Below are 57,671 nucleotides of genomic sequence, written 5' to 3'. Positions count from 1 at the left end.
TGCGATGTGCACCGCACGACGTCGGACGGCGTCACCCTGGACACGGACGCCGTACTCACGCTCGCCGACTGCCGCATCCACGACATCCCGGAGAACGCGGTGGACCTGCGTTCCCGCTCGGTCCTCACCCTGACCCGCACCACCGTCCGGCAGTTCGGGCGCAACGGCCTGTCGGTCTGGGACCCGGGCACACGCGTGGACGCCAACCAGTGCGAGATCTTCGACAGCACGGGCGACTACCCCGCGGTGTGGGTCAGCGACGGCGCGACCGCGGTGCTCGAGTCCTGCCGGGTGCACGACGTGCCCGACGCCCTGTTCGTCCTCGACCGCGGTTCACGCGTGGACGTCGTCGACAGCGACCTCTCCCAAGTGCGCAACACCGCCGTCTCGGTGAGCGACGGCGCGACCGCGCAGCTCGACGACTGCCGCATCCGCGACGCCGCGACGGGCGCCTGGTTCCGTGACCACGGAAGCGGCGGCACCCTGTCCGGCTGCACCGTGGACGGCACCCAGACCGGCGTGATCGTCACCAAGGGCGCCGACCCCACCATCGAGCGCTGCACGGTCGACTCCCCCGCGGAGGCCGGTTTCTACGTGTCGGCGGGTGGCCGCGGCAGCTTCCACAACTGCCGGGTGACGGGCAGCGGGGGCTACGGCTTCCATGTCATCGACGGCTGTCGGGCGACGCTGAAGAAGTGCCGTACGGAGCGCTGCGCACGCGGGGGTTACGAGTTCGCCGACGGCGGCAACACCCCGGGCGGCGGCCCGGTCGTCGAGGACTGCACGAGCGACGAGAGCGCCGGAGTGCGCCCCCTGGCGCACGAGACGGCCGTGCAGACGTCCAACCCGTCCACGAGCCTGCTCGGCGCGATCCCGGGCCAGCGCACCACCGAGCAGGAACCGCTCGTCACCGCCTCGGAGTCCGAGCCCGCGCAGCCGGCCCGTACATCGAAGGTCGTCCTCGGTGAACTCGACGGGCTGGTGGGCCTGGAGAGCGTCAAGCGCGAGGTGCGCGCCCTCACCGACATGATCGAGGTGGGCCGCCGCAGACAGCAGGCGGGCCTCAAGGCGGCCTCCGCCCGCCGCCACCTGGTCTTCACCGGCTCCCCCGGCACCGGCAAGACGACGGTCGCCCGGCTGTACGGGGAGATCCTGGCCTCGCTCGGTGTCCTGGAGCAGGGGCACCTGATCGAGGTGTCCCGCGTCGACCTGGTGGGCGAGCACATCGGCTCCACGGCGATCCGCACCCAGGAGGCGTTCGACCGGGCGCGCGGCGGTGTCCTGTTCATCGACGAGGCGTACGCGCTGTCGCCGGAGGACTCTGGCCGCGACTTCGGCCGTGAGGCCATCGACACGCTCGTGAAGCTGATGGAGGATCACCGGGACGCCGTCGTCGTGATCGTCGCGGGCTACACGGCCGAGATGGAGCGCTTCCTCACCGTCAACCCCGGTGTGGCGTCCCGCTTCTCACGGACCATCACCTTCAGCGACTACCTCCCCGAGGAACTGCTGCGGATCGTGGAGCAGCAGGCCGAGGAGCACGAGTACAGCCTGGCGCCCGGCGCGCCCGAGGCGCTGTTGAAGTACTTCACGGCCATCCCCAAGGGCCCGGCGTTCGGCAACGGCCGCACCGCGCGGCAGACCTTCGAGGCGATGGTCGAGCGGCACGCGGGGCGGGTCGCCCAGCTCGAGGAGCCGAGCACGGACGACCTCACCCTGCTCTATCCGGAGGACCTGCCGGAGCTGCCCTGAGTCTCGCCCGTGGACGGGTGGTCGCCCTCAGGTCGTGGCGTCGCCGTCGGGGCGGGGGCCCGGTACCGCCTCCGGCCGCAGCCGCGCCAGCAGCCGTTCGCGTTCCTCGGCGAAAGCCGGGTCCGCCTGGTAGTCCCCGTGTCCGAGGATCGGCGCGGGCAGCGGATGCTCCTGGGTGCGTCCGTAGGCGAGCGGGTCCTTCAGTGGCGCGCGGTCGACCTGGGGGCCGCAGTCGCCGGGCAGCCGAACGGGGCCGCCGATGGGGTCGGTGAGGCGGTACAGGTTGCGCCAGCAGTCGACCTCCCGGTGCAGGGAGGTGAGGGCGGCCGGGCCGAAGTGCGCGGGGAACCAGCGCCCGTAGAGCCGTTCCAGGGGTGAGCCGTAGGTGAGCAGCGCGACCCGCCTGCGTACAGAGGGTTTCAGCTGCCAGGCCGCGGCGGCGGCCAGCACACTGCCCTGGGAGTGCCCGGAGAGCACCAGGCGCCCGCCGGTGGCGCGGGTCCAGGTGACCATGCGCCACGTCAGGTCGGGCACGGCACGCTCGGCGTAGCAGGGCGGCGCGAAGGGGTGGGCGGCGCGCGGCCAGAAGGTGCCGACGTCCCAGAGGATGCCGATGGTGCGGCGGGCCGCCGGGTCCTTGTAGGCGCGCCGCCCCGAGGTGACGAGAAGTATGAAGCCGAGGCCGATCAGCCAGGACCCGAGCGCCTGCGCGGTTTCGGCGGCGCCTCGGACGAAGGCGTACGACCCTCGCGCGGCCTCCGCCGGGGCGTGACCGGTGGCCAGGACGCCCACCAGGGCTCCGGCACCGAGGAGCAGGGTCACGAACGAGATCACGCCGACCATGAGGGGCGCCCGGTCGGTGAGGGTGGCCATCGCGCGTGTGCTCGCGATACGGCCGGTGCGGGTGGTGTCCTTGGCCTCGCCCCGGTAGTCGAGTTCCACCTCGCGCGCCTCGAGGCCGCGCAACCGCCAGGTGCGCAGGGCCAGTCGGCCGCACAGGCCGAGGAGCACGAGGAGCGTCGGCGGGATCACGGACGCCTGCCAGGTCAGCAGGACGGGCGGGCCGGGCAGCGAGCCGTGCGTGCCGTCCAGCCAGTCGGCGACGCGCTGGGCGACTCCGCCGGACATCACCCCGCCCAGGGCGCAGGCAAGCATCGCGACGGCGGGTCCGGCCAGACCACGCAGGGCGGTGCGCGGGTCGGGCCGGGTGCGGTACAGAACGCGGGCCACCACGCCGAGCGCGATGACGAGCACTCCCTGGGCGAGGGCGATGCCTCCGAAGGTCGCGTCGCCCGGCAGCCGCCCCGTCGAGTGCCAGCCGGGCCGTGACCATCCGGCGTACGGCAGGGTCAGGGCGAACAGGACGATCGAGCCCAGCGGCAGCAGACGCACCAGGGTGGCGTCCAGTTCCTGGTCCAGCCGGTGTTCGCTGCGCCCGCGCCGGCAGACCACCCACAGCACCACGACGGCGCCCACGACGAGCGATGCGTACAGCAGCAGGCCGAGGATCCCGAGCACGGCGGGTCCCCCGGTCTCCTGGTCGAAGCGGGCCGCGGGGCCGCCGACGGCGGCGGTGACGGTGAGGAGTCCCGCCGCGGTGTGCGCGGCGCGCAGCCGGGCCACCAGACGGCGCCCGTACCAGAAGCCGGGCCTGCCGAGCCCGGTGCGACCGGTCTCCTCGGCGGGCTCGGGCCTGCGGGACACGGGCTGCTGGGACTCGTACGCGCTCCAGGTGCGGTGCGAGAGGTACCAGAGCAGGCAGGTGAGACCCGCGGGCACCAGTCCCGCCAGGGCGAGGCGGCGACCGGGCCGGCTCCACCAGCCGTTGTCGGACAGGTCCGGGGAGAGGAAGCCCAGCCAGGAGTGCGCCTCGGCACACGCGCGGGTGCCCGCGCACTGCCAGGCGGTCAGGTCGAGGGCGACCTCGCAGGCCGCGGCGACCAGCAACACGGTGAGGGTGAGCCCGGCGAGCCGGACGAGCAGGCCGTACAGGCGGACCGTCCGGGTGCGGCCGCGGGTGGCGGGACGCATCCAGTGCGCGAGGTTGACGACCATGAAGGGCAGCAGCAACAGCCACAGGGCCCGGGTGCCGTTGCCTGAGGTGAGGTTGCACCACACATAGGCCTCGGGGACCGGTTTGCCCCGGTAGTCCTCGGGGCGCCGCTCCGCGTCGGCGTCGTCGACGCGCCGGTACACGGCCGCGGTGTCGTCGCCGCTGATCCGGACCGTCCGCGGATCGTCGAGCATCTCCTCGGGCGTGGTGCCGCCGACTCCGTGAACCAGGAGTTCGAGGGCGGTATCGGCCGCTTCGAGCCGCTGTGCGGGGCCGCTGATCTCTCCCGCCGAGGCGTGTTCCCGTGCACGTTCCACTTTTCTGCACTTCCCCCGTGCGCGCGTCTGGCATGTGTCATGTGCAGGCACAAGGATCTCCGCTCAGGGGTGCGCGCGCACCTGTGGTCACGGAATCTCCCCGATACGTGTGACAGTGACGCGACGGGCGGGACACGGTGTCCTTGCGGGGAGTGGCGCACGTGTCGGTGACCCGTGCGAGGATGGGTCGTCCTCCAGGCCTAGGACAAGGAGAATGTCCACGTGGGAGTGGGTTCGGACGGAGTGGCGGGCAGCTTGTGGCGCGAGGATCGGAGCGGACGTGAGTGAGAATCAGAACCTTCTCGCGGAGCAGCGTCGCGCCCTGATTCTCGACGAGGTACGGCGCCGGGGCGGCGTCCGGGTGAACGAGCTGACCCGCAAGCTCGGCGTCTCCGACATGACGGTCCGTCGTGACCTCGACGCGCTCGCCCGCCAGGGCGTGGTGGAGAAGGTGCACGGCGGCGCGGTGCCGCTGGTCGAGGCGAGTACGCACGAGCCGGGTTTCGAGGCCAAGTCGGGTCTGGAGCTGACCGCCAAGGAGGACATCGCGCGGGCCGCCGCCGAGCTGGTCGCGCCGGGCACGGCGATCGCGCTCTCGGGCGGTACGACGACGTACGCGCTGGCCCATCAGCTCCTTGACGTGCCGGACCTGACCGTGGTCACCAACTCGGTGCGGGTCGCCGATGTCTTCCACTCGGCGCAGCGCCTCTCCGGCCAGCGGCAGGGCGCGGCCACGGTCGTGCTGACGGGCGGGGTGCGCACCCCGTCCGACTCGCTGGTCGGCCCCGTGGCCGACCAGGCCATCGCGGCGCTCCACTTCGACGTGCTGTTCCTCGGGGTGCACGGGATATCGGTCGAGGCGGGCCTGTCGACGCCGAACCTGGCGGAGGCCGAGACCAACCGGCGGCTGGTGCAGTCCGCACGGCGGGTCGTCGTGGTCGCCGACCACACCAAGTGGGGCACGGTGGGGCTGAGTTCGTTCGCCGCGCTGGACCAGGTCGACACGCTGGTCACCGACGCCGGGCTGCCGGCCGAGGCGCGGGCGGAGGTCTCCGAGCACCTGCGGCGCCTGGTGGTGGCCGGAGAGCCCGAGGACGGTACAGACATCTGACGGTCCGCCAGCTAAGGTGACGCTGCCCGCGGCTCCGATCCCAGGTGGGGGTTTCGTCCATGGCACGCCGTCTGCGCCCGGTGGAACTCGACTTCGCCGCGACCGCTCCCCTGCGTCTGGTGTTCGCCCGCGAGGTGGCAGCCCCTCCCGAGGTGGTCTTCCACGCGCTGGCCGAGGACGTGCCCGGCTGGAGCGAGTGGTTCTCGGCGGTGACGCTCGCCCGGCCGACCGGGGACGGCGCCGGGCGGGAGGTCCGGCTCCGGGGCGGTACGCGCTTCCAGGAGACGGTCCTCGTGGCCGAGGCCCCCGAGGTGTACGCGTACCGGGTGGACGTCACGAACGCGCCCGGACCCCGGGCCCTGCTCGAGGAGTGGCGGCTGGCTCCGGCCGGGAAGGGCACCCGCGTCCAGTGGACCTTCGCCGCCGACGGCGCGGCCCCGTTCCGGCTGGCCCTGAAGCTGGGCCGGGCGGGTCTTGGCCGCGCGTTCCGCCAGGCGGTGACGGCGCTGGACCGACGGCTGACGTCGACTCACGCGTGACGGCTGGGGCCTGTCGTTTGGATCGGGTCGTTTCAGGCGACGGTGCTTGATCAGTGGCCCGGACCTGATCCGAACGACAGGCCCTGGGTCCGCCCGTGGACGCGCCCCAAGAGCCGCGCCCAGGCGGTCAGTCCGGCCAGACGCCCGTCTGGAGCAGGGCCGCGATCGCCGTGGTGTAGGGCGCGATGTCCAGCCCCTGTTCGGCCAGCCACGCGTCCGAGTAGTACTTGTCGAGATAGCGGTCCCCCGGGTCGCAGAGCAGCGTCACCACGCTCCCCTTGCGCCCCTCGGTGACCATCTCGGCGACGATCTTCAGCGCGCTCCACAGCCCGGTGCCGGTCGAGCCGCCCGCCTTGCGGCCGATGGCCTGTTCCAGTGCCCGCACGGCCGCCACGCTCGCGGCGTCCGGCACCTTCATCATCCGGTCGATCGCGCCCGGCACGAAGCTCGGCTCCATACGGGGCCTGCCGATGCCCTCGATACGTGAGCCGCAGTCGCAGGTGACGTCCGGATCGCCGGTGGTCCAGCCCTCGAAGAAACACGAGTTCTCCGGGTCGGCGACGCAGATGCGGGTGTCGGCCTGCATGTAGTGGACGTAGCGCGCGAGGGTGGCCGAGGTGCCGCCGGTGCCGGCCGTGGCGACGATCCACGCGGGCTCCGGGAAACGCTCCAACTCCAGCTGGCGGAAGATGGATTCGGCGATGTTGTTGTTGCCGCGCCAGTCCGTGGCCCGTTCCGCGTAGGTGAACTGGTCCATGTAGTGGCCGCCGGTCTCGACCGCGAGGGCGGCGGACTCCTCGTACATCCTGCGGGAGTCGTCCACGAAGTGGCACTGCCCGCCGTGGAACTCGATCAGACGGCACTTCTCGGCGCTGGTGGTGCGCGGCATGACCGCGATGAAGGGCACGCCGATCAGCTTCGCGAAGTACGCCTCGGAGACCGCGGTCGAGCCGCTGGACGCCTCGATCACCGGTCGGCCCGGCCGGATCCAGCCATTGCAGAGCCCGTACAGGAAGAGTGAGCGGGCGAGGCGGTGCTTGAGGCTGCCGGTGGGGTGGGTCGACTCGTCCTTGAGGTAGAGATCGATACCCCACGCCTCGGGCAGCGGGAAGCGCAGCAGGTGGGTGTCCGCCGAGCGGTTCGCGTCGGCCTGGACCTTGCGGACGGCTTCTTTGAGCCAGGTCCGGTACCGCGCGTCGCTGTGGTCGACGTCGAGGGTTTCGCCGGTCCGGATCTGCTGAGGGGTGCTCACGGCGGGGCTCCTTACGCATCGCGCCGACGCCGGTTCAGATGGTCGGACGCCTCGATCATAAACACCTTGCGCACGCTTCTCACCTGCATAAACACACCTTTGAGCACCTCAAAGGCACCCCTGGAGCAGGGGTGTCCGAAGCGACGGGGGGCGCACCCGGGCGAGTGCTCCCGTCCCCGCCGTCACCTCGTCATGCGCACTGGTGCTCGCCGCTGCCTGCGGGCAGACTGCACGGCAGGGGACGCGGCCCGCGTCCGACCGCGCCGCGCGGGATGACACCCCGGAGCGGTCGCGCACACCGGAGCTCGACCCGCGCGGGATCCGGGGCCGGGACGCGGGACAGAGCGATGCGGGACAGAGCACAGCCGACGCGCACAAGGGGGCGGAGCATCATGGCGGAGCCGGAGTTCACGGCCACGGGCGTGCGGATCGGGAAGAGGCTGCGGTCGCTCACCCGGGCCGGACAGGTCCGGATCAGCGACGGCAGGCTGGAGTTGCTGACGAGTTACGGCAGCGAGATCGACAGTGCGCCGGTGCAGGCGGTGCGGGCGTCGAAGCCGTGGTTCGCGCCCGAGGACCGGGCGTTGGCCGACGTCAACGGCACCCGCTATTCACTCACGCTCGGCGAGCACGACCCCGCGCCGGGCAAGCCGGGGCCGCCCTCGGCGCGCCGGTTCATAGAGGCGGTTCGCAGGGCGGCGGGGCGCAACGGCTGAGTCGGCCGCGCGGCAACCGACACGGGAGCCTTCGGTTCGCCACCGGCAAGGGCCGACACAGGCACCCACGACTCGCGACCGGCGACGCCCTGCGCGCAGGCCTTCGACCCCCGGCCAACGGCCGCCTACCGGGTACCCCCGAGCGCGCGACCAGCGACGCTCGCGGCCCGCGGCGGTCGGCACGCGGGACCCGGGCCCGCACTCCCCGGTCGCCTGCCCGAGCAGACCCGGCGCGCAACCGGCGACGGCGGCCGGGCAAACCTCGGACGTCCCACCGTCGGCGTCCGGCACGAACGCCCTCACCACAGCCGACCACAGCCGTCCGACAAGGTCTGGGCTCGCAGCCGACGATCCCCGGACCGGGAGCCCCGCGCTCGCGACCCCTCGGTCGACGAGAACCGAAGGCACAGCCCGAACTCACGTCCGGCGAAACCCGACGTGGGAGCCGACGTGGGAGTCAACGGCTCGCACTCGGCGGCGGTCGGTGACCGAACCCTGGCGGGCTTGTGGCCGGGCATGGTCCGAGGTGGAGACTCCGGGGCGCGTCCCGCCAGGGGCGGTGCCGGGGGCCTCGGTCGGCCGCGGCCGAGGGGAACCCGGTCCCGGATCGGCGCCCTCGACGCGGAGACCCCCGTTCGCAGCCAGTGCCGGTCGGCGCGTGAGCGATCCACCCGCAGCCCGCGGCGGTGAACGATGAACGCCGGGCCGCCGGACGCCGCCGCTCAGGCAAGACCCCCGCCCCGCGACGGCTCGGGCCGGAGCGGACCGCGCCGCGAGTTGCAGGACCGCACCCCCTGAGTCACGCTGTTCTCACATCATCACTCTGGGTTCACCGGCGATAACGCTACGAATCAGCCCGCCGGTCACCGCAGCAGGCGGCCGTTCCACTCAGCCACTCTGCTGGATCCGATCTCCGTCTTCTTCCGGACCTCAATTCGGGGAGTCGCAGCCGTGATCAGCCAGCCAAGCAGGCATTGCACGGTGGAGCTCCAAGCCCTGCCGTCGCGGATCGGCCAGGTCCGCAGAATCCTTTCTGCGCAGTTGCGCTACTGGCATCAGGACCCCTTGATAGACCGGGCCGCGCTCGGAGTGACCGAGCTGCTGACCAACGTCCACCGGCACGCCCAGCCGGACAAGGTGTGCACCGTGGAGATCGAGCTGCTGCTCGACCGGCTCACGGTCTCGGTGCACGACCACGACCCCCGCCTGCCCGAGGTACAGGACGTGGACCCCACGGCCACCTGCGGACGCGGTCTCGCGATGATCGCCGCGGTGAGCGAGAGCTGGGGCGTGCGTCCGGACGGCGAGTCGGGCAAGGTCGTGTGGTTCACCCTGCCGACGACCTCGCCCGCGGTGGCGGAGCCCGTGCTTCCGCCGTACGAATCGACTCGCGAGACCACGCGCCGACACGCCGTCGACCCGCTCGACCCGCTCGACGAACGCCGGCCCGAACACGCTCCCGCCCGGTCCGCCGTTGCCGGCTGACCGGGCGGTGACCCCCGTCTCGTACGTCATTCGGTGGCGATGGCGCGCAGCACGTCCAGTCGTGCTGCCCGCCGGGCCGGGCGCAGTCCCGCGAGGGCTCCCGCCGCGAGGCCCACGAGCGCCACCACGACGAGCCGCACGGGCGGGATCGCGAAGGCGAAGGCGCTGTCCGACGCGCCGTCGGAGGCCTCGACGAGCACCCAGCCCAGGAAGGCACCGAGGGCGAGTCCGCCCGCCGTTCCGAAGGCGGCGACGAGGACCGACTCCCAGCGGACCATGGCGCGCAGTTGCGCCCGGGTCTGCCCGACCGCCCGCAGCAGACCGAGTTCACGGGTGCGCTCGTGGATCGCGAGGGTGAGCGTGTTGGCGATGCCGAGCAGGGCGATGAGCACCGCGAGTGCGAGCAGCGCGTAGACCAGGGTCAGCATCATGTCGATGCCGCCGGCCGAGGACTGCGCGTATTCGTCGCGGGTCTGCACCTCGGGATTGCCGTACTGCGCGGCGACCTTCTTGACCGCCGCCTTGCCGTCGGCCGCACTGACACCGCTCTTGAAGGTGACGGCGACGAGCGAGTCGGAGTCCTGGGTGCGGTGCGGGGCCCAGACGGCGCGGGTGATGACGTAGTCGCCGGCGAGTTCGGAGCGGCCGTAGACCGCGCGGACCGTGAAGTTCTCCCGTTTGCCGTCGGTGAAGGTGAGCCGGGCGGTGTCACCGGTCGTGAGGTGCTGTGTGTCGGCCTCCTTCCGGGTGAGCGCGATGCCGTCGGTGCCCAGGTGGTCGAGGGAGCCGCGTACGTCACCGAGATCGAACACCTTGCCGAGTGTGACCGGGTCGGTGACGGTCAGCGCCCGCCCCTTGCCGTCGACTTGGGCGACCCCGCGGCCGAGGCCGACCGCGTACTCGACGGCCGGCTGCCGCGCGATCGCGGGAGCCAGCTTGGGGCTGAGCCCGCTGCCGCCCGCACCGAAGGACGGAGTGCTGACGGCGACGTCACCCGCGAAGGACCGGGAGACCGTCTGGTCCATGGTGGCCTTCAGTGAGGCGCCGAAGACCGTGAACAGCGAGACGACGGCGACGCCGATCATCAGGGCGCTCGCGGTGGCGGCGGTCCGCTTCGGGTTGCGCAGCGCGTTGCGCCGGGCCAGGCCGCCGGTGACACCGCGCAGCGTGTCGAGTGGGGCGCCGAGGGCTCGTACGGCGGCCGACGACACCACGGGCCCGAGGACCACGAAGGCGGCGAGGGCGAGAACGGCACCGAGGCCCGCGAGCCACAGCGACTGGCTCACCAGTACGCCGGTCAGGGTGGCGCCCACCGCCACTACGGCCAGCGCCGCACCCATGATCGCCCGCCCCCGTGAGGCTGCGGACCGGTCGACGGCCGTCTCGCGCAGGGCGGCCAGCGGCGCGGTGCGTCCGGCTCGTACGGCGGGCAGCAGCGCGGAGCCGAGACAGACCACGATGCCGACCGCGAGCGGCAGCAGCATGGACAGGCCGCTGATCACCAAGTCGCCCTGGGGGAAGGGAAACCCGATGGCCGGGAACAGCGCCTGCAGCCCGGCAGCGATCCCGATGCCGCCCGCGAGGCCGGCGGCCGACGCGGTCACCGCGACCACGCTCGCCTCGACCAGGGACGAGACGGTGACCTGACGGCGGGAGGCGCCCAGGGCGCGCAACAGGGCGTTCTCACGGGTGCGTTGGGCGACGACGATCGCGAAGGTGTTGTGGATGGAGAAGGTCGCGACCAGCAGCGCGATGCCGGAGAAGACGAGCAGGAAGGTGGTGAAGATGTTCAGGAACTGGCTGGAGATCATGTCGGTGTTCTCCCGTGCCGACTCCTGGCCGGTGATCGCCTCGACTCCCCTGGGCAGGACGGGAGTCAGGTCCGCGACGAGTTCGGCCTGACCGACCCCGGGGCCGGCCCGCACCCGGATGTTCGCCGCCTCGCCCGGCTTCGCGGTGAGGTACTTCTCGGCGTCGGCCTGCGTCATCCCGGTGAACGTCACCTGCGCCATGCCGTCCTCGCCGCCGAAGGTCGCGAGGCCCACGATCGTCACCTTGACGGGATCGGGAGTGCGCAGAGTTGTCGTGTCGCCGATCTTCAAGCCGCCCTTCTTCGCGGCGCCGCGGTTGACGACGACCTCACCGGACTTCGACGGGGCGTGGCCCGCAGCCAGTTGGTACGGGTTGAGCTTCGGGTCGGTGATCCAGTTGCCGGCGAGGGTGGGCGGGCCCTGGCCGCCGATGGGCTTGCCGTCGCTGCCGACGAGCTGGCCCGCGCCCTGGATGTCGGGGGCGGCGGCCGCGACGCCGGGAACCCGCTCGACGGTCTGCACCAGGGCGGTGTCGACCGGTTGGCGCACGCCCTGGCTCTCACCGGGCGTCGTGATGGCGTCGGCGCTGCGGACGACCGCGTCGGTGCCCTTCGTGGCGTCGCCGAACAACGCGCTGAAGCTCGCCCGCAGCGTGTCGCCCATGACCAGCGTTCCGGCCAGGAAAGCGACACCGAGGAGCACCGCAAGGAACGTACCGGCGAAGCGGCGTTTGTGGGCGCGCAGGGAGGACACGCTCAGGCGCACGGAGGCGTTCACGACCGCCCTCCTTTGCCGTCGAACGCCTTCATCCGGTCGAGGACCTTGTCGGCCGTCGGGGACTCCATCCGGTCCACGAGGCGTCCGTCGGCAAGGAAGACGACCTCGTCGGCGTGTGCGGCCGCCACCGGGTCGTGCGTGACCATGACGACCGTACGGTCCATCCGGCGCACCGCGCGGCCGAGGAGGTTCAGGACCTCCTCGCCGGAGCGGGAGTCGAGGTTGCCGGTGGGTTCGTCGGCGAAGACGACGTCGGGTCGGCCGGCGAACGCCCGGGCCACGGCGACGCGTTGCTGCTGTCCGCCGGAGAGTTCGGCGGGGCGGTGGTGGAGCCGGTCGCGCAGGCCGACGACGTCGACGAGCGCGTCGATCCACTCGCGGGAGCCCTTCGTCCCTGCGAGGTCCAGGGGCAGCGTGATGTTCTCGGCGACGGTCAGCGTCGGGATCAGGTTGAACGCCTGGAAGACGAAGCCGACACGGTCGCGGCGCAGCAGGGTGAGGCGGCGGTCGTCCAGCGTGCTCAATGGGGTGTCTCCGATGAACGCGGCGCCCGAGGTGAGCGTGTCCAGGCCCGCCGCGCAGTGCATCAGGGTGGACTTGCCGGAGCCCGAGGGGCCCATGATCGCGGTGAAGCGTCCGGCCGGGAAACCGACGCTCACCCCGTCCAGGGCCCTGACGGCGGTGTCGCCGCTGCCGTACACCTTGACGGCGTCGGCGACACCCGCGGCATGACGCGTCGTGGTGGCGGTCGTCATGCCGCTCCTCCCTTGCCCGGGCGGCCGAACTGCTCGTCCAGGACGGAGAGCCGGCGCCAGTACTCGTCCTCGTCGATCTCGCCGGTGGCGAAGCGGCGGCCGAGCAGCGCGATCGGCGAGTCGGCCGTCGGGCGGGAGTCCCGGGGCGGACCGAAGTCACCCATGGCGCGCCACGGTCCGCGGCGCCCGCGCCCCACGGTGCGGCGCAGGACCGTCACGACGCCGATCACGACGGCCGCCCAGATCAGCGGGAAGAACAGGATCCACGGGCCGGGGCCGCCGTCCCAGTTCGCCAGAGTCTGCATCTCGGGTCATCTCCTAGGTGGGTGGGAGCTGTTGCGATACGTCGAGACTCGCTCCGGGAGGGGGCCCGAGTCGTCGTACGGCCAGCGGCCGTGCCCGTACCTCCGCGGGAGTACGCGGGGCGTCACCGCCTGCTTCCTCGGCCCGCTCCTACTGCCCTCGACTCTGTACCTACTAGTATGTACAGTGAGTTCATGAGCACTCCGGAGCGGCTGATCGAGTCCACGCGCGAGCTGTTGTGGGAGCGCGGTTACGTGGGCACCAGTCCCAAGGCGATCCAGGAGCACGCGGGTGCCGGACAGGGCAGCATGTACCACCACTTCAAGGGCAAGCCCGATCTCGCCCTCGCCGCGATCCGACGCACCGCCGAGGAACTGCGGGCTACCGCCGAGGACGTACTGAGCACGCCCGGTTCGCCGTACGAGCGCGTCGAGGCGTATCTGCGCCGGGAGCGAGACGTCCTGCGCGGCTGTCCGGTCGGTCGGCTGACGATGGACCCGGACGTGATCGCCAGCGCGGAGCTGCGCGCCCCCGTCGACGAGACGATCGACTGGCTGCGCGAACGACTGGCCCAAATCGTCGAAGAGGGCAAGGAACAGGGGCAGTTCGCGCCATCGTTGGACGCCGAGGAGATCGCCGCGACGATCCTCGCGACCATCCAGGGTGGCTATGTGCTCGCGCGCGCCTCCGGCTCCCCGGCCGCCTTCGACACGGCCGTCCGCGGACTGCTCGCCCTGCTCTCCCCCACCCGTCGGGACCTCGGCTGAAGGCTTTTGAGGCCTGAAGGCCCCTCAAGGAGGCATGCGATGCACGCGATGCAGTACGAACTGACGTTCCCCGCCGAATACGACATGGGGATCATCCGCGCCCGGGTCTCTCGCATCGGGCACCTCCTCGACGACTGGGAGGGGCTCGGTTTCAAGACGTATCTGATGCGTGAGCGCGGGGGGCACGGCTCGCCGGTCAACCAGTACGCGCCCTTCTACCTCTGGAACACCGTCCAAGGCATGAACTCCTTCCTGTGGGGCGGCGCCTTCCAGGGCCTCGTCAATGACTTCGGGCGGCCGGTGGTGCAGAACTGGACGGGCCTCGCGTACGAGGAGGGCGGCGCCGCCGGTGTACCGGCCCAGGTCGCGGTGCGGCGACGGCAGCCCGTACCGGAGAGCGCCGACCTGGCCGAGGTGATGGCGGAGGCCGCGGCGGAGGCGGAGCGGCTGGCCTCGCTCGACGGCGCGGTGTGCGCGGCCGCCGTCGTCGACCCGCGCCACTGGGAGCTGGTCCACTTCTCTCTCTGGGACCACGACACGCCCAAGGCACCCGGCGAGGTCTTCCAGGTGCTGCATTTGTCGGCGCCCGGGCGCGACTCGCTGCCCCGGGGCCGGCAGTGGTGAGCCCTGCCCCCACGAGCGTCGGTGGCGCCGTCCCCGCGAGGGTCCGTACGGTCCTCGGGGACGTGCCGCCCGAGCGCCTCGGGGTGTGCGACGCCCATGACCACCTCTTCTTCGGCAGTCCCGCGCTCCCCGGCCAGGAACTGCGCGACGCGTCCGCCGCGCGGGCCGAACTGGCGGCATTCCGCGAGCAGGGCGGCGGGAGCGTGGTGCAGTGGACGCCGTACGGGCTGGGCCGGCGCGCCGCGGACCTGCCGCTGCTCTCCCGTGACACCGGCGTCCATGTGGTCGCCGCTACGGGCCTGCACCAGGCGGTCCACCACACACCGGAGTCGCTCTGCGAACTGCGCGGCAGGCTGACCGAGGTCTTCGTCTCCGAGCTCACCTCGGGCATCGGCACGTCCGGGGTCCGGGCCGGACTCGTCAAGGTCGCGGGCGGCTTCCACGCGCTCGACGCGCACGCCCGCTGGACGATGACGTCGGCGGCCGAGGCGCACCACGCCACGGGCGCGCCGATCGCCGTGCACCTGGAGCTGGGCACGGCCGCGCTCGACGTACTCGACCTGCTGTGCGGCGAGTTGGAGGTGCCGCCGCACCGGGTGATCCTGGGCCACCTCAACCGCTCCCCGGACCTCGTGGTGCAGCGCCAAGCCGCCGAGGCGGGCGCCTACCTCGCCTTCGACGGACCCTCCCGCGCGAACCACGCCACCGACTGGCGCATGCCCGACGCCGTACGCGCCCTGGCCGACGCCGGTTTCGGCCACCGCCTGCTCCTCGGGGCCGACACGACGACCGCTGCGGCACGCTCGGTCAACGGCGGCCCCGGGATGCCGTATCTGCTGCGCCGGGTGCGCCCACGGCTCGCACTGGCTCTGGGTGCGGAACTCGTGGAGCGCATCTTCACGCAGAACCCCGGCCGGGCGCTCGCCGTGGAGTGGCGCGGTACACCACCCCGTCCGCCCCGGCTGCCGGACGCCGCCTAGGCCATGTGGGGCCTGAGCACACCAAGCACGCGAGAGGGCCACTACCGCCTCGACGGCCTCGTATCAGGTCCGGCCTCAGGTCCGGCCTCAGGTCCGGCCTCAGGTCCGGCCTCAGGTCCGGCCTCAGGTACGAGCCAGTGCCGCCGGGGGGTCGTCCAGGACCGGCTGCCAGGCCAACTCCGCCGCACCTACCAGGGTGTTGTGGTCCAGGGTGCAGGCGAGGATCGGTACTCCGCCGCTCTGGCCCCACAGGCTGCGGTCGGCGACGACGGCGCGCAGGCGGTCGGGGTCGGCGTCGAGGAGGGTGCGGTGCAGGCCGCCGAGGATGATCCGGTCGGGGTTGAGGATGTTGACCAGTCCGGCGAGGCCGAGGCCGAGCCGGTCGATCAGCGCCTCCGTGGCCGTGCGGACGGAGGGGTCCTGGTCGTACCGGGTGCGGATCAGGTCGTTGGCCTGCTGGAGGAGGGACACCTCGGGGCCGGGGTCGCGGTCCGCCGCCGTGAGGAACGCCAGGGGGTCCGCCTCGACGTCGAGGCAGCCGCGGCTGCCGCAGTAGCAGGGGCGGCCCTCGGGGTTGACGGTGAGGTGGCCGACTTCGAGGGCCAGGCCCGAGCTGCCCGTGTGCAGCCGCCCGTCGAGTACGAGCGCGCCGCCGACGCCCCGGTGCCCGGTGGCCACGCACAGCAGGTCGCGGGCGCCACGCCCGGCGCCGTGGCGATGCTCGGCGAGGGCGGCGAGGTTGATGTCGTTCGCGGCGAACGCCGGGCCCTCGATGCCCGCCGCGCGCACCCGCTCTGCGAAGATCCGGCGAACGGGGGCGCCCGCGGGCCAGGCGAGGTGGAGGGGGTTGAGGGCGAGCCCGTCCGGCTCGGCGACGGCGGACGGTACGGCGAGTCCGGCGCCCACGCAGCGCCGCCCGGTCGCGCGGAGCAGCTCCGCGCCGGTCTCGACGACGGCGCCCAGCACCTTCGCCGGGTCGGCGTCGACGGTCTCGCAGCTGGGCGCGGTGGCGACGATCCGGCCGCCGAGCCCGACCAGCGCGGCGCGGAACCCGTCGGCGTGCACCTGTGCGGCCAGCGCGACAGGACCGTCCTCGGCGACCTCCAGGCGGTGCGAGGGCCGTCCCTGCGAACCGGCCGCCGCGCCGGGCCGCGCGTCGACCCGGATCAGCCCCAGCGCCTCCAGCTCCGCGGCCACCGCGCCCGCGGTCGCCCGGGTGACGCCCAGCTCGGCGGTGAGTACGGCACGCGTCGGCGCGCGTCCGGTGTGCACGAGTTCCAGCGCGGGTCCGAGCGCCCCGCGCCCCCGGTCCAGCCGTGTCCGCGTGTTCCCTTCCCCCGCCGTCCGGGGGCCCGCCTTGCCGTTCATGAGGGCGAGTCTCCCATGATCCGCTCGTACGGTGCCCCGCCCGAAGGCACCTGGAAGCCACTCACCCGTAGCGTCACGTTCAGACGGCCGGTCAGGCCCAGTTCGGGCGGCGCCGTATCGTCGCGCACTCGGGGAACCCCGTGGTAGGCGAGCCGGGAGGCCCCGCCGAACACGAACAGGTCCCCGCTGCGCAGTTCGACATCCGTGTACGGGCGCGAGCGCGACTCGGTGTTCCCGAAGCGGAAGACGCAGGTGTCGCCGAGGCTCAGCGACACCACAGGCGCGTCGGACTTCTCGTCGCTGTCGCGGTGCATGCCCATACGGGCGTCGGCGTCGTAGAAGTTGATCAGTGCGATGTCGTACGGGGCGGTGGCGGCCTCGGGGCCCAGGGTGTCCGCGACCGCGCGGCGGCCGAGCTCGTCCAGCCAGGCGGGGAAGGGCTTCACCGGGGCGCCGTCACCGTCGGCGACCGTGCGCGCGTACCGGTACGGGTACCAGTGCCAGCCCAGGCACACCTGCCGGGAGGTCATCGTGCCGCCGCCGGGCGTGTAGACCGTACGCAGCCCGGCCGGTGGGCGGGCCCACGCACGGCAGGCCTCGAGGAGCTGCCGCTGGGCAACCGGGTCCAGCCAGTCCGGCAGATGCACCGCACCCGGCGCGATCTCCGCCCGGCTCCGGGGGAACAGCTCCTCATCCATGGACATGCCACCATCCTCGCGCACCCCGCCCGTCCCGTGCCCGCACCTGATCAAGACCCGGCCCGGACCTGGCTGAGCTGCGGCTCGGCTAGCCTTGACCCACGATGAACGACCGGATGACCGCGCCCTGGGCCGAGTACGCGCTGGCCCGCTTCCCCGAGGACCCCCGCGACCAGCTCCGTGCCTGGGACGCCGCCGACACCTATCTGCTGCGGCACCTCGCGGAGAGCGGAACGCCGCTGTCCGGGTCGGTCGTGGTGGTCGGCGACCGCTGGGGAGCACTGGCCACGGCGCTGTCGGCGCACCGGCCGACGCAGATCACCGACTCCTTCCTCGCGCAGGAGGCGACCCGGGCGAACCTGGGCCGCAACGGGGTCGAGGCGGCCGCGGTACGGCTGCTGACCACCCAGGACACGCCCCCCGACCGCATCGACGTGCTCCTCGTCCGGGTGCCGAGGAGCCTCGCCCTGCTGGAGGACCAGCTGCACCGGCTGGCGCCCGGCGTGCACGAGGGGACCGTCGTCGTGGGCACGGGCATGGTCAAGGAGATCCACACCTCGACGCTCCACCTCTTCGAGCGGATCCTCGGCCCGACCCGGACCTCGCTGGCCGAGAAGAAGGCCCGGCTGATCTTCTGCACCCCCTACCCCGGGATCGCCCGCGCCGCCAACCCCTGGCCGTACAGCTACCGGCTCCCCGACGACATCGGGCCGGTTTCCGGCCGTACCGTCGTCAACCACGCCGGCGTGTTCTGCGCCGACCGTCTCGACATCGGCACCCGCTTCCTCCTCCAGCACCTGCCGCGCAGCCGGGGCCCCGAGCGGATCGTGGACCTGGGCTGCGGCAACGGAGTCGTCGGTACGGCCATGGCGCTGGCCAACCCGGAGGCGGAGGTGCTGTTCGTGGACGAGTCGTACCAGGCGGTCGCCTCGGCCGAGGAGACGTACCGGGAGAATACCGACGGCGTCGGCGCGGAGTTCCGCGTGGGCGACGGACTCGCGGACGTCCCCGCCGGGAGCGTGGACCTCGTCCTGAACAATCCGCCGTTCCACTCGCACCAGGCGACGACGGACACCACGGCCTGGCGGATGTTCTCGGGGGCGCGGCGCGCGCTGCGGCCGGGCGGCGAGCTGTGGGTCATCGGAAACCGCCATCTCGGCTACCACCTGAAGCTGCGCCGCCTCTTCGGCAACAGTGAACTCGTGGCGAGCGACGCGAAGTTCGTCGTCCTGAGGGCCGTCAAGAAGTAGCCCCGCGCAGCACGCGGGGCGAGGCACCGAGTTCGCGGCGGCACGCCTTGTTGAAGGCCTGTAGGTCGGGGATGCCGACGGAGGCGGCGACCGCCGGGATGGAGAGCGTCGAGGCCCGCAGCAGATGGTGGGCCCGCTGAAGTCTGCGGTGGCGGATGTAGGCCACGACCGTGGTGCCGGTCTCGGCGCGGAAGAGCCGGGTGAGGTGGTTGTGGGAGATCCCGGCGGCGCGGGCGATCTCCGGGATGGTGAGCGGCGCGGCCAGCCGGGCCTCGATGTGGGCGATGGCCGTGCCGACCGCCGGGTGCGGGCCGCGGCTCGTGGCGGTGGGCGGGGTGAGCCGGGCGATACGCCACAGCGCGGTCCAGATCTCGGCCCGGGTGTGCTCGGGTGCCCCGGGGGCCGCCGCGATCGCGTTCAGCAACAGGCTGGAAAGGATGGGGAATTCGGGTCCCGCGTCCTGCATCACGGGGACGGTGCGGGGCGCTCCGGCGGGGGCGATGCGCAGATGGGCGTAGAGATGTTCGGAGCGGCCCTGGTAACGGTAGCGGACCGTGGTGCCGGGCGGTACGAGGCTCACGCGGCCGGGGCGGATGGTGTGCGCGGTGCCGTCGACGGTCAGCTCGGCGTCGTACTGGTAGAGGTGCAGTTGCCACAGCTCCGGCAGCCGGAAGACGTCCGTGCGGCTCGCCACACCGTGCACGCCGACGCCGATGTTGACGACGGCGGGCGGCTCGCCGAGGTGCAGTTCCGTCTCCCGCATGGTGAAAAACTACCAGCAGTGGTGAGCCGCGCCAACGCGCCGCCGGCGCCGCCGAGCCTACGTTGAGTCGCATGACCAACACGCTGGAGCACACCACGGACACCCCCCTCCTGAGTTCGGTCCGGATGGCGCACTTCGTGGCCCACGGCTCGCTGCGGCTGGACGACGTGGTGCCGCCGGAGATGAACGCCGAGGGCATGGAGGTGCTGCGCGCGGGCGTGCCCGAGGTTCCCTACGGCAGCTCCGTGCCGGCCGCCTACCCGGCGGGTTCCTTCGTCCGTCGGCTGCTGGAACTCCCCGCCGTGGCCGGGGCCCTGCGGAGCCTCGTCGGGCCCGGCCCCGCCGTCGACCACCACTACGTCCACATCCGCGAACCGCACGAGGGGCGGGCGCAGCCGCTGCACGGTGACGCGATCATCGACGTGCGCACCGACGCCTTCGACGTGCAGCTGATGTACTACCCGCAGGACGTCACACTCGACATGGGCGGCACGCTCAGCGTGCCGGGCAGCCATCTGCGGCGCACCAACGAGTCGGACACCGGGCGCTACCAGAATCTGCGCGGGCAGAGCCGGCTGGTCTGCCCGGCGGGCACCGTGGTGTTTCTGCACCATGGCCTGTGGCACGGCGGGCGGCGCAACGACAGCGACGTGGTCCGCCGTATGTTCAAGATCCGCTTCAACCCGACCGTGCGGCAGCGTCGGCTGTGGGACACCTCGGACCTCGGCGACCCGGGGGTCGCCGAGGAACTCTCCACGACGTTCCCCTGGTACGAGCACGCCACCGGCCGCCTCGAGATCTACCACCGGGTCCTGCTGTGGCGCGCGCTCACCGGGGACGACTCCTTCGACCTGGACCACTGGGTGACCCGGGTCGCCAACCGCCCCCAGGAGGAGGCTGTATGAGTGTCCGTCAGCAGGTTCTGGTCCTCTACCTGGCCACCTCCGCACTGGACGCGGAGGTGGTGGGCTGGTCGGTCTACGACGGCACCGGCCGCACGTCCCCCACGACCGGGGACAGCGACGAGCCGCCGTACGCGTCGGGTATCGACGCCCTGAAGGACGGCTGGCGGTTGTTCCAGGCGGCGCAGCTGATCCCGCCGTATCCCGGGGGCGAGTACGACGTGTCGTTCCTCAAGCACGAGCTCTTCTTCGAGAAGCTGGTCGACGCCGGGGGCCGCTGAGGTCAGGCGCTCAGTACGCGGATCAGGCGCGCCACCGTCCCCGCCATCGCCTCCCGCCCCACGCTGAGGTACTTGCGGGAGTCGACGGCTTCGGGGTGGGCGGCGAGGAACTCCCGGATGGCGCCGGTCATCGCGATGTTCAGGGCGGTGCCGACGTTGACCTTGGCGATGCCGCCCGCGACGACCGCGGTCAGTTCGTCGTCCGGCACTCCGGAGGAGCCGTGCAGGACGAGCGGCACGCCGAGCGCAGCGGTCAGCCGCTTGAGGCGGTCGTGGTCGAGGGCGGCGGTGCGGGTGGTCATCGCGTGCGAGCTGCCGATCGCGACGGCAAGGGCGTCGACGCCGGAGTCAGCCACGAACGCACGGGCCTCGGCGGGGTCGGTGCGGGCGCCGGGCGCGTGCGCGTCGAGCGGCGGCTCACCGTTCTTGCCACCCACTGCCCCCAACTCGGCCTCGATCCACAGGCCTTGGGCGTGTGCCCAGTCGGCGGCGGCTCGGGTGGCGGCGAGGTTCTCCTCGTACGGCAGCCGGGCCGCGTCGTACATCACCGAGCTGAATCCGGCGGCTGCCGCCTGGCGGAGCAGTTCGTCGCTCTCGACGTGGTCGAGATGCAGCGCGACGGGCACCGAGGCACGTTCGGCGGCCGCGGCGGCGGCGCGGGCCAGTGGCAGCAGCCGTCCGTAGCGGAACTTCACGGCGTTCTCGCTGACCTGGAGGACGACGGGGGCGGCCACGGACTCGGCGCCCGCGATGACGGCCTCGACATGCTCCAGGGTGATGATGTTGAACGCGGCGACGGCGGTCCGCGCCCCGGCCGCGGCGGTGACCAGGTCACCGGTGGCTGCGAGTGGCACAACTCCTCCTTCTGGGTGCGCGGCCCGCCGGCTCAGCGGGCCGACGGGGCGAGGACGACCGAGCGGGTGAGGTGGCGCGGCCGGTCGGGGTCGAGTCCGCGGGCCGCGGCGACGGCGACCGCGAGCCGCTGGGCGCGGACGAGCTCGGCGAGCGGGTCGAGTTCACCCGCCACCCACCGTCCCCCCGTGGCCCGTACCTGCTCGGCCAGCCCTTCGGGGGCCTCGCCGAGCATCCAGGTGGCCGTGCCGGCGGTGGTGATGCTGATGGGCCCGTGCCGGTACTCCATCGCCGGGTACGCCTCGGTCCAGGCCAGGGAGGCCTCACGCATCTTGAGCCCGGCCTCGTTGGCGAGCCCGACGGTCCAGCCGCGGCCGAGGAAGGTGAACTGCGCGCAGTCGACCAGCCCTTCGGGCAGCGGGGTCGCGAGCGCGGTGCGCGCGTCGGCGACGACGGCGTCGGTGTGCAGTCCGAGGTGGGTGCGGAGCAGGGTGAGCGCGGTGGTCGCGAACCGGGTCTGCACCACGGAGCGTTCGTCCGCGAAGTCGAGCACGATGAGCTCGTCCGCGAGGTCCGTCACGGGGGTCGCGGGGTCGGCGGTGATCGCCGTCGTCCTGGTACGTCCGCGCAGCCGCCCGAGGAGTTCGAGCACCTCGGTGGTGGTGCCGGAGCGGGTGAGGGCGACCACATGGTCGTAGGAGCGGCTGCCTGGGAACTCCGAGGCGGCGAAGGCGTCCGTCTCGCCCTGCCCGGACCCTTCGCGCAGCGCGGCGGCGGCCTGCGCCATGAAGAAGGAGGTTCCGCAGCCCACGATCGCGACCCGCTCCCCCGCTTCCGGCAGTGCGCCGCCGTGCGCCTTGGCCTGCTCGGCGGCGCGGATCCAGCACTCGGGCTGGCTGTTCAACTCGTGCTCGACATGGGTCATGCCGTACCCCTCCCACTGACGTCCTCTATGCAAGATAGTGCAAGTTAAGGTCGACTTTCGAGCACAATCAAGCATTTCGACGTCGGAAATGCCAGGGAATGCGATACGCCGGGGGTGCGCTAGGGTCGCGAAGGATCGAGGAACGGAGTGTGCGGATGTCGCGCGACGCCCGCTGGAAGGCGCTGCTGGAACTGCTCGTGGAGCGGGGCCGGCTGGAAGTCGAGCAGGCCGCGGCCGAGCTGGAGGTGTCGCCCGCCACGATCCGGCGCGACTTCGACCAGCTCGCCGAGCAGCAGATGCTCGTACGCACCCGGGGTGGCGCGGTCGTCCACGGGGTGTCGTACGAACTGCCGCTGCGCTACAAGACCGCCCGGCACGCCTCGGAGAAACAGCGCATCGCGAAGGCGGTGGCGGATCTGGTCGCGCCCGGCGAGGCGGTGGGCCTGACCGGCGGCACGACCACCACCGAGGTGGCCCGCGCACTGGCGGTACGCCCCGATCTCGCCTCGGGGTCGCCCGCGCTGACCGTCGTGACGAACGCACTCAACATCGCGAGCGAACTGGCCGTGCGGCCCCAGTTCAAGATCGTGCTGACCGGCGGGGTGGCCCGCCCGCAGTCGTACGAGCTGGTCGGGCCGCTCGCGGACGGTGTGCTCAGCCAGATCACCATGGACGTCGCCGTGCTGGGCGTGGTCGCCTTCGACGTGACGCACGGGGCGGCCGCCCACGACGAGGCCGAGGCGGCGATCAACCGGCTGCTGTGCGAGCGCGCCGAGCGTGTGATCGTCGCCGCCGACTCCAGCAAGCTGGGCCGGCGCGCCTTCGCCCGGATCTGCGCGGCCGAGTCGGTGGACACACTGGTCACCGACTCGGCGGTGGACGAGGAGACCGTGCGGCGGTTCGCAGAGGCGGGGGTCGGGGTCGTCGCCGTCTGACGTCCCCGACCCCCGCCGGCTCGACGCCGGTTTCACGAACCCTTTCGGTTCGGCGCGGTGACCGTGAGCGTGCGGATGTCGCGGCTGGTGGCGGAGGCGTCGGGCGCGACGAGCCCCATCCTGGGGCCGCCCGGGCGGTGCACGACGACGCTGGGGAAGGCCGGTTCGGCCAGGGCGAGTTGCCCGGTGCCGGCGGCTTGCGGGTACATGCCGAGGCTCGCCCACACGGCCCAGGAGGACATCGCGCCGAGGTCGTCGTTGCCGACGAGGCCGTCGGGGCGGTCACTGAACAGGGTGGTCAGTGCGCGGCGGACGGTGTCGCGGGCGCGGTCGGGGCGGCCCGCGAAGTCGTACGCCCAAGGGGTGTCGAACGACGGCTCGTTGCCGAGGTAGGCGTAGGGCTGGGTGCCGCCGGCGTTGAGCTGGGTGAAGAAGGTGTCGAGGCGGGCGGTGACGGCGCCGTTCCCGCCCATCAGGGTGAAGAGGCCCGGCAGGTCGTGCGGGACCATCCAGGTGTACTGGGCGGCGTTCCCCTCGACGTACTCCTTCGTCTGCGCGGGGGTGAAGGCCGGCCAGGTGCCGTCGGCCGCGCGCGGCTGGAGGTAGCCGGTGGCGGGGTTGAAGAGGTTGCGCCAGTTCCTGGAGGCCTTCAGCAGGGTGTCGTAGGCGGCGGTGTCGCCCAGACGGTGGGCGAGCTGGGCCAACGCGTAGTCGGAAACGGCGTATTCGAGAGTCGTGGCCGCCGAGCCCCACACTCCCTTGGTGCCGGCGGGAATGTAGCCGAGGGCGTCGTACCGCTCGTGTCCGGGCCGCTGGCGCTTGTCCTTGCGGCCCGCCATGGCAGCGCGCAGCAGGCCTCGGGCGTCGAAGTCGGTGGCGCCGAAGGCGTACACGGCGGAGGCGATGACGGGCAGCGGGTCGCCGACCATGACGCCGGTGCCGCCGTTGGCGAGGGTCCAGCGGTCGAAGTAGCCCGCCTGGAGGCCCTGGTTGAGGACGGACTGCGCGATGTCGGAGGCTTCGTGCGGGGCCAGCAGGGCGAGCAGCTGGACCTGGGAGCGGTAGACGTCCCAGCCGGAGAAGTTCGCGTACTGGACGTGTCCTGCGGGGGTGGTGTGGATGCGGCCGTCCATGCCGGGGTAGCGGCCGTCGGCGTCGCTGAAGGCGCTGGGGTGCAGGAGCGAGTGGTACAGGGCGGTGTAGAAGACCCGGCGCTGGGTGTCGGTGCCGCCGCCGACACCGATGCGGCCGAGCCAGTCGTTCCAGCGGTCGCGGGCGGCCCGCCGGATCTGGTCGTACGGGTTCGTGTGCTGCTCTGCGGCGATGTTCCCGCGGGCGCCGTCGACGCTGACGAAGGAGACGCCGACGCGGACGGTCACCGTGCGGACATCGGGGCCGAAGGAGACCTGCGCGGCGCCCGGTCTGCCGTCGGGGTGGACGACGTGGGCGAAGGGGTGGTCGAACACGGCGTGGAAGTAGAGCCGGTAGCGGTTGGCGGACTTGCAGAAGCCGCCGCTGTCGGTGAACCCGGACAGGGTGTCGGTGCCGATGTCGACCGTTCCGGTCGCCGCGTTGAACGCCTTGCCCGCGTCGACGCTCAGCGCGGCGGGGCGGTCGTCGGTGGCCGGGTAGGTGAAGCGGGCGATGCCGGAGCGCTGGGTGGCGGTGAGTTCGCTGCCGATGCCGTTGTCGAAGGTGACCCGGTAGTTTCCGGGTGTCGCCCGCTCGTTGGCGTGCGAGAAGGTCGCCTGCCTGCTGGTGTCGCCGGCGAGCATCGGCATGAAGGGCACGTTGCCGTAGTCCCTGCAGCCGGCCCCGGAGATGTGGGTGAGGCTGAATCCTCGGATCCGGTTGTCCCTGTACGCGTACCCGCCGTGCTGGTAGGTCACCGTGTCCGGGCTCCACTGCACCCCGCCGAGGGGTGCGGTCGCGCCGGGGAAGGTGTTTCCGGCACCGCCGCCATGGCCGAAATCGGCCCCTCCGGGCGCGGTACCGACGAAGGGGTTCACGTACTGGGCCGGGTCGGCCACCGTGTCGTCCGCGGCGGCGGGTGCGGCCGGGGCGGACGACACGACGAGCACGGCGGCGCCGGCCAGCGCGGCCCGGCGGAAGGGGAATCGCAAGTGGGTCTCTCCGGGCTGTGGCGGCAGGGGCGACAGAGCATGAGGTCGACAGTCTCCCGGGGGATGTCGTCGCCTCCGCGCCGCCACGCCCGGAGATCACCCGCACGGCGGAGCGCCCGCTCTCACCCGACCGGCTCGTGCGACGCAACGGGCTCCACCTGCGCACCCTCCACAACCGGCCACCCTGCTATGCCCGAACACACGCGCCAACTGGCTAGACTACGCACCCTCGTGCATGTGATCCGGTCACGTCCGATCACAGCCGTTCCCGAAGGGTTTCGACGCTTGATAGCCATCGAAGATGTCAGCAAGCGATATGCCGACGGCACGGTGGCCGTCGATCGCCTGTCCCTCCAGATACCGAACCACTCGATCACCGTGCTCGTCGGGCCTTCGGGGTGCGGCAAGACCACCACACTGCGGATGATCAACCGCATGATCGAGCCCAGCAGCGGCACGATCCGCGTCAACGGCGAGGACATCCTCCGCAAGCCGGTCAACGCCCTGCGCCAGTCCATGGGTTACGTCATCCAGAACGCGGGGCTCTTCCAGCACCGCACGATCCTCGACAACATCGCCACGGTGCCGCGGCTGCTCGGCTGGTCCAAGCAGCGCGCCCGCGCCCGCGCGGCGGAACTGATGGAACGGGTGGGCCTGGACCCGGCCATGGCCCGCCGCTACCCCTACCAGCTCTCCGGCGGCCAGCAGCAGCGCGTCGGTGTCGCCCGCGCACTCGCCGCCGACCCGCCGATCCTGCTGATGGACGAGCCGTTCTCCGCCGTCGACCCGGTCGTCCGGCGCGGTCTACAGGAGGAGTTGCTGCGCATCCAGGGCGAACTGGGCAAGGCCATCGTGTTCGTCACCCACGACATGGACGAGGCCATCACGATCGGTGACCGTGTCGCCGTACTGCGCACCGGCGGCAAGCTCGCCCAGTTCGCCGCCCCCGACGAGCTGCTGTCGGCACCCGCCGACGCGTTCGTGGAGGAGTTCCTCGGCGGCGACCGGGGCATCCGCGGGCTGTCGTTCCTGTCCACCCGCGACCTCGAACTCGACCGCTCCCAGGTCTTCCCGGTCGGCAGCGACTGGCAGCAGCTCGCCGGGAGGTCGGGCGGCGCGGGACCGGTCCTGGTCACCGACGCGGACGGAAAGCCGCTGGGCTGGGCCGACCTGACGGTGTGGGCCGGTGACGTCCAGGCACTGGAGCCGTACGGGCAGGCCTTCGAGGTCGGCAAGGACTCGCTGCGGGTCGCGCTGGACCGGGCGGTGCTCTCGCCCACCGGTCAGGCGGTCGCCGTGGACGGGGCGGGACGCGTGCTGGGTCTCGCCGGGCAGGAGACGGTCGCCTCGGCGATCCGCGCGGCCAGGCAGCGCCGCGCCGCGGACTCCGAGGGCGTCTCCACGGTGAAGGCCGCGCGATGAACGGCTTCTTCGACATCCCGAGCGACCTCCAGAGCAGCTATTTCGGCCTGATCTCCACACACATGCAGGAGGCTCTGGTCCCGGTGCTCGTGGGTCTCCTGCTGGCGCTGCCGATCGGCCTGCTGTGCGTCCGCGTCAACTGGATCTATCCGCCGGTCCTCTGGATCACCACGGTGCTGTACGCGATCCCGTCGATCGCCTTCTTCGTGGTGCTCATCGACTACACCGGGCTGAGCAAGACCACCGTGATGATCCCGCTGACCCTCTACAGTCTGGTGGTTCTCGTCCCGGCGGTCGTCGACGGCGTCCGCTCGGTCCCCGAGGAGACGAACGCCGCCGCCGCGGCGATGGGCATCGGTTCGCTGCGGCGCTACCTCCAGGTCCAACTGCCCATCGCCGTACCCGCGATCATGGCCGGACTGCGCGTGGCGACCGCGTCCAGCATCAGTCTGGTCAGCGTCGGCTCGCTGATCGGCAACCAGGGGGCGCTCGGCAACCTGCTCACCACCGCGATGCTCTACCACCGCCCTCTCCTCGCCGTGAACTCGGTGGTCACCACCGCCGTTCTCGCGGTGCTGGTCGACGCCGTGCTCGTCCTGCTGCGCCGCGTGCTCACCCCCTGGCAGCCGGCCTCCGGCCGCAAGGCCGCACGCCGTACGTCCACGATCGCGGGCGCCGCCCGCACACCGGAGAGCGTCTCGTGAACGTACTCAACTTCATCCAGTCCTTCTTCTCCGACGGCTCCCACTGGCACGGGTACGACGGGATCCCGCAGCGTGTGTGGGAACACCTCCAGTACACCGCCGGGGCGCTCGCGATCGCCGCGGCCGTCGGCCTGCCCATCGGCCTGGTCACCGGACACACCGGCCGCGGCGGCAACGCGCTGGCCTTCGTTTCGGCGGGCGCCCGGGCGCTGCCCACCTTCGGGCTGCTGGTGCTGATGTTCGTCTGGCTCGGCCTCGGCATCGTGCCCGTGATGATCCCGCTCGTGGTGCTGGCGGTCCCGCCGATCCTCATCACCACGTACGAGGCGATCCGCACCCTGGATCCCTCCCCCGTCGACGCCGCCCGCGGAATGGGCATGCCGGAGGGGAAGGTCCTCTTCCAGGTCGAGGTGCCGGCGGCGCTGCCGCTGATCCTCAGCGGTCTGCGTTCGGCGGCGATCCAGATCGTGTCCACGGCGACCATCGCGGCCTATGTGAGCCTCGGCGGGGTCGGCCGTTACATCCTGGACGGCCTCTACCAGCGCAACTACGAGAAGGTGGTGGGCGGCGCGGCCCTCACCGCGATCCTCGCGCTGCTCGTGCTGGTGCTGTTCTGGGCCATCGCCCGGGTGGCGGTGTCCCCGGGGGTGCGCAGGCGCCGTACGGCCTGAGGAAAAGGGAAGAGGGGGGACGAGCCACAAGGCCCGTCCCCCCTCTTCCTTCGTTCACTGCTGCGCGGTCGCCAGGGCGTGTTCGAGGACGACGAGGAGCGCGTCCCGTACGGACCCGCGCTCACGGGCGTCGAACACGGTGAGCGGCACGTGGTCGCCGACGTCGAGGGCCCACCGTACGTCGTTCAGGTCGTGTTCGACCTTGCCGTCGAAGGCGTTGACGGCCACCGCGAAGGGGATCTCGCGGTGCTCGAAGTAGTCGACGGCCGCGTAGCAGTCGTCGAGCCGGCGGGTGTCGACGATGACGAGCCCGCCGAGGGCACCCTCGACCAGGTCGTCCCACATGAACCCGAAGCGCTCCTGGCCGGGGGTGCCGAACAGGTAGAGCTTCAGGGTCGGGTCGAGCGTGACACAGCCGAAGTCCATGGCGACGGTGGTCGTCATCTTCTCCGGGGTGTGGGAGAGGTCGTCGATGCCCGCGGCGACCGAGGTGATGGACGCCTCGGTGGTGAGCGGCTCGATTTCGGAGATGGCACCCACGGTGGTGGTCTTGCCCACGCCGAAGCCGCCCGCGATCACCATCTTCACCGGCATCGGCGGCCGGGGACCCTCGGTGTCAGCGCTCACGGATCGCGCCCCGGGAGTCGGGGATAGCTCGGAGACCATCGATAACCCTTCGCAATACGGTGGCGTCGCGGGCGGATTCGGCCTGCGGTGCGTACAAGGCCAGTTGACCGTCGGCGCGCAGATCGTCGGCGAGCACCCTGATCACATTCAAATGCATCCGCAGTTTCGCCGCGATCTCCGCCAGCGACTGCGGCTGGCGGCAGACCGTGATGATGTCGCGGTGCTGGTCGAAGACGAAGGCGTCCAGCGTGGCCAGACCGAGATCCGTCGCGACGACCTGCGTCTCGATCGGAATCGTCGGCACCAGACTGTCACCGCCGGCGATCCGCCCCGCGGTCAGCAGGAATGGCCTGACGATCGACGGGGGGTGCTCCGCTCCCCATGCGTCGTCGTCGGCGGCTGATGGCTCGCCGGCCGTCATCTCGTCCTCACCCTTCACCTCGCGGGTCGTCCCGGCCTTCGTGACGCCCCCGCCGACCGTCAACCGGTCGGCGCGATCCCCACGGTGTTCTTGAGCTCCATGACCAGTTGCGGGCTCAGAGCGGCACCGGCGCGGTTGGCGAAGAGGGTCATCTCGTACGCGATGTTCCCGAGCTTCGCCTCCTTGGAGGCGACCACGCCGAGCACCGCGCCCGCGCCGAGCGCGGACACCAGGACGTGCCCTTCCTCCAGGTCGATGATGACCTTGTTGAGCCCGCCGAGGCCGTAGTTGCCGGACGCGCCCATGGCGAGGCTGGTGATCCCGGAGACGATGGCCGCGAGCCGCTCCGAGTCCGCCTTGCCGCGTAGTTGGGACACCGCGATCAACAGACCGTCGGAGGACACCCCGATCACGTCGACGACGCCGGCGGTCTCGGTGGCGAAACGATTGAGCAGCCAATTGAAGTCGGCAGCGGCGGCCTTCACGTCCGTCGCCTGTTCCACGGCCGCGGACTCCGGTCCACCTGTCCACATGGTCACTTGCTCATGCCTTCCGGGAATGAGGGTCTGTTGTTCTCTGTGCTGGAATCGCCAGAGGTGTCGGGACGGCCCCCTGAACGGGCCGACCCGAAGCCGGTACCACGGACCTCTGTCGCGCTCTCGCGCTCGGCCCGCAGGACGGCTTCCTCGAACTCGTCGATCTCGGATCGTGCCGCTTCCGCGTCGGCGGTCTGCCAGGCGGGCGGCCGTGGGTTGGTGATGGTCTGTTTGGGCAGCCGGGTCGAGGCGGTGGTGGCCTGCAGGGTCGCGCCGCGCACCCGCCGCCTGAGCGGACTGGGGCCGCCCTCGCCCGGTCGCGCCGGGGCGCTGCCGGGTGCCGACGGGGCCGTACCGGAGCCGCGCGCGGTGCTCGCGCCGCGGGGCGGCTGGCCGAGACCGCCGCTCATGCCGGTGTTCGGGCCGCGCGGCGGCTGCCCCGCCGCACTCCCCGGGCCGGTGCTCGCGCCACGTGACCTCTGCACGAGCCCGCTGTCCATGCCGCCGCCCCCGGCGCGCGACGGCCGGCCGTGTCCGCTCTCCATGCCGGTGCCGGTGCCACGCTGGTGACCCGGGCCGCCGACCGCGTCCTGAGGCGTGCCTCGTCCCGCTGTCTCGCGCTCCGCGGGCTGCGCCGCCCCCGGAGTCCTGGTGCCCGGTGTGCCGCCCGGCCTGGGCCGGGAGGCGCCGGGGCCGCCGTAGCCACCCATGGCGCCATCGCCCGTCGGTTCCTGACGGCCCGTGTGGCCGTCCACTCCCCGGCTGCGCGCGGGGATCCTGCGGGGCAGGGACGAGGGACCGGGTTCCGGGTCGACCGCCGCGGGGCGCGGTTCGGTCCCGCCGGGGCGGCGTGGCGGCGGCAGGATGTGCGGGGCCCTGGCCGCGGCCCCCGTGGGGTCGGCGAGCAGCAGATGGGAGCCGGGCACCGCGACGGTGACGGTGACGCCGCCGCCCGGGGTGCGGGTCAGGACGACCTCGATGCCCCAGCGCCGGGACAGACCGCCGACCACGAAGAGGCCGAGGACCTCGGTCGGGGCCAGGTCGAGCCGTTCGCGGCGGATCAGGCGGGCGTTCTCCTCCTCCAGCCGCTCGGCGCTCATCCCGAGCCCGTGGTCGATGATCTCGATCAGCGCGCCGCCACCGGAGCCGTGCCGGGGCCGCAGGACGACTTCGACGCTGCTGGACGCCGGGGAGAACGTCACCGCGTTCTCCAGCAGTTCGGCGAGCATCAGCGTGAGGTCGCCGACGATGTCGGGGGCGACGGTGACATCGCCCTCGGCGTGCGGGGTGACCCGCTGGTAGCCCTCGATCTGGCCGAGCGCGGCGCGGACGATGTTGCTGAGCCGCATGGGCCCGGTGTTGAGGCCCGTCTCGCGGATGCCGGCGAGCAGCATCAGGCTGTCGGCGTTGCGCTGAAGGCGTACCGCGATGTGGTCGATGCGGTAGAGCCGGTCCAGTACCTCCGGGTCGGTCTCGCCGCGCTCCACCGAGTCGATCAGCGCGAGCTGACGAGCGGTCAGGTTGCTGACGCGGTGGCCGACGTTGCCGAACATCTCGGCGATGTTGCGGCGGCTGATGACCTGGCGCTCCAGCAGGGCGGTCGCGGTGACCTGCACCTGGTTGAAGGCTTCGGCGAGTTCGCCGAGTTCGTCGCGGACCGGCACGGGTACGGCTTCCAGGCGCGGCGGGCTCGCGTCGTCGGCGTCGTCGTCGGCGACCCGGGCGAGCTCGGTCTCGGCCGCGTCGGCCACGTGCTGGGCCGCCTCGGTGAGGCTCCGCACGGTCCGCACCACGGAGCGGCGCACCAGCACGGAGAACAGGATCCAGGCCGCGAAGGCGGCGAGGTTGGCGGCCACCAGCCACAGCACCTGCCACCAGGCGTCGCTGGACGCCTTCTGGGTGTCGGCGGCGATCTGGTGGATGAGCGACTCGGTGATCTTCAGCCGGTTCTCCGCCTGACGCTGGTACGTCGGGTCGGCGGCCAGGGCGTCGTCGAGCGCGGCGCGCAGCTGCGAGGCGTTCCCCGCGACCAGACCACTGGGGTCGACCTGCAGCGCGGCGTAGTGCTGGGCGACGACGCTCTGGTACGGGCTGTGCTCGATCGCGGCGAGTTGGGCGCCCTGTTCCTGGCTGGCGAACCGGGTGAAACGCTCGGCCTGGTAGGTGTACTGCTCGTAGTCGCCGACGGCGCCGGTGTACTCGATGAGCGCGTTGGGGTCCCGGGTCCGGGCCGCGAACACGCTGGTCTCGAAGGAGGCGTGGGCGGTGTCGGCGCGCAGCAGCGCGTCCAGCAGATTGCCCGCGGACTCCGAGGACTCGCCGCCCGACTGACCGAGCCCGAGGCCGTTGATGAGGCCCTCGATGACCGATCCGTACGCCGGGTCGATGTTGTCGGCGGGGATCGGGCCCTCTTCGATGGTCTTGCGGAGGCTGTCGAGGCCCTCCAGCTCCTTGAGCGCCTGGGCCTCGGCGTCGGGCAGCCGGCCCCCGTAGGTGGACCGCACGGCCTCCGCCTGGGCGGTGACCTTCTGCTGCGCCTGGAGGAAGGCGGAGGTGCCCGGCGCCTTGTCGCCGGAGCGGGCGGCCTCGTAGCGCAGGGAGACGAGGAGCGCCTGCCGGTGCTCGGTCTGTACGCCGTCGATGAGCTTGGTGACCTGCGCACTGTCCCGAACGAGCTGGGCGGTGGAGGCGGCGGAACGGGCCGAGTCGATCTCGGCGTACACGACATAGGCGATCATCGCCGAAACGACGGCGAGTGGGACAATCACCAGGACGTTGAGTTTCCTGCGGAAAGGCCAACGGTCCAGGAGGGAAGGCGTCCGGCCTATTCGGGGAGCCGTGGTCTGCGGCCCCCGGGCGGCTTTCCTGTGCGCGGGCACCAAACCTCCTTGACTTCATTCCCAATTGGAAGCCCGCAGCCCGGGCTGCGTGAACGTGGGTCATGTCAGCACGCTCGGGCCGAGCAAGTGGAACCAGGTCCCCCGACTCGGCCAACATTAGCGGCTGCCGCAAGAGTACGGCCATGATCAACCAAAAACTGACATGACGATACGTCGGATTCGATCCCGTTTCGGTCAGGTTGCGCCCACGCGGCGAAGCCGTGTGGTCTCCATCGGTGATCTATTCGTGTCTTGACGGTGCGTTACTGGGCTCGATTGGATCGTCATCACGCCATGCCTTCCGGCCGCCGACCGCCCATGCACAAGTCTGGATGACCAACGTGACCCACGCCAGAAGCACCAGAACGACCGCAACGTACGCCGTATCCCTGCTGGTTGTGGCCGCGGCCGCCCTCACGGGCTGCGGTTCCTCCGACAACTCCGACAGCAAGGACCCGCTGAAGGGCGACACCGCCAAGGGCGGCACGGTCGTGGTCGGCTCCAACAACTTCCCCGAGAGCATCCTGCTCGCCGACATCTACGGTGAGGCCCTGAAGGCCAAGGGCATCAAGGTCAGTTACAAGTTGAACATCGGCAGCCGCGAGACCACCTACGGCCTGATCAAGAACGGCACGATCACCGTCCTGCCCGAGTACAACGGCGCGCTGCTGGCCTATCTGAACGCCAAGGCGGCCCCGACCACGGTCGCGGACACCAGCAAGGCCATCACGGCCGCGCTCGATTCCAAGCTGACCCTGCTCGAGCCCTCCAAGGCGGAGGACAAGGACGCGATCGCGGTCAACGAGGCGACCGCCAAGAAGTACAAGCTCACGACCTCGTCGACGATCGCCGACCTCTCCGCCTCGGCCAAGGACGTGGTCATCGGGGGATCACCGGAGTTCCAGACGCGCAAGCAGGGATTGGTGGGCCTCAAGTCCGAATACGGCCTCGAATTCAAGTCGTTCAAGGCTCTGGACGCGGGTGGGCCGTTGACCGTGGCGGCCCTCAAGGGCAACAACATTCAGGCCGCAGATATCTTCACGACCGACCCCGGAATCACCAAGAACAAGTTCGTGGTCCTTCAAGACCCGAAGAATCTCTTCGGTTTTGAGAACGTGACGCCGCTGGCCTACAAGAGCGGTCTCTCCGCCGCCGGAGTTTCCGCGCTCAACGCCGTATCGGCGAAGCTCGACACGGACACCCTGGTCAAGCTCAACGCCCAGGTGCAGAACGACAACAAGGACCCGCTGGACGTGGCCAAGAGCTGGCTGTCGACCGCCGGGCTGTAGTTCTGACGGCGGCGCGCAGGCCGGAGCGGGAGTCCGCCGCTCCGGCTTTTGCCGTGCCGCCGGGTCGCCGAGGCACGACGGTTCGCTCGTCCGTCGCGAGATCACCGACGCCCGCCGACTGATCTCCTCATCAGTTCTGAAGAGGTCGCGGATAGGATGAGCGCATGCCCGATCAAGCCGCTGACCAGCCCGCCAACCGCTTCGAACGCAGGCGCGCCCGGACCCGCCATGCCCTGATCACCGCCGCCCAGCGGATCCTGGCCGAGCAGGGCACGAGCGAGGTCAGCATCCAGCAGATCGCCGAGCGTGCCGACGTCGGGTTCGGCTCCTTCTACAACCACTTCCAGACGAAGGCGGAGCTCTTCGAGGCGGCGGTCGTCGACGCGCTGGAGGAGTACGGCAAGCTGATCGACTCGATCACCGGCGACCTGGACGACCCCGCCGAGGTGTTCGCGGTGAGCGTCCGGCTGACCTTCCGGCTCGCCGACACCCACCCGGAACTCACCCGCGTCCTGCGCTACGGCGGCCTCCCCTACATCCACGCCGATTTCGGCCTGGGCCCCCGAGCCCTGCGGGACATCGAGAAGGGCAACGCCTCCGGCCGCTTCCAGGTGGACAGTCCCCTCGTCGCCCTCAGTGCCGTCGGCGGCTCCCTCCTCGGGCTGCTCCAGCTGAAGTCGTCCGCCAAGTCCGAGCAGTCGGGCCCCGGCGCCGACGAGGAGATGGCCGAACTCATCCTGCGCATGCTGGGCCTGACCCCCGAGGAGGCCCACGAGGTCGCCCGGCGCCCACTGCCGGTCGCTCGGCCGGACAGGTCCTGAGGCAACCTCGTAGGCTCGCGGGCGCCTCAGGGGCGCTCGGTCAGGAACCGGTCGATGGTCGAGGTGAGTTCCTCGGGCTTCTCCACCGGGAGTTCGTGGCCGGCGTCCAGGATGCGCACCTCCGCGTCCGGGTACGCCTTCGCCATCCGCAGCATCTGGGAGACGGGCAGCTGGATGTCGTAGTAGCCGTGGATCAAGAGGGTGGGGACACGGATCTCCCCGACCCGGTCGAGGACGTCGAAGGACCGCATCGCGCCGTAGCAGGTCATGACCACCTCCCGCGGTGTGTCCGCGGAGGTCCGGATGTACTCCTTGATCTCCTCGCGCGGGTAACCGGGGGCGAAGGCCCGCTGGATGTTGGCGGCGACGAACAGCTTGAACGGCACCCGCGTGGACACCGCCATCAGCAGGCCCCTCCCCCGGCTGTACGTCATCCGGCTGATCGAGTTCACCAGGACCATGCGCTCGATCCGCTCGGGGTGGCCCAGCGTCAGGGTCTGCGCGATCATCCCGCCCATCGAGTGGCCTACGGGGACGAACCGGTCGACCTTCAGGTGATCGAGGACGGCGAGGACGTCCCCTGCCAGCTCCCCGATGCTCCGCCGTCCCGACCCGTCGCTCTCGCCGTGGCCGCGCAGATCGACACGTATGACCCGCCGCGTGGCGGAGAAGTGAGCCAGCTGGTGGTCCCAGCGGTGCCGGTTGGCGGTCCAGCCGTGGATGAACACCAGGGGCGCGCCCGCACCGTCGCGGGGGCCCTCGTCGTCGTACGTCAGTCTGGCGCCGTCGACTTCGAGCTGCGGCATGGGTGGCCTCCTGCGGTGCGGTCCGGTTACTGACGGGTACGGTAACCGGCCGCCCGGGCCACCGTCACCGTCGTTCGCCGAGGAATTCGAGGATGTGTCCGAACACGTCGAGGGCGGCGCCCCGGCCGAGGAACGTGTCCAGGTGGCCGTAGCCGGGAATCTCGGTGTACGCGACGTCCAACTGCGGCTGTCTGCGGGCGAGTACGTCGTGACAGAGCTTCTGGGAGTCGAGCCACAGACCGTTCTCGCTGCCGGCGAGCAGCAGGACGGGGGTGTCGATACGGGCCGCCGCGTCCAGCGCGTTCTGCGGCAGCGCCCGGTAGCGGTGGTCGCCGTCGTGCCAGCGCACCACGGTGCGGGCCAGCTCGATGCGGCGCAGATGCGGCAGGATCCACAGCGGGGCGGGGCCCAGCAGCTCGGCGAGCCGGTGGTGGGTGGCCTCGGACAGGTGCTCGTGCACGAACAGCGAGGCGCCCGTCCCCCACGCCGAGTTGTGCAGGATCTGGCAGGTCGGATCCGGGCAGCTCGCCCCGCGGGAGGCGAGGGCGAACAGGGGGGTGTACTTCGACCACAGGCCGGCCTTGCGGATGTCGACCGGTATGTGATCGATGCGGGACCTGAGCAACTCCCCCGCCAGCGACATGCGCAGCGAGGTGCGGCCCGCGAGCTTCGGCGTCAGGAACACGCCCTGGGACACCACCCCCGCGAGGCCCGGGACCAGCCCGGCCGTCATGCTGAGCGACAGCGTGAGGGAGCCGACGCAGTGGGCGACCACGAACAGCGGCCGGTCGCCGATGCGGCGGCGGACGTGGGAGACGGCCGCGGGGATGTCGTACAGGGCGACGTCGTCGTACGTGTACCTCTGGCCGGTCTCGTTGTACGGCAGGCGGCAGCTGCCCCGCCAGTCGAGCAGCCACGGCTCGTAGCCGTCGTCGAGCAGGACGTCGACCAGGTTGCGGGTCTCGGGCAGCAGGAACATGTCGGCGGACGCGGTGTGCCCGTGCAGGAGCAGCACGGCGGGGCGGTCGGTGTCGCCGCTGTCGACGCGGGTCAGCCCGAGGCGTACGCCGTCGTCGGCACGGAAGGGGATCTCCTCGACCCGCGCCGGGTCGAGGCGGTGGCGGAGGGGGCGCAGGGTCGTGGTGCTCCTGACCTTGCGGAGCGTCGGCCTGGTGCGGGAGTCGGTGCTCCGGAGGATCATCGGTGGTGCTCCGAGGGGGTCGGGGTGCGGCGCAGGTCGAGGAGGTCGGCGGCGGCCCGGGCGAACGGGCCGAGCAGACCGCGGCCCATCTCCAGGCCGAACCAGGCGAGCCAGGTCAGCTTGGCGGCCCGCTTCTCCTGGCTGGTCAGGCGCGGGTCGACCTTGATGCCGTCGACCTGGTCGCGCAGATAGGTGTCGGCGGGCACGACGAGCTCGCCGGCCAGGGCCGCCGGTGCGCCCTCGCGGCCGATCTCGACGGTGAGTGCCCGCGTCTGGCGCCACACGTCACGACGGGCCCGGGCGTACTTGTGACCCTCCAGCCACCAGCGGCCACCGTCCGCGTCACACAGCGCCAGCCGGTAGCTGAGGAGCCGGTGGCGCATACCGTGTCGCTGCGGGATGCCCTCCTCTGGCCGGATCCAGACGTCGCCGCGCTCGACGACCAGCGGTTCGGGATGCACCGCCGCGCACGTCAACTCGCCGGTGACATCGACCCGGCGCTCCTTCACCAGCTGGTACATGCTCGCGAGGGAGAGGGTGAGCGCCATCGAGCAAGGAGTGTCGGCGGGGGCTCCGACCGGACCGACACCACCCTCGGTCGTCTCGGAGAACCACAGGTAGGGCTGGTCGTCCTTGTGCGGCAGCCGGGCCAACCCGTCCTGGGCGAGCCGCTCGAACGTCCTCAGCTGGGCCTGTGCGTCGTAGCGGGCGGCGGGCCGCAACCCGAGCGCCTCGACGAGCGCGGCGGTGCGCTCGGCGGTCGCCACCGGACCCTTCAGCGTCGCCTCGCACAGTCTGAGCGCGGTGGGGCTCTGCAACACCCTCGTGAGGAAGGCAAGTTCGGGCACCGGTTCGGCTTCCAGCCGGGCCAGGGCATCGGTCCGCCACTCGTCCCAGTCCTGTACGCGTACGTGCATCCCGCCGAGCGCCATGTCCCGTACGACGTCGTCGAGGGTGTTGGATACGCCCGTCAGGTTGTAGTCGTAGCCCCACGCGTCGGGTTCGCAGACGACGCCGACCGCGACCCGGCTCACCCAGTCCACCGGGGCCGCGTTCAGGTGGTTGAAGGCGGGGACCGTGCGGAAGCGGCCGAAGGCCGAGAGGAGACCGCTGCTGAGGTCCTGCGGGTTGTAGGCGCCCGTCCTCGTGTGGCCGCCGATGCCGCCGGGGCGCAGGGCCGTGACGATCAGGCCGTGGTCACGGGCCCGTCGCAGGGCGACCTCCGCCGCCCACTTCGTCTGGTCGTAGCCCGCGACGAGGCGGTCGACGTGGGCGAGCGGGTCGTCCTCGCCCATCGCGGTGATGCCGACCTCGTTGAAGACCGCGATGGAGGAGATGTGGTGCAGCGGCTTCGGCCGGCCGGTCGCCGCGAGCTCGGCGAGGGTCAGCGAGCCGATGACGTTACTCTGCCGCAGCGACTGGTAGCCGCGCAGGAAGTCCACGGCCGCCGCCACGCCGACGACGCTGTCCAGCTCGTGGGTGAGCGTGGTCCACAGTTCGTCGGACAGGCCCAGGTGCGGGCGCCTGATGTCGCCGGGGAGCACGGTCACCCGGCGGCGGACCTCCGACGACCAGGGCAGCTCGTACCTCTTGAGCGCCTCACCGAGCCGCCCGAGGGCCGCCTCCTCGTCGGCGGCGCGGACCAGGCAGTAGACATGGGCGTCGCTGTGCCGCAGCAGGTCGAGGAGCATATGGCTGCCGAGGAACCCGGTGGCGCCGGTCAGCAGGATCCGACGCGGCGGCAGTGGCTCGGGGTCGCCGGTCCAGGGCAGCCGGTCGGCGAGCGCCAGGTCGGCCAGGATCTGGTCGAGGTCCTCGGGCCGGGCCCTGGAGTCCGGGGCCGGGGGGACGGGCACCGCGGGGGCGGTGCGGGGGGCCGGGACGGGGAAGGTGCGAGCCGCCTCGGACGTCCGCGTTTCCGAGGCGGTCGGCGCCGAGAGGGTGGCCGTGGTGTGTGCGGTGGACAGCCAACGGTGGGCGAGGCTGGTCGGGCGGGCGTCGGCGAAGACGTCGTCGAGGGCGATCTCCATGCCCAGCTCGTCCTCCAGTGCCGCGACGAGTTCCACCGCGCCCACCGAGGTGCCCCCGGCGTCGAAGAAGTCGGCGTCGGGCGTCAGATGCCCCTCGGGCAGGTGACGGCCGGCCACGGCGGCGACGGCGGCCGCCAGACCCTCCACGTCCGGGACCACTTCCGGAACCACTGCCGCCTGCGCGGCCACGTCGGTACCGGCCGGCGTGGGCGCCGCGGCCGTCCTCACCTTGGCCAGCAGGGCGTCCACGCTCAGCCCGCCGCCATCCCCCCGCTCGATCGCCTCGGCCGTCGCCCGCTGTCCGGCGTACGCCGACGCGTCCTCGTTCACATCACGCATGAGAGTCCTTCACCCCGTGGTCGTCCTTTCGCTCACTGCCTCCACTGCCACCGCTTTCACCCGTGGGCGCCGCCGGTTCACCCCCGCCGCCAGGACCGGAAGGCCCGCAGGTGTTCCGGCGTGACCACGGTCTCCAGGCGTTCGTCGTCCTGGTCTCCGCCACCGAGCGCGGCCAGCAGCCGCCGGGCCGGTACGTTGCGCGGAGTGCGCTCCGCCGTCAGCCGGACCTTGACGCAGCCCAGTTCGTCGGCACGGTCGGCCAGCCGCCGCAACAGCCGTTCCTCGACTCCCCGACCGAGCGCCCGGCAGCTCATCAGCCAGGCCAGTACGTCGAGTTGGTCGCCGTCCGCACGGAAGGCGAGCAGCCCGATCTGGCCGTAGTCGCCGAACCGGTCCCGGGCCGCGGCCGTCCACACCTCACCGCGCTCCCGCCACCGCCCGAGATCGCCCCCGTCGGCGGACCGCGCCCGCAAGGTGAACTGGTTGGTACGGCGGACGAGTTGCTCGGCCCGCTCGACGTCGGCCTCGGACAGGGCCCGGATGTCGACCTCAAGTTCCAACCGGTTGAGGAACTCCTCGAATCCGGCCTGCGCGCGCACGGCGTCCCGGTCCCGCTCCTGTTCGTAGAACCGCGCCCGCAGCGCGTCCTCGGCCGTCGACGCGGCCGGGACGAGCGGCCACAACCTGCCCAGGAATGCGCTCAGTCCGGTCGACGGCGGGCACGTCACCGACAGCACCTCCGGCAGTGCGGACCGCACTCCCGCGATCTCGACCGGGTTGTCGTCGAGGAACAGGAAGCTGTCCGGGCCGAGGCCGAGCGTCCGGGCCGCCTCGGCGAGCCGGCCGGACTTCGGGCCCCAGGTCGCGGAGAGCACGCTGAAGTGTTCGGCCTTGAGCAGGCTGTCCGGGCGGTCCAGCACGGCCCGTACCGTGTCCTCGTCGTTGTTGCTGACCAGTGCCAACAGCGCGCCCGCCGCACGCCACTGAAGGAGTCGGCGCGCGAGCAGCGCACGCGGTCCTGTCAGGTCCACCGCCTCCGGGCCGATCTCCCCGGCCACTCCACCCCACAGCGTCTCGTCGCCGTCCACCGCGATCACCTTGGGCGCGGGGCGCCGTACCGCACGTACGGCATCGGCGAGGCAAAGCGCCACCGCCGCCTGGAACTGCGGGGTGAAGGGGAGGTGGGCGATCCGCTCGGTCCGCTCGTCGAAGCGTTCCGCGACGGCGTGACACCGGGTCCAGTCGTCGGGACGGAGCACCGCGATGCCGGGCACCTCGGCCAGTTCGTCGGCGATCTCGCGCTCCCACCGCGCGAAGCGGTCCTGCGCGTGGGCGGACGGCAGAAAGCCGACGATCAGCGGCTTGCGGGTCCGTTCGGACAAGGCCCGCAGCGCGGCCGGGAACGCGGTACGCAACTCGGCGAGCAGCGCGTCGTCCACGGGGCCGAACCGTTCCAGGTCTGCCGCCCGCAGCAGTGCCACGCCCACCGCCGCGGTGGGTTCGGCGAAGACGCCGGAGGGGTCTCGTAGGGCGGCGAGCACCTGGTGGTACGGGGCTTCCGTGACTGTCAGGCCGCCGTCCCGCGTGACCTCCTCGACCGCGGCCTCGCACAGCGGGGGCAGATTTCCGAGGGCGAAGGTGGCGGCGAGGGCGAGCGACCGGCGCGGGGAGCGAGGGGCGTCCTCGGTCGCCGCCTCGGGCACCTCCACCGCCGTGCCCGTCGTCGCAGGGACCGCCAACGTCGCCTCGGCCGCCGTACCCGGCGTCGAACGGACCGCCGCCGTCGGGTCGTCCGCCGCCTCCGCGAGCAGCCGCAGGAAGTCCTCCCCCAGCTCGACGGAGGTCGCCGCGTCCAGGATGTCGAGGTTGTGGTCGAGCCGGATCCGGCCCGCGTCGGGGGTCATGGTGATCATCAGGTCGAGGTCGGAGTACCCCGTCCCGGCGGGCAGTACCTCCAGGTGGGCGAGGCGGCCCGCCGAAGAGCGTACGTAGTTGAAGTACACCTCCACCAGCGGCGCGTTCGCCCGGTGCAGCCCCTGTCGGGCGAGGGTCGAGAGCACGTCCGAGAACATGGCGCCCTTCGCGAGGACGCGGTCGAGGCGGCCGTCGGTGCGGCGCAGCACCCGCTCGATCCGTTCGCCCGCCCTGGCCTCGGCCGGGAACGGCACCGGCACTCCGAAGAAGCCCACCGCGTCGTACGCGTCGGCGTGGATGCGGGTGTCGACGGGCACGGCGAGAACGAAACGGTCCCTCTGCCGCATCCTGGCCAGCAGCACGGTCAGCGTGCCGAGGCAGAATGCGGCGGGCGTGATGGCGAGCCCGCTGGCGGCGGCCGACACCCGTTCCATGAGCCCGTCGGGGATCGTCACGCTCACGCTGCCGGCCCGGTACGAGCGCGTCGCCGGGCGGGGCCGGGCGAGCGTCAGGTCGAGTCGGGCACTGCCCTGGAAGGCCTCGCGCCATGAGGTCGCGCCCTCGCCGGGGGTGTTGTCCGTCTGTTGCGCCTCGATCAGGAGGTCGATGTCCCGGTTGGTGACGGCGTCGCCGAGCGAGGTGCCGGACAGTTCGGCGTCGAGTTCCCCCGCCACGAGCAGCAACGACTGCAGATCGCTCACCGCGTGGTGCGCGCCGAACGCCAGGAACTGGCCCCGGGCACCGGCATCTAGCAGCTCGAACCGCCACAACGGAGGGTTCGCCAGGTCGAACCGCGGTTCCAGCAGCAGGCGCAGTCGGTCGGCCGCGTCGAGTGCGCCGTCTGCGGGCACGTCCGTCCAGCGCAGCACCGGCCGTGCGACCTCCCGGTCCACCCGTAGCAGCCGCGCGTGTTCGCCACCCGCACCCGCACCAGCACCAGCACCAGCACCGGTCACGATCGCGGTGCGCAGTGCGGCGTGCCGTCCGGCGAGTCGGGTGAGGATGTCGGTGAGTGCCTCGCGGGTGGTGGGCGTGGTGAGCCGGAGGGCCAAGCCGACGGCGTGGGCCGCGTCCGGCATGCCCGGCCGGGCGCTGCGCAGCAGTCGTACGACATCGCGGGTCGCAGGCCGCAGTTCGCTCTCGGGCACCTCGACGGCGGCCTCGGGCCGCCGCGCCTCGGACGGCCGTTCCCCGGCCTGCGTGACCGTGTCCCGTTCGGGCAGCGCCTCGCCGAGCGCCCGGGCCAGGCCGCGGATGTCGGAGGCGGAGAACACGGTGGCGGCGGGGAGTTCGGCGCCCAGCTCGCGGGCGAAGGCGTTGCGCAGCCGGACGAGCATGAGGGAGTCCAGGCCGAGTTCCTTCAGGGCCGTGGTCGCCGAGACGTCCACCGTGCCTTCGGAGACCTGGCCGACCCGGGCCCGTACATACGCTTCGAGGCGGTCCGCGCGGTCACGTTCCGTCGTCGCCGTGAACACCCGCGCGACGAGGTCGTCCGCTTCGTCATCGCCGGTCGGCACGGTGATCAGGTCGCCGAGGATCGGGCGGGCGCGGGCCGCGTCCGGGTCGAGCGCGAGGGTCTCCCAGTCCAGGGCGAGGGGGGCGAGTTGGCGGCGGGAGGTGGCCAGCACCCGTTCGAGGAGTTCGCCACCGTCCTGCGGGGAGAACGCGAGCAGACCGGACCTGCTGGTCCCGGCGGCCCGGATGCCGGACTCGGCGACCATGCCGACGCCCGCCCAGGCGCCCCAGTCCAGGCTCAGCGCCCGGCGGTCGGCGCGGGAGAGGTGGTGCGCCCAGGCGTCGAGGAAGGCGTTCGCCGCCGCGTACGGGCTCTGCCCCGCGGAGCCGAGGAGACCGGCCGCCGAGGCGAACAGGACGAGGCTCTCGGCCTCCGGGATCAGTTCGGTGAGCAGCGTGGTGCCGAGGACCTTGGGGGCGAGCACGCGCAGGACGCGCTCGTCGGTCAGGTTCGCCACCGTCGCGTCGTCGAGGACACCGGCCGCGTGGACGACTCCGGCGATCGGCCCCGCTTCCCGTCGTACGGCGTCCAGGGCTGCCGTCAGCTCCTCGCGGTCGGCCACGTCGGCGCGGACGAGGTGCACGGTGGCCCCGTGTTCTTCCAGACCCCTGATCCAGCTCGCGGTGTGCGCGTCGGGCTCGCCCCGGCTCATCAGGGCCATTCGGCGGGCGCCGCGGCGGACCAGTCGTTCGGCGACGACTCGGCCGAGGCCGCCCAGACCGCCGGTGATCAGGTACACCCCGTCGGGCGTGACCTCACCGTTGCCGCCGTCGTCGGGGCGGGTGCGGGCCAGGCGCGGGACCAGTCGGCCCGACTCCCGCAGCGCGACGAGCCGTTCGTCGTCCGCGTGCCGCAGTTGTGTCCACAGGGCGTCTACACCGTCGGTGGGCGGCAGGTCGATCAGGGTGGCCGACAGCTCCGGGTACTCCTGCGCCACCGCGAGGCCGAAGCCCCAGGCAAGGGCCTGCTGAGGGTGCGTCACCCGCCTGCTGTCACCGGCGGCCTGGCTGCCCCGCGCGACGACGAACAGGCGCGGGGGCCGGCCCCGCGGCCGGTCCGCCAGCGCCCGTACCAGGTGCAGTGTGCTCAGGCAGCACAGCCGCGCCGCCTCCTCGGCCGTACCGGCATCCGTGATCGCCGGGGCGTCGAGGGCGGACAGCTGGACCACCCGCTCGGGCGGCCCGTCGGGGAAGGCCTCGTCCAGGAGGCGGGCCAGGTGCCGCGGATCTGCGGGGTCGAGTACGTAACGACCGGGTCCCTCGACGCCGAACGACTCACCCCTGCGGGCGATCACCCGCGGCACGGTCGAGCCGAGCCGCTCGCCCAGTTCGGCCGCGACGCCCGTGTCGTCCGCCAGGATCAGCCAACCGCCCTCGGCGGGCTGCTGCTGTGCGGCCGGGCGCGGCTGCCATTGGGTCTCGAAGAGCGCGCCGTCCAGCGGAGACAGCGCGGCCAGCTGGAATTCCCTTGCTTCCAGCACCAGTTGCTCGTTCTCGTCCCACAGTCGCAGGTCCACGGTCGCGGTGTCGCCGTCCACGGAACGCAGTCGGCAGGTCGCCCACACGGGCGCCGTGCGCAGTCCGGTGAACCTCAGCCGCCCGACGGCCGCGGGCACGAACGCCCGGCCCTCGGGCGCGCCGCCCGGCAGGGCGGCCGTGTGGAAGGCCGCGTCGAGGACGGCGGGATGCAGCAGATGACCGGCGGCGGGCGTCCGGGCCAGGCGGCCGACGGCGGCCACGTCCGTACGTCGGCCCTCCTCCAGCCCCCGGAACGCGGGGCCGTAGTCGATGCCCAGGGCCGCGAGCCCAGCGTGGACGGCCGACAGATCGACCTGTTCGTCACACCGTTCGCGCACGGTGTCGAGCCGCTCGTCGTCATCGGCGGCGGCTTCCGCGGTGACCGCGAGGCGTCCGCTGACGTGCCGCTTCCACGGCGCACCGTGGCCACCGACGGGTGCCGAGGCGATGGTGAAGTCCCGGAAGCCGTCCTCGGCGGGCCGCAGGACCAGTTGCAGCCGTACGGGCCGGTCCACGTCCAGCGACAGCGGCTGTACGAACCTGACGTCGGCAAGCCGTACTTCGCCTCCGCCCCGCAGCGCGGACGCGGCCTCCAGGGCCATGTCGAGGAAGGCGGCGCCGGGCAGCCAGACTTCGCCGGTGACCCGGTGGTCGGTGAGATAGGCGAAGCGGCTGTCGTCGAGGTCGATGTCGGCCTGGAAGAGGTGCCGGTCTGGTTCGTCGCTGGCCTCCAGGTGCGTGCCGAGCAGCGGTGATCCGCCGGCCGAGGCGGTGACCGGGGCGGGCGCGAGCCAGTGGCGCTCGCGGGCGAAGGCGTATGTCGGCAGGTCGGCCCGGTGGCCCTCCGGGAACAGCACGGGCCAGTCGGGCGTGTGCCCGGCCGTGTACAACTCTCCCAGCCCGCGCAGCAGTACGTCGCGTCCCTCGCTCTGCCGGCGCAGCGAGCCGACGCCGACCGCGTCGATCCCGGCCTCCGCCGCCACCGCCTCGATCGACGAGGTGAGCGAGGGGTGCGGGCTCAGCTCGACGAAGTAGCGGTAGCCGTCGTCCAGCATCCGTCGGATCGTGTCCGCGAAGCGCACCGGCTCCCTGAGGTTGGCGTACCAGTAGTCGGCGTCCAGCCGGTCGCCGGGGACGGGTTCGGCCAGCACCGCCGAGTACAGCGGGGTCGGTGTCCGGGCGCCCCTGACGCCGGAGAAACGGTCGACCAGCTCCGCACGGATCGGGTCCATCAAGGGGGTGTGCGAGGCGAACGGTGTCGACAGCGGGCGTGCGGTGATGCCCTGCTCGTCGAGGCGGTGACGCAGCTCGGCCAGCGCGTCGGCCTCACCGGAGACGGCCGTGGACCGCGCGCTGTTGACCGCCGCGACGAACAGCCGGCCCGCGAACGGCGCGAGCAGTTCCGCCACCCGCGCGGGCGGCAGTTCCAGGGACAGCATGCCGCCCTTGCCCGTCAGCGGTACGACCGCCTGCCCACGCCCGGTCACCACGGTCACGGCCTCGTCCAGGCTGAGGGCGCCCGCGCTGTACGCGGCGGCGATCTCGCCCAGGCTGTGCCCGACGACGGCGTCCGGGCGGACGCCGAGCGCGCGCCAGGCGGCGGCCAGTGAGGCGTTGACCGCGAACAGCACCGGTTGCAGGAACTCGGTGCGGCCGAGCGGAGCGAACTCCTCGGGCGCCCGCAGCGCGTTGAGCACCGACCAGCCGACCTGCCGGCGAACGGCCTCGTCGATGCGGGCCAGTTCCTCGCGGAACGCCTCCGACCCGGCCATCAACTCGACGCCCATGCCCGGCCATTGACCGCCGTGCCCGGCGAAGACGAAGGCCACCTTGCCCGTCCCGTCGTCGCGGGGCGCGGCCAGGGGCGCCCGCCCGCTCGCCAACGCGTCGAGCCGTAGCAGCAGTTCGTCCCGGTCACCCGCGACGAGGGCCGCGCGCCGTTCGAAGTGGCTGCGGTGCCGGGCCAGGGTGTGGGCGACATCGAGGAGAGCGATGTCCTCGCCGGCCTCCTTGGTCAGGTGGGTCGCCAGTCGCGCGGCCTGCCCCCGCAGGGCGGCATCGCTGCGCCCCGACAGCACGAACAGCCGCTTCCCCGACGGTACTTCGTCCTCGCGATCCGCCTTCTCGACCGGCGGGGCCTCCTCCACGATCACATGCGCGTTGGTCCCGCTGATCCCGAAGGCGCTCACTCCGGCCCGTCGTGTCCGGCCGGGCGACGACGGCCAGGGCGCCGTGTCCCGTACCAGTCGCAGCCCGCTGTTCTCCCAGTCGACGTGCCTGCTGGGCGTGTCGGCGTGCAGGGTGCGCGGCAGGGTCCGGTGGCGCAGCGACTGCACCACCTTGACGAGCCCGATCACACCCGAAGCAGCCTGAGCGTGTCCGATGTTGGACTTGAGCGAGCCCAGGTACAGGGGGCGGTCCTGCGGGCGTGAGTCGCCGAAGACCTCCGCCAGGGCGTTCGCCTCGATCGGGTCGCCCAGCGTGGTGCCCGTGCCGTGCGCCTCCACGTAGTCGATGTCGGCGGGCTCCAGCCCGGACAGCTCCAGTGCCCGCCGGATCACCTGTTCCTGCGCCGGACCGTTCGGCGCGGACAGCCCCTGGCTGCGGCCGTCCTGGTTGACGGCCGTGCCGCGCAGCACGGCCAGCACCTCGTCACCGTCGCGCCGGGCGTCGCTCAGTCGCTTCAGTACGACCATGCCGGCGCCCTCGGCCCAGATGGCGCCGTCGGCGTCGTCGGAGAAGGACCGGCAGCGGCCGGTCGGGGACAGGCCCCGCAGTCGGCTGAACTCCACGAAGGTTCCCGGGGTCACCATCACCGTCACGCCACCGGCGAGCGCCAGGTCGCACTCTCCGGACCGCAACGCCTGCGCCGCCAGGTGCAGTGCCACCAGCGACGATGAGCACGCCGTGTCCACCGTCAGCGCGGGGCCGCACAGTCCCAGCGTGTAGGCGAGCCGCCCCGAGGCCACGCTCAGCGCCGAGCCCGTACCGACGTACCCGTCCAGCTGGTCGAGGCGGGACCCCGCCAGGTAGTCGCTGCCGAACATGCCGACGTACACACCGGTGGTGCTGCCCGCGAGTTCGCCGGGCACGATTCCCGCGCGCTCCAGCGCCTCCCACGCCGTCTCCATCAGCAGCCGTTGCTGCGGGTCCATCGCGGCCGCTTCCTTCGGGGTGATCCCGAAGAAGCCCGCGTCGAAGGACTCCAGATCGTCGTGGTTCAGGAATCCGCCCTCACGGGCGTAGGACTTGCCGAGGGCATCCGGGTCGGGGTCGTACAGCGCCGCCGCGTCCCAGCGTTCGGCCGGGAAGGGGCCCACCGCGTCGCGCCCCTCCGCGACCAGGCCCCACAGGCCCTCCGGATCGCTCACACCGCCGGGCAGCCGGCAGGCCATGGCGACCAGGGCCACCGGTTCGTCGGAGGCCGGGGCCGTGGCGCGCGTGGGCCGCGTGGCGGGAGTGGTGCGGTCGCCCGCCGCGAGGGCGGTGGACAGCAGGTGCGCGGCGAGCCGGGCCGCGGTGGGGTGGTCGAACAGCAGGGTGGCCGGGAGCCTGGCACCGATCCGGGCGCCGATGCGGTTGCGGAGTTCGACCGCCGTCACCGAGTCCATGCCGAGTTCGCGCAGCGGCTGGTCGGGGCGGACGGACTCCGCCGAGCGCAGGCCGAGGGCGCGGGAGACCTCCTCACGGACCAGGGCCAGGACGCGTTCGGCGCGTTCGGCCTCGGGCAGCCGGGCCAGGCGGTCGGCCAGACCGACGCCGCCGCTTCGGCCGGTGCGGGGCGCGGGCAGCAGCGAGCGCCACACCGCCGCCGTACCGCCGCCCGTGGTGGCCGCGGTCTCGCGCAGGCGTGGCAGGTCCAGGGCCCAGGCGACCAGGTGCGGGGAGCCCTGTCGCAGGGCGAGTTCGACGAGTTCGCGGCCCTGGTCGGGGGTGAGGGCGCGATGGCCGAGACGGGCCATCCGGTCCAGGTCGGCGTGTGCGGCGGCGAGACCCTCGCCCGCCCAGGCGCCGAAGGAGAGGGAGACGCCGGGTAGGCCCAGGGCCCGCCGGTGGTGGGCGAGTTGGTCGAGGAAGACATTGGCGGCCGCGTAGTTGCCCTGGCCCGCGTTGCCGATGACTCCGGCGGCCGAGGAGACCAGCAGGAACAGGTCGAGTCGCGTGTCGGCGGTGAGCCGGTGCAGGTGGGCGGCGCCGTCGACCTTGGGGCGCAGTACCTGTGCGAGTCGTTCGGGCGTCAGCTCGGCGACCACCCCGTCGGCCAGGACTCCGGCGCAGTGGACGACACCGCGCAGCGGCGACTCCTCGCCGATACGCCCGAGCAGATCGGCCAGGGCCGCCGCGTCCGCGATGTCGCAGGCCGCGACCTCGGTCTCGGCGCCGAGCGCGGTCAGTTCGGCGGTGACGTCGGCGGCGCGCGGATCGTCGGGTCCCTGTCGAGACGTCAGGAGCAGTCGCGGGACGCCGTGTTCGGCGAGGAGCCGGGCGATGTGCCGTCCGACGGCACCGAGACCTCCGGTGATCAGCACCGTGCCGTCGGTGGGTACGAGGGTGGGGCGGCCGACCAGGTCGAGGACGATCGGGGTGCCGGTCGCGTTCCGCCGCCTTATCGCCTCGTGCGCGGCGGTGACGGGCAGGACCTGGGGGTGCCGTGGGCGGTCCGGTCCGGCGGCCGCGGCCGTGAACGGCAGGTCGTCGGGCAGCACTTCGACCGTCCCCGCGTCGGCGATCAGCTCGGAGCCGAGCGGGGTGTCGGAGAGGACGGTGACCCGCAGGCCGGGGGCAAGATCTTCGACGTCGGCGCCGACCTCGGTGAGCACACCGGCGCGCGGCGTCTCGTCGCCGGGGGCGCCCGGCAGGGCGGCCGCGTGCACCCGGATCCTCACCTGCCCGGGAGCCAGGCCCTCCCTGGGCGCCACCGCGCGCAGGGCCGGGTTCGCCGGAAGGCCGGTCAGCTCGTACTGGTCCCCCGCCGGTATCCGCAGCGCGTCCCGGCTGCGGGCTCGGACGAGCCGCGGTGCGAGCAGAGCGCCCGCGCGGAAGGCGAGTTCGGGCTCCTCGGCGTGGGTGGCGGCGGTCAGGAGCGCATCGGCCGGGTCGGAGTCCTCGAGGTCGAGGAGGGTCAGGCCGAGGTCCGGGTGTTCGGCGCGGGCACTGCGGGCGAGCCCCCACACCACGGACTGGGCGAGGCCGGGCACGGTGTCCTCGTCGACGGCCCCGACCGCACCGCGCGTCACCCACACGGTCCGGGCAGGTGTCTCGTCCTGCGGGAGGGCGATCAGGGCACGCAGTTCGGCCAGGGCCGCGGCCGCCGACTCCTGTGCCGCGGCGGCCGGTTCGGCGTCCGTCCCCGTGCGCGGCCAGAACCGTACGAGCACGTCGGCGCCGATCGTCCCGCTCACGTCCGCGTCGCCCGTCCCGCTCCGGACGTGGATCCCCGCCGCCGCGAGGCCGTGCAGGGCCCCGGCGACCTCCGGGTCCGAGGGGTCGCCGACGACGGCCCACTCGGTGCCCGGCGCCTCGGCGGGCTGTTCGGGCAGGGCCGTCCAGACCACCTCGTACAGGTGCCGGGCGTTCTCCGAGGCGCCGTTCAGGTCCGCCGGGTCCGCGGCCCGCAGTCGTACGCCCTCCAGACGACCGGCCGGGAGACCGTCGGCGTCCCGCAGCGTGATGTCCAGGGTGAGGTCCGTGTCGGAGCCGCCCGTGCGGCGTACGGCCGCGGTGAGGTCCCTCGTGCCACCGGGCGGCAGGACGCACCGGCCCACCGCGACCGGGAGCAGCACCCGGCCGTCGGACGCGTCGATCCCGGCGGCCACGTGCAGCGCGGCGTCCAGCAGGGCGGGGTGGAGGGGGTACGGCTCGGCCGCGTCGCGGGCCGTGGGCGGCAGCGAGAGCCGGGCGAGCAGTTCACCGTCGCCGGTCGTGACCGCCGACCGTACGCCCTGGAAGGCCGGGCCGTAGCCGAGGCCCAGCTCGGCGAGCCGCTCGTACGTCCCCGGGGTCCAGGCCGGCTCGGCCGCCTCCGGCCACACCGGGGGCCGATCCGTCGTCGGCACGACAGCCGCGGACGCGGACGCGGTGGCGTGCAGGGTCCAGCCCGTGGCCTCTTGGGCGCGCGGGCGGCTGTGCACGGTGATCTCCGGTACGGGACCGGCGGTGACCACCTCGACGGACACCTCTACCGTGCCGGAGCCGGGGAGGGTGAGAGGGCTGAGGAGGAGCAGGTCGGTGAGGTCGGCCGGGTCGTCCGGGCGGGCCACGGCGAGCGCGGCGCGGCACAGCTCCATCAGGGTGGTGCCGGAGACGACGGTCCGGCCGAACACGGTGTGGTCGGGCAGCCAGTCGGCGGTGTCCTTGGACCACTCGCCCCGGAAGGTCCAGCGGGTCTCGTCCGGCGACTGGAGCTGGATGCCGAGCAGGGGGTGCGCGGCACGGTCGAAGAAACCGGGGGCACCGGTGGTGGTCTCGGGCTCGATCCAGTGGCGCCGCGGATCCCAGGCGTATGTCGGCAGGTCGGCGGGGGCGGTGTCGGGGACCAGTCGGCGCCAGTCGATCCGCCGCCCGTGGACGTGGAGTTCGGCGGCGGACCGGTCCAGGCAGGCGGGTCCGTCCTCGTCGCGGCGCAGCGAGCCGACGGCGACCAGGTTCTCGTGGCCGGAGTCCTCGGCGATGGTGTGCAGGGCGGTGACGAGGGAGGGGTGGGGGCCGAGTTCGACGAACCAGCGGTAGCCGTCGGCCGCCATGCGCTCCACGGTGGGTGCGAAGCGGACGGGTTCGCGCAGGTTGGTGTACCAGTAGTCGGCTTCCAGCTCCTCGGTGACCGGCTCGCCGGTGACGGTGGAGTACCAGGCGACGGGGGTCGGGCAGGTGGTGACGCCGTCGAGTTCGTCGAGGACCGTCGCGCGGACCGGCTCGACCCGGGGGCTGTGGGAGGCGTAGTCGACGTCGAGGCGGCGGGCGAAGACGTGTTCGCGGTCGAGGTCGGCGAGCAGGGCCTCCAGCGGCTCGACGTCACCGGCGATCACCGTCGAGCGGCCGCTGTTCACGGCGGCGACCGAGACTCGTCCGTCGAGGTCGGCGAGGTGGTCCTCGACCTCGGTGTGCGGGAGGGCGACGACGGCCATGGTGCCGGTGCCCGACAGCCCGGTCAGGGCCTGGCTGCGCAGGGCGACCACCGCGGCGGCGTCGCTCAGGCTGAGCGCTCCGGCGACGCAGGCCGCGGCGACCTCGCCCTGGCTGTGCCCGATCACGGCGTCCGGCCGTACGCCCCGGGCCCGCCACACCGCGGCCAGGGACACCATCACGGCGAACAGGACCGGCTGCACGACGTCCACGCGGTCCAGGGGCGGGGCGCCCGCGGCATCGCGCAGCACGGCGGCCACCGACCAGGTGGTGAAAGGGCGCAGGGCGGCGTCGCAGCGGTCGAGTTCGTCCGCGAACACCGGGTCGCGGTCGAGGAGATCGCGGGCCATGCCGGTCCACTGGGAGCCCTGGCCGGGGAAGACGAAAGCCAACTTTCCGGTGGGAATGGCCTGTTGGGGTCCGACGACCGTATCGCCACCGCTGTCGGTACCGATGGCGGTATCGCCGTCGGTGCCGCTGTCGGTTCGGCCCTGCGCGAGGGCGCGCAGGGCGGTCAGCAGGTCGTCGCGGTCGGCCGCCCGCACAACGGCCCGGTGCTCGAAGTGCGTGCGGTGGTGGGTCAGCGTTGCGGCCACGCCGGGCAGCGACGGCCGCGGCTGTTCGTCGAGCGCTTCGAGGAGGCGGGCGGCCTGGGCCCGGAGGGCGGGGAGGGTACGGGCGGAGAGCGGGAAGAGGGCCGCGCCGGGGATCTCCGCCGGGGGTGTCCCGGTGGCCGGCCGTGCCAGGTCCCGCGGCGCCTCCTCCAGCACCACATGCGCGTTCGTACCGCTGATCCCGAACGCGCTCACCCCGGCCCGCCGCACCCGGTCGCCGCCCCGCGGCCATGCCCGGGCTCCGCTGTGCACCCGCAGGCCGCCGCCCGCCCAGTCGACGTGCTCGGTCGGGGTGTCGGCGTGCAGCGAGGCCGGGAGCAGTTCGTGGCCGAGGGCCAGGACCGTCTTGATGACGCCGCCGATGCCCGCCGCGGCCTGGGTGTGACCGATGTGGGACTTGAGGGAGCCGACGCCGAGCGGCCGGTCGGCCGGGCGCCCCGGCCCGAAGACGGCGGCGAGCGCCCGGCCCTCGATGGGGTCGCCGAGCCGGGTGCCCGTGCCGTGCGCCTCGACGTAGTCCAGGTCGTCCGGGCGGAGTCCGGCCGCGTCGAGGGCGGCGCGCACCACCCGTTCCTGCGCGGGGCCGCTCGGGGCGCTCAGGCCCTGGCTGCGGCCGTCCTGGTTGATGGCCGACCCCTTGACGACGGCCAGGACCCGGTCGCCGTCGCGGCGCGCGTCCGCGAGCCGCTTGAGCAGCACCAGACCGCAGCCCTCGGCCCACACCACGCCGTCCGCGTCGGTCGAGAACGGGCTGCACCGCCCGGTCGGCGACAGCCCGCGCAGCCGGCTGAACTCGACGTGTCCGCGCGGGGTGACAAGGAGCGTCGCGCCGCCCGCCAGCGCGAGGTCGCACTCGCCGCTCGCCAGCGCCCGCGCGGCCAGGTGCAGGGCGACGAGGGAGGAGGAGCAGGCGGTGTCGACGGTGACCGCCGGGCCCTGGAGGCCGAGGGTGTAGGCGATGCGTCCGGAGGCCACGCTGGCCGCGGAGCCGGTGCCCACGTGCCCGTCGAGCCGGCCGAGCGTGGCCGAGGCCAGGTAGCCGCTGTCGTACAGCCCGATGTAGACGCCCGTGGAGCTGCCGTTCAGCGTGTCCGGGACGATCCCGGCGCGCTCGATCGTCTCCCAGGCGGTCGCGAGCAGCAGCCGCTGCTGGGGGTCCATGGCCGCGGCCTCGCGCGGCGAGATCCCGAAGAAGGGCGCGTCGAAACGGTCGATGTCGGAGAGGAAGCCGCCGCGCAGGGTGTACGCCTTGCCGGGGGCCTCCGGGTCGGGGTCGTAGAGCCCCCGGGTGTCCCAACGGCCCGCGGGCACCTCGGTGATGGCGTCCTCGCCCGAGGCGAGCAGCCGCCACAGCGCCTCGGGGTCGTCGGCGCCGCCGGGGTAGTGGCAGCCCATGGAGATGACGGCGATGTCCTCGTCGCCGCGTACGGGCGCGGCCGCCGGCACCGGCGCCGCCGCGCCGACGGGCCCTTCGCCGAGGACCGCCGCGGCGAGCGCCGCGATGGTGGGGTGGTCGAAGACGAGGGACGGCTCCACGGGGCGGCCGATCCGGCCGGAGAGCTCCGCGGCCAGGGTCACCAACTGGCGTGATCCCAGGCCGAATTCGGCGATCGGCCGCTCGGGGTCGACAGCCGACGGGGCGAGCCCGGCCGCCTCGGCGACGGCCGACGCCAGCCAGGCCCGCACGTCCTCGGAGGTCGTGACGGACATCTCGGGGAACTGCTTCGGGGACTCGCTCGCAGGCATCGGGGAAAGGTGTCCTCGTGAACTCGGGTTCAGACGGATTCCGTACGACGGGTACGGCGACCGGTGGACGGCGGCGGCACCGGCGCGCGACTGAGGAACCCCTGGTGTACGGCCGGTACGACCGGGGTGCCCGTCGGCGCGGGTGTCCGCGCCGACGGGGGGGTGACCTCGTCTACCTCATCTCGCGGCGGGCGCGCCGACCACCGCGAGGGCGTCGGCGAGGTACGCCGCCCGCGAGGCGTGGCGCTGGATCTTCCCGCTGGACGTCTTGGGGATGGTGCCGGGGTGGACCAGCACGACGTCACGCACCGCGAGGCCGTGGGCCTCGCCGATCGCGCTGCGGATCACCTCGGTGATCCGCTCGGAGTCGGCCGCCGCGTCCGGGGCCGTCTCGGCGACGATGACGGGCTGTTCGCCCTCGGCACCGCCGTCCACGGAGAACGCGGCGGTGCAGCCCGGCCGGAGCGCGCCGTGGGACATCTCGGCGGACAGCTCCAGGTCCTGCGGGTAGTGGTTGCGTCCGTCGATGACCATCAGGTCCTTGAGGCGGCCGGTGACGAACAGTTCGCCCTCGCGCAGGAATCCGAGGTCGCCGGTCCGCAGGAAACGGTCCGGACGGTCTTGCAGCGTGGCCCGGAAGGTCTCGCGGGTGGCGAGGGTGTTGCGCCAGTAGCCCTTGGCGACGCTCGCGCCGCTCACCCAGATCTCGCCGACCTCCCCTTCGGGCAGCTCCTTCCGCCGCTCGGGGTCGGCGATCACCACGGTCGTACCGGGGATCGGCCGCCCGGAGCCGACGGCTGCCGCGTCGGCCGCGCCCGCGTGCGGACTTGACCCGGGGGCCGCGGCGAGGGTGGGCGCGGTGTCGGCCCCGCCGCCGGTGACGATGAGCGTGGCTTCGGCGAGGCCGTAGCACGGGTACAGGGCCTCATGCCGGAAGCCGGCCGGTGCGAAGGTCTCGGTGAAGCGCCGCAGGGTGGCGGCCCGTACCGGTTCGGCGCCGCTGAAGGCGACCTTCCACCGACCGAGGTCGAGTCCGTCGAGGAGTTCGGGGGTGGCGTGCTTGAGGCACAGTTCGTAGGCGAAGTTGGGGCCGCCGCTGGTGTGCGGGCGGTAGCGGCTGAGGGCGGTCAGCCAGCGCGCGGGCCGCTGGAGGAAGTGCAGGGGCGAGAAGAGCGTGGCCGTGGCGCCGAGGTGGACGGTGTTCAGGACCGGGCCGATGAGGCCCATGTCGTGGTACACGGGCAGCCAGCTGACGAACAGTTCGTGGTCGTACTCCGCGAGCGTGTCCGGGGTGTGGCCCATCCGCTCGGTGATGGCCCGCTGGTTGTCCAGCAGGTTCCCGTGCGTCACCATCACGCCTCGCGGGGCGGAGGTGGAGCCGGAGGTGTACTGGAGGAAGGCGACCGAGTCGTCGGTGAGGTCGGGTTCGCGCCAGGAGTCGGCCGCCTCGTCGGGTATGTCCTCGGTGACGACGCAGGTGATCGCGTCCAGTTCGGGCAGGTGCTCCCCCTGGGCGGCCAGGGTGGCGAGCACCTCACGGCCGCCCAGGATCACCTTGGCGTCCGCGTCGGCGATCAGGCGCTTCATACGGGTCAGGGCACGGTGGTTCTGCGACCGCCCCTGCGGGGGAACGCCCGGCACGGCGACGACCCCGGCCGAAAGACAGCCCAGGTAGCCGGAGATGAACTCCAGGCCGGGCGGGTACAGCAACAGCGCGCGGGATCCGGCCAGACCGCGTTCCTGCAGCCAGGCGGCGACGGCTCGGGACCGACGGGCCAGACGTCCGTACGAGATGTCCTGGGTCTCTCCGTCGCAGTCGCCCGTGACGAGGTAGCGGTATGCCGTCCGCTCCGGCTGTTGCGAGGCATGCGTGGTCAGTAAGTCGACCAGGGAACGAGCCATATGAGGAGTCTCACCTGTTCGAATGAGTGAGCGAGAAAACTGGAGTTCGAAGGCCGCGGGGTGCGTATACGCAGGCGCCGTGGCCGCCCGGCCCCCTTGCCGGACAGTCCGTCTCGACCAACCCGCCCGAGGAGCAGCGGCGATGCATACGCCGGCCCCTCGTGACCCTCGTTCGGCTTGCTACCAACGAGTAACACGATAGCAAGTCTTGTGGGCCAGGTGGATGTAACCCCGGGTATTCAATAAGTAACTGGCCAATCGGCCGTCCCGCACGCCTTCATGACGGGCCGGGAGTCGCGGGGTGTTCGAGGTGTGCGACGAAGGCGGCGAGGTCGGCGACCACACGGTCGGGCTGCTCCCAGTGGACGTCGTGCCCGGCGCCCTCGTAGGCGATCAGGCGTGAACCGTGGATGGCGTCCAGGATGGTCTGCTGGTCGCCGCGGGGCAGCAGGTCGTCCTGGTCGCCCCAGATGACGAGGGTGGGCACCAGGATGCCCGCGAGGGTCGCGCGCAGATCGGTGTCGAGCAGTCCGCGCAGGGTCTCCTGCCAGACGTACGCGGGGACCTTGAGGTTTTCGTCGATCATCGTCTCGACGAGGCCCCTGGCGACGGGCCGGTCCACCGCGCCGGAGACGAACTCCTCGACGAACTCGCGGGGTACGGGGTCGCGGAGCCCTTCGACGGCCTCCCGCATCCCGGTCACCGCCGGCTTGTCCTCGAGCGTGCCGGGTACGCCGATCAGCACCAGCCCCGAGATCCGGTCGGGATGGCTGCCCGCGACCATCCGGGCGGGCACGCCGCCGCCGGAGGACGCGACGAGCACGGCGCGGTCGATGTCGACGGCGTCCAGGAAGGCGACGAGGTCGAAGGCGTAGTCCTCGGGCGTGTAGCCCTCGGGAGGTCGGTCGGCGTCGCCATGGCCGCGCTGGGTGGGCGCGTAACCGCGCAGGGCGGCCGGAAGGCGCCTGAGGAGGGGCTCGAAGGCCCACCAGGAGTCACCGAGCCCGTGCACGAAGACGACCGGTGTGCCACTGGGGTAGCCGGCCTCGGCGTAGGGCAGCGTGAGTCCTTCCCGCACCTGGGCGGACTTCAGGGAGATCACGGTCACGACACCCTGCCTCCTTCGCTCCGCCGCCCGGTCGGGGAACCAGGAGCGGAGAGCGAGCGGCGATCACTTCCGACAGTACCGACGAGCGGCGGGGCCCGCGCCTCAGGACGCCCGGACGAAGCGGGTGAGGGCGTCGACGTACCGCCGCGGTTGGGTGACATGGGGAATGTGTCCCGCCCCTTCGACGGTCTGCCGCCGCGCCCGCGGCAGGGCCGCGGCCAGCCGGTCGAGGATCGTCGCCAACCACACCGGGCTCTGGGTGCCTCCGCTGAGCAGTACCGGTGCGGCGCACCGGGCGAGGGTGTCGGTATCGATCTCCGCCCAGTCGGGGTCGGACTGTTCGTCCAGCCAGGTGGGCGCGTTGTGCACGAACGTCTCGCGCACGGCGGCGAGCAGCCGGTCCCAGGTGCCGGGTCCCATGGCGACCTCCTCCACGAACCGCCGTGCGCCCTGCCGGTGCTCGCCCTTGCGGAGATGGGCGAGCACGGCGTCCATCGAGGCTTGCGTCGGGCGCAGTTGTCCCAGTGCGTCCGGGTCGTCGGTCACGATCGCGACGAGCGGGGGCTCGTGGACCGTGACGCTGCGGAACAACTCCGGCCGGCGCGCCGCAAGCCCCAGTGCGATCGACCCGCCGAAGGAACTGCCCGCCACGTGCGCGGGCGCGGGTCCGAGCCGCTCGATCAGGGCCTCGAGGTCGTCCTCGTCCTGTCGGCGGGTGCCCGGGCCCGGCCCCGCTTCGCTCTTCCCGTGACCCCGGCGGTCATAGGTGACCACCCGGAACGACGCACGGAGGTCGGCCTCGATCGCGGGCTGCCACGAGGTGTGGTCGCTCCACGAACCGTGGACGAGGACGAGCGGGTCGCCCTCCCCGACGACCTGGTGGTAGAGGTCCAGGTCGCCTGTACGCAGCAGGGGCATGCGTGACTCCTGTGGGTGGAGGGCAGGACGGGAGCGGCCCGCCGTGAGCATGCCTTCGGTGTGCGCCGCAGGCACCGGTCGCGATGTCAGGACACGGTGCGGTAGCGGTGTTCGGGGCGGCCGGTCGCGCCGTAGCGGAGCTCCAGTCGGACCATGCCCTCCCGGACGAGGTAGGACAGGTAGCGCTGGGCCGTGGCGCGGGAGACGCCGGTGAGTTCCGCCGCCTCGG

General features: G+C 72.4%; 40 protein-coding genes (2 of these 40 cut by a window edge). 17 read left to right on the top strand and 23 right to left on the bottom strand.

From position 1 onward, the window contains the following. Positions 1-1,752, top strand: partial view of a right-handed parallel beta-helix repeat-containing protein gene (locus tag SMIR_RS35730; RefSeq protein WP_212727872.1) — the 3' portion only. 684 nt of this gene lie to the left of the window's left edge; only the last 1,752 of its 2,436 coding nucleotides appear in the window; its start codon lies off the left edge, out of view; the stop codon is at positions 1,750-1,752. 27 nt (positions 1,753-1,779) lie between these two features. Here SMIR_RS35730 and SMIR_RS35725 read toward each other — a convergent pair whose 3' ends face one another. Continuing rightward, positions 1,780-4,122, bottom strand: a complete 2,343-nt coding sequence (locus SMIR_RS35725; protein WP_422664485.1) for a hypothetical protein — start codon at positions 4,120-4,122, stop codon at positions 1,780-1,782. A 280-nt stretch (positions 4,123-4,402) separates the two neighbouring features. Here SMIR_RS35725 and SMIR_RS35720 point away from each other — a divergent pair, with 280 nt between their 5' ends. Both SMIR_RS35720 and SMIR_RS35715 read left to right on the top strand, forming a co-directional pair. Then, positions 4,403-5,233: a DeoR/GlpR family DNA-binding transcription regulator gene (locus SMIR_RS35720; RefSeq protein ID WP_168489576.1), complete on the top strand. Its 831-nt coding sequence runs from the start codon at positions 4,403-4,405 to the stop codon at positions 5,231-5,233. A gap of 59 nt (positions 5,234-5,292) precedes the next feature. Continuing rightward, positions 5,293-5,772: an SRPBCC family protein gene (locus SMIR_RS35715; protein WP_212727871.1), complete on the top strand. Its 480-nt coding sequence runs from the start codon at positions 5,293-5,295 to the stop codon at positions 5,770-5,772. 127 nt (positions 5,773-5,899) lie between these two features. Here SMIR_RS35715 and SMIR_RS35710 read toward each other — a convergent pair whose 3' ends face one another. Continuing rightward, positions 5,900-7,024: a PLP-dependent cysteine synthase family protein gene (locus SMIR_RS35710; RefSeq protein WP_168489578.1), complete on the bottom strand. Its 1,125-nt coding sequence runs from the start codon at positions 7,022-7,024 to the stop codon at positions 5,900-5,902. A 392-nt stretch (positions 7,025-7,416) separates the two neighbouring features. Between SMIR_RS35710 and SMIR_RS35705 the strand changes: the two genes are divergently transcribed. Together SMIR_RS35705 and SMIR_RS35700 are read left to right on the top strand one after the other, a co-directional pair. Further along, the gene (locus SMIR_RS35705) at positions 7,417-7,740 is read left to right on the top strand and encodes a hypothetical protein (RefSeq protein WP_054228734.1); all 324 of its coding nucleotides are present in this window, start codon (positions 7,417-7,419) and stop codon (positions 7,738-7,740) included. A gap of 951 nt (positions 7,741-8,691) precedes the next feature. Further along, complete coding sequence (locus tag SMIR_RS35700; RefSeq protein ID WP_212727870.1) at positions 8,692-9,225, top strand: ATP-binding protein; 534 nt, start codon at positions 8,692-8,694, stop codon at positions 9,223-9,225. Between the two features lie 26 nt (positions 9,226-9,251). Here the strand turns inward: SMIR_RS35700 and SMIR_RS35695 are convergent, their stop codons facing one another. The 3 genes from SMIR_RS35695 to SMIR_RS35685 are packed head-to-tail and all read right to left on the bottom strand — an operon-like array spanning position 9,252 to position 12,873. After that, a complete protein-coding gene (locus SMIR_RS35695; protein WP_212727869.1) occupies positions 9,252-11,813 on the bottom strand; it encodes an ABC transporter permease in 2,562 nt (853 codons plus the stop codon). After that, complete coding sequence (locus SMIR_RS35690; protein WP_168489581.1) at positions 11,810-12,568, bottom strand: ABC transporter ATP-binding protein; 759 nt, start codon at positions 12,566-12,568, stop codon at positions 11,810-11,812. Before SMIR_RS35690 ends, SMIR_RS35695 begins: the two co-directional genes overlap by 4 nt. Further along, the gene (locus tag SMIR_RS35685; RefSeq protein WP_168489582.1) at positions 12,565-12,873 is read right to left on the bottom strand and encodes an SHOCT domain-containing protein; all 309 of its coding nucleotides are present in this window, start codon (positions 12,871-12,873) and stop codon (positions 12,565-12,567) included. The genes SMIR_RS35690 and SMIR_RS35685 overlap by 4 nt, the downstream gene beginning before the upstream one ends. A gap of 192 nt (positions 12,874-13,065) precedes the next feature. Here SMIR_RS35685 and SMIR_RS35680 point away from each other — a divergent pair, with 192 nt between their 5' ends. From SMIR_RS35680 to SMIR_RS35670, 3 genes are read left to right on the top strand one after another with little or no spacing between them, the layout of a single operon-like run. Then, entirely contained in the window at positions 13,066-13,638 is a 573-nt protein-coding gene (locus SMIR_RS35680) for a TetR/AcrR family transcriptional regulator (protein WP_248002826.1), read from the top strand. Between the two features lie 39 nt (positions 13,639-13,677). Beyond that, positions 13,678-14,262 carry a DUF4865 family protein gene (locus tag SMIR_RS35675; protein ID WP_168489584.1) on the top strand — a complete coding sequence of 195 codons (585 nt, stop codon included), beginning with the start codon at positions 13,678-13,680 and terminating at the stop codon, positions 14,260-14,262. Continuing rightward, positions 14,259-15,242, top strand: coding sequence for a phosphotriesterase family protein (locus tag SMIR_RS35670; RefSeq protein WP_249938519.1), 984 nt, complete (start codon positions 14,259-14,261; stop codon positions 15,240-15,242). The genes SMIR_RS35675 and SMIR_RS35670 overlap by 4 nt, the downstream gene beginning before the upstream one ends. A 123-nt stretch (positions 15,243-15,365) precedes the next feature. Here the strand turns inward: SMIR_RS35670 and SMIR_RS35665 are convergent, their stop codons facing one another. After that, positions 15,366-16,610, bottom strand: coding sequence for an ROK family protein (locus SMIR_RS35665; protein ID WP_212727868.1), 1,245 nt, complete (start codon positions 16,608-16,610; stop codon positions 15,366-15,368). Beyond that, positions 16,607-17,308 (bottom strand): alpha-ketoglutarate-dependent dioxygenase AlkB family protein, encoded by a 702-nt coding sequence (locus SMIR_RS35660; RefSeq protein WP_168500857.1) that lies wholly within the window; start codon positions 17,306-17,308, stop codon positions 16,607-16,609. The genes SMIR_RS35665 and SMIR_RS35660 overlap by 4 nt, the downstream gene beginning before the upstream one ends. A gap of 104 nt (positions 17,309-17,412) precedes the next feature. Between SMIR_RS35660 and SMIR_RS35655 the strand changes: the two genes are divergently transcribed. Then, positions 17,413-18,558 (top strand): methyltransferase, encoded by a 1,146-nt coding sequence (locus tag SMIR_RS35655; protein WP_211118633.1) that lies wholly within the window; start codon positions 17,413-17,415, stop codon positions 18,556-18,558. Here SMIR_RS35655 and SMIR_RS35650 read toward each other — a convergent pair. Then, the gene (locus SMIR_RS35650) at positions 18,548-19,321 is read right to left on the bottom strand and encodes a helix-turn-helix domain-containing protein (RefSeq protein ID WP_168489585.1); all 774 of its coding nucleotides are present in this window, start codon (positions 19,319-19,321) and stop codon (positions 18,548-18,550) included. The genes SMIR_RS35655 and SMIR_RS35650 overlap by 11 nt on opposite strands. 71 nt (positions 19,322-19,392) lie before the next feature. Between SMIR_RS35650 and SMIR_RS35645 the strand changes: the two genes are divergently transcribed. Further along, positions 19,393-20,226: a phytanoyl-CoA dioxygenase family protein gene (locus SMIR_RS35645; protein WP_212727867.1), complete on the top strand. Its 834-nt coding sequence runs from the start codon at positions 19,393-19,395 to the stop codon at positions 20,224-20,226. After that, complete coding sequence (locus SMIR_RS35640; protein ID WP_212727866.1) at positions 20,223-20,504, top strand: hypothetical protein; 282 nt, start codon at positions 20,223-20,225, stop codon at positions 20,502-20,504. The genes SMIR_RS35645 and SMIR_RS35640 overlap by 4 nt, the downstream gene beginning before the upstream one ends. Positions 20,505-20,506: 2 nt before the next feature. Here SMIR_RS35640 and SMIR_RS35635 read toward each other — a convergent pair whose 3' ends face one another. Together SMIR_RS35635 and SMIR_RS35630 are read right to left on the bottom strand one after the other, a co-directional pair. Then, complete coding sequence (locus SMIR_RS35635; RefSeq protein WP_212727865.1) at positions 20,507-21,358, bottom strand: class II fructose-bisphosphate aldolase; 852 nt, start codon at positions 21,356-21,358, stop codon at positions 20,507-20,509. Between the two features lie 32 nt (positions 21,359-21,390). Beyond that, positions 21,391-22,281: an SIS domain-containing protein gene (locus SMIR_RS35630; RefSeq protein ID WP_212727864.1), complete on the bottom strand. Its 891-nt coding sequence runs from the start codon at positions 22,279-22,281 to the stop codon at positions 21,391-21,393. A gap of 155 nt (positions 22,282-22,436) precedes the next feature. Here SMIR_RS35630 and SMIR_RS35625 point away from each other — a divergent pair, with 155 nt between their 5' ends. Continuing rightward, positions 22,437-23,216 (top strand): DeoR/GlpR family DNA-binding transcription regulator, encoded by a 780-nt coding sequence (locus SMIR_RS35625; RefSeq protein ID WP_168489589.1) that lies wholly within the window; start codon positions 22,437-22,439, stop codon positions 23,214-23,216. 32 nt (positions 23,217-23,248) lie between these two features. Here SMIR_RS35625 and SMIR_RS35620 read toward each other — a convergent pair whose 3' ends face one another. After that, complete coding sequence (locus SMIR_RS35620) at positions 23,249-25,339, bottom strand: GH92 family glycosyl hydrolase (RefSeq protein WP_212727863.1); 2,091 nt, start codon at positions 25,337-25,339, stop codon at positions 23,249-23,251. Between the two features lie 285 nt (positions 25,340-25,624). On the opposite strand from SMIR_RS35620, the gene SMIR_RS35615 reads away from it, so the two are divergent. From SMIR_RS35615 to SMIR_RS35605, 3 genes are read left to right on the top strand one after another with little or no spacing between them, the layout of a single operon-like run. Further along, complete coding sequence (locus tag SMIR_RS35615) at positions 25,625-26,761, top strand: ABC transporter ATP-binding protein (RefSeq protein ID WP_168489591.1); 1,137 nt, start codon at positions 25,625-25,627, stop codon at positions 26,759-26,761. Continuing rightward, positions 26,758-27,465: an ABC transporter permease gene (locus SMIR_RS35610; RefSeq protein WP_168489592.1), complete on the top strand. Its 708-nt coding sequence runs from the start codon at positions 26,758-26,760 to the stop codon at positions 27,463-27,465. Before SMIR_RS35615 ends, SMIR_RS35610 begins: the two co-directional genes overlap by 4 nt. After that, complete coding sequence (locus tag SMIR_RS35605; protein ID WP_075025595.1) at positions 27,462-28,136, top strand: ABC transporter permease; 675 nt, start codon at positions 27,462-27,464, stop codon at positions 28,134-28,136. Before SMIR_RS35610 ends, SMIR_RS35605 begins: the two co-directional genes overlap by 4 nt. Positions 28,137-28,190: 54 nt before the next feature. Here SMIR_RS35605 and SMIR_RS35600 read toward each other — a convergent pair whose 3' ends face one another. The 4 genes from SMIR_RS35600 to SMIR_RS35585 are packed head-to-tail and all read right to left on the bottom strand — an operon-like array spanning position 28,191 to position 32,488. After that, positions 28,191-28,802, bottom strand: a complete 612-nt coding sequence (locus tag SMIR_RS35600) for a GTP-binding protein (protein ID WP_054228753.1) — start codon at positions 28,800-28,802, stop codon at positions 28,191-28,193. Continuing rightward, positions 28,753-29,184, bottom strand: a complete 432-nt coding sequence (locus SMIR_RS35595) for a DUF742 domain-containing protein (protein WP_060898551.1) — start codon at positions 29,182-29,184, stop codon at positions 28,753-28,755. The genes SMIR_RS35600 and SMIR_RS35595 overlap by 50 nt, the downstream gene beginning before the upstream one ends. Before the next feature lie 59 nt (positions 29,185-29,243). Further along, positions 29,244-29,717: a roadblock/LC7 domain-containing protein gene (locus tag SMIR_RS35590; protein ID WP_054228754.1), complete on the bottom strand. Its 474-nt coding sequence runs from the start codon at positions 29,715-29,717 to the stop codon at positions 29,244-29,246. A gap of 2 nt (positions 29,718-29,719) precedes the next feature. Beyond that, entirely contained in the window at positions 29,720-32,488 is a 2,769-nt protein-coding gene (locus SMIR_RS35585) for a sensor histidine kinase (RefSeq protein ID WP_249938518.1), read from the bottom strand. Positions 32,489-32,931: 443 nt separating this feature from the next. Here SMIR_RS35585 and SMIR_RS35580 point away from each other — a divergent pair, with 443 nt between their 5' ends. Next, positions 32,932-33,888: an ABC transporter substrate-binding protein gene (locus SMIR_RS35580; protein WP_168489593.1), complete on the top strand. Its 957-nt coding sequence runs from the start codon at positions 32,932-32,934 to the stop codon at positions 33,886-33,888. Between the two features lie 164 nt (positions 33,889-34,052). Then, complete coding sequence (locus tag SMIR_RS35575) at positions 34,053-34,709, top strand: TetR/AcrR family transcriptional regulator (RefSeq protein ID WP_212727862.1); 657 nt, start codon at positions 34,053-34,055, stop codon at positions 34,707-34,709. Positions 34,710-34,735: 26 nt separating this feature from the next. On the opposite strand, the gene SMIR_RS35570 is transcribed toward SMIR_RS35575, so the two are convergent. The 8 genes from SMIR_RS35570 to SMIR_RS35535 form a co-directional block, all read right to left on the bottom strand. Continuing rightward, positions 34,736-35,515, bottom strand: a complete 780-nt coding sequence (locus SMIR_RS35570) for an alpha/beta fold hydrolase (RefSeq protein WP_212727861.1) — start codon at positions 35,513-35,515, stop codon at positions 34,736-34,738. A 64-nt stretch (positions 35,516-35,579) separates the two neighbouring features. After that, positions 35,580-36,716 (bottom strand): alpha/beta hydrolase, encoded by a 1,137-nt coding sequence (locus tag SMIR_RS35565; RefSeq protein ID WP_168489596.1) that lies wholly within the window; start codon positions 36,714-36,716, stop codon positions 35,580-35,582. Next, entirely contained in the window at positions 36,713-39,085 is a 2,373-nt protein-coding gene (locus SMIR_RS35560; RefSeq protein ID WP_212727860.1) for a thioester reductase domain-containing protein, read from the bottom strand. The genes SMIR_RS35565 and SMIR_RS35560 overlap by 4 nt, the downstream gene beginning before the upstream one ends. A 77-nt stretch (positions 39,086-39,162) precedes the next feature. Then, positions 39,163-53,514, bottom strand: coding sequence for a type I polyketide synthase (locus SMIR_RS35555; RefSeq protein ID WP_249938517.1), 14,352 nt, complete (start codon positions 53,512-53,514; stop codon positions 39,163-39,165). Between the two features lie 177 nt (positions 53,515-53,691). After that, positions 53,692-55,416, bottom strand: a complete 1,725-nt coding sequence (locus tag SMIR_RS35550; RefSeq protein WP_212727859.1) for a fatty acyl-AMP ligase — start codon at positions 55,414-55,416, stop codon at positions 53,692-53,694. 277 nt (positions 55,417-55,693) lie between these two features. Beyond that, the gene (locus SMIR_RS35545) at positions 55,694-56,524 is read right to left on the bottom strand and encodes an alpha/beta fold hydrolase (protein WP_212727858.1); all 831 of its coding nucleotides are present in this window, start codon (positions 56,522-56,524) and stop codon (positions 55,694-55,696) included. A 102-nt stretch (positions 56,525-56,626) separates the two neighbouring features. Further along, positions 56,627-57,442: an alpha/beta fold hydrolase gene (locus tag SMIR_RS35540; protein WP_212727857.1), complete on the bottom strand. Its 816-nt coding sequence runs from the start codon at positions 57,440-57,442 to the stop codon at positions 56,627-56,629. An 86-nt stretch (positions 57,443-57,528) separates the two neighbouring features. After that, positions 57,529-57,671, bottom strand: partial view of a response regulator transcription factor gene (locus SMIR_RS35535; RefSeq protein WP_168489601.1) — the 3' portion only. It continues 547 nt past the right edge of the window; only the last 143 of its 690 coding nucleotides appear in the window; its start codon lies beyond the right edge, outside the window; its stop codon occupies positions 57,529-57,531.

It is taken from the genome of Streptomyces mirabilis, from assembly GCF_018310535.1.
Taxonomy (GTDB): Bacteria; Actinomycetota; Actinomycetes; order Streptomycetales; family Streptomycetaceae; genus Streptomyces.
The sequence above is the reverse complement of the archived record's forward strand: the minus strand, read 5'-3'. Positions and strand labels throughout refer to the sequence as shown.

Coding starts and splice junctions, on each gene's coding strand:
- SMIR_RS35715 (WP_212727871.1), top strand. CDS start 5,293: ATGGCACGCCGTCTGCGCCCGGTGGAACTCGACTTCGCCGCGACCGCT.
- SMIR_RS35705 (WP_054228734.1), top strand. CDS start 7,417: ATGGCGGAGCCGGAGTTCACGGCCACGGGCGTGCGGATCGGGAAGAGG.
- SMIR_RS35690 (WP_168489581.1), bottom strand. CDS start 12,568: ATGACGACCGCCACCACGACGCGTCATGCCGCGGGTGTCGCCGACGCC.
- SMIR_RS35685 (WP_168489582.1), bottom strand. CDS start 12,873: ATGCAGACTCTGGCGAACTGGGACGGCGGCCCCGGCCCGTGGATCCTG.
- SMIR_RS35680 (WP_248002826.1), top strand. CDS start 13,066: ATGAGCACTCCGGAGCGGCTGATCGAGTCCACGCGCGAGCTGTTGTGG.
- SMIR_RS35675 (WP_168489584.1), top strand. CDS start 13,678: ATGCACGCGATGCAGTACGAACTGACGTTCCCCGCCGAATACGACATG.
- SMIR_RS35665 (WP_212727868.1), bottom strand. CDS start 16,610: ATGAACGGCAAGGCGGGCCCCCGGACGGCGGGGGAAGGGAACACGCGG.
- SMIR_RS35660 (WP_168500857.1), bottom strand. CDS start 17,308: ATGGATGAGGAGCTGTTCCCCCGGAGCCGGGCGGAGATCGCGCCGGGT.
- SMIR_RS35655 (WP_211118633.1), top strand. CDS start 17,413: ATGAACGACCGGATGACCGCGCCCTGGGCCGAGTACGCGCTGGCCCGC.
- SMIR_RS35650 (WP_168489585.1), bottom strand. CDS start 19,321: ATGCGGGAGACGGAACTGCACCTCGGCGAGCCGCCCGCCGTCGTCAAC.
- SMIR_RS35645 (WP_212727867.1), top strand. CDS start 19,393: ATGACCAACACGCTGGAGCACACCACGGACACCCCCCTCCTGAGTTCG.
- SMIR_RS35640 (WP_212727866.1), top strand. CDS start 20,223: ATGAGTGTCCGTCAGCAGGTTCTGGTCCTCTACCTGGCCACCTCCGCA.
- SMIR_RS35630 (WP_212727864.1), bottom strand. CDS start 22,281: ATGACCCATGTCGAGCACGAGTTGAACAGCCAGCCCGAGTGCTGGATC.
- SMIR_RS35625 (WP_168489589.1), top strand. CDS start 22,437: ATGTCGCGCGACGCCCGCTGGAAGGCGCTGCTGGAACTGCTCGTGGAG.
- SMIR_RS35610 (WP_168489592.1), top strand. CDS start 26,758: ATGAACGGCTTCTTCGACATCCCGAGCGACCTCCAGAGCAGCTATTTC.
- SMIR_RS35600 (WP_054228753.1), bottom strand. CDS start 28,802: ATGGTCTCCGAGCTATCCCCGACTCCCGGGGCGCGATCCGTGAGCGCT.
- SMIR_RS35595 (WP_060898551.1), bottom strand. CDS start 29,184: ATGACGGCCGGCGAGCCATCAGCCGCCGACGACGACGCATGGGGAGCG.
- SMIR_RS35590 (WP_054228754.1), bottom strand. CDS start 29,717: ATGTGGACAGGTGGACCGGAGTCCGCGGCCGTGGAACAGGCGACGGAC.
- SMIR_RS35580 (WP_168489593.1), top strand. CDS start 32,932: ATGACCAACGTGACCCACGCCAGAAGCACCAGAACGACCGCAACGTAC.
- SMIR_RS35575 (WP_212727862.1), top strand. CDS start 34,053: ATGCCCGATCAAGCCGCTGACCAGCCCGCCAACCGCTTCGAACGCAGG.
- SMIR_RS35570 (WP_212727861.1), bottom strand. CDS start 35,515: ATGCCGCAGCTCGAAGTCGACGGCGCCAGACTGACGTACGACGACGAG.
- SMIR_RS35565 (WP_168489596.1), bottom strand. CDS start 36,716: ATGATCCTCCGGAGCACCGACTCCCGCACCAGGCCGACGCTCCGCAAG.
- SMIR_RS35560 (WP_212727860.1), bottom strand. CDS start 39,085: ATGCGTGATGTGAACGAGGACGCGTCGGCGTACGCCGGACAGCGGGCG.
- SMIR_RS35555 (WP_249938517.1), bottom strand. CDS start 53,514: ATGCCTGCGAGCGAGTCCCCGAAGCAGTTCCCCGAGATGTCCGTCACG.
- SMIR_RS35550 (WP_212727859.1), bottom strand. CDS start 55,416: ATGGCTCGTTCCCTGGTCGACTTACTGACCACGCATGCCTCGCAACAG.
- SMIR_RS35540 (WP_212727857.1), bottom strand. CDS start 57,442: ATGCCCCTGCTGCGTACAGGCGACCTGGACCTCTACCACCAGGTCGTC.